The sequence below is a fragment of the Burkholderia sp. Ax-1724 genome, from assembly GCF_011752995.1.
Lineage (GTDB): Bacteria > Pseudomonadota > Gammaproteobacteria > Burkholderiales > Burkholderiaceae > Paraburkholderia.
Genome location: NZ_VWWL01000026.1, coordinates 1 through 57,671 on the forward strand (window position 1 = coordinate 1; position 57,671 = coordinate 57,671).

Annotated in this window: 48 protein-coding genes and 5 pseudogenes (1 of these 53 running past the window's edge); 35 read left to right on the forward strand and 18 right to left on the reverse strand. The window is 61.9% G+C overall.

Going from position 1 to position 57,671, the window contains the following annotated elements:
* The 3 genes and pseudogenes from F3J19_RS26720 to F3J19_RS26730 all read left to right on the forward strand — a co-directional run.
* Nucleotides 1–117 (forward strand): annotated as a pseudogene (locus F3J19_RS26720) (IS5/IS1182 family transposase); the annotation flags it as partial.
* Between the two features lie 1,826 nt (nt 118–1,943).
* Nucleotides 1,944–2,327 (forward strand): SHOCT domain-containing protein, encoded by a 384-nt coding sequence (locus tag F3J19_RS26725; protein ID WP_167048469.1) that lies wholly within the window; start codon nt 1,944–1,946, stop codon nt 2,325–2,327.
* A gap of 298 nt (nt 2,328–2,625) precedes the next feature.
* Entirely contained in the window at nt 2,626–3,093 is a 468-nt protein-coding gene (locus F3J19_RS26730) for a hypothetical protein (RefSeq protein ID WP_167048639.1), read from the forward strand.
* A gap of 141 nt (nt 3,094–3,234) precedes the next feature.
* Here the strand turns inward: F3J19_RS26730 and F3J19_RS26735 are convergent, their stop codons facing one another.
* Nucleotides 3,235–4,830, reverse strand: coding sequence for a phospholipase D family protein (locus F3J19_RS26735; protein ID WP_167048471.1), 1,596 nt, complete (start codon nt 4,828–4,830; stop codon nt 3,235–3,237).
* 316 nt (nt 4,831–5,146) lie between these two features.
* On the opposite strand from F3J19_RS26735, the gene F3J19_RS26740 reads away from it, so the two are divergent.
* The 4 genes from F3J19_RS26740 to F3J19_RS26755 all read left to right on the forward strand — a co-directional run bounded on the left by F3J19_RS26740 (nt 5,147) and on the right by F3J19_RS26755 (nt 8,305).
* Complete coding sequence (locus F3J19_RS26740) at nt 5,147–5,935, forward strand: hypothetical protein (RefSeq protein WP_167048473.1); 789 nt, start codon at nt 5,147–5,149, stop codon at nt 5,933–5,935.
* Between the two features lie 296 nt (nt 5,936–6,231).
* Nucleotides 6,232–7,305 carry an AI-2E family transporter gene (locus tag F3J19_RS26745; RefSeq protein ID WP_167048475.1) on the forward strand — a complete coding sequence of 358 codons (1,074 nt, stop codon included), beginning with the start codon at nt 6,232–6,234 and terminating at the stop codon, nt 7,303–7,305.
* A gap of 47 nt (nt 7,306–7,352) precedes the next feature.
* Nucleotides 7,353–7,892: an AraC family transcriptional regulator gene (locus F3J19_RS26750; RefSeq protein ID WP_167048477.1), complete on the forward strand. Its 540-nt coding sequence runs from the start codon at nt 7,353–7,355 to the stop codon at nt 7,890–7,892.
* Nucleotides 7,889–8,305, forward strand: a complete 417-nt coding sequence (locus F3J19_RS26755) for a VOC family protein (protein ID WP_167048479.1) — start codon at nt 7,889–7,891, stop codon at nt 8,303–8,305. Before F3J19_RS26750 ends, F3J19_RS26755 begins: the two co-directional genes overlap by 4 nt.
* A gap of 236 nt (nt 8,306–8,541) precedes the next feature.
* Here F3J19_RS26755 and F3J19_RS26760 read toward each other — a convergent pair whose 3' ends face one another.
* The gene (locus F3J19_RS26760) at nt 8,542–9,345 is read right to left on the reverse strand and encodes a transporter substrate-binding domain-containing protein (RefSeq protein WP_167048481.1); all 804 of its coding nucleotides are present in this window, start codon (nt 9,343–9,345) and stop codon (nt 8,542–8,544) included.
* Nucleotides 9,346–9,481: 136 nt separating this feature from the next.
* Entirely contained in the window at nt 9,482–10,405 is a 924-nt protein-coding gene (locus F3J19_RS26765) for a LysR family transcriptional regulator (RefSeq protein WP_167048483.1), read from the reverse strand.
* Between the two features lie 250 nt (nt 10,406–10,655).
* Here F3J19_RS26765 and F3J19_RS26770 point away from each other — a divergent pair, with 250 nt between their 5' ends.
* Genes F3J19_RS26770 through F3J19_RS26790 form a run of 5 tightly spaced genes read left to right on the forward strand, consistent with a single transcriptional unit; the run spans nt 10,656 to nt 15,333 of the window.
* A complete protein-coding gene (locus tag F3J19_RS26770; RefSeq protein WP_167048485.1) occupies nt 10,656–11,933 on the forward strand; it encodes an aconitase/3-isopropylmalate dehydratase large subunit family protein in 1,278 nt (425 codons plus the stop codon).
* The gene (locus tag F3J19_RS26775) at nt 11,930–12,430 is read left to right on the forward strand and encodes an alpha-IPM isomerase (protein WP_167048487.1); all 501 of its coding nucleotides are present in this window, start codon (nt 11,930–11,932) and stop codon (nt 12,428–12,430) included. Before F3J19_RS26770 ends, F3J19_RS26775 begins: the two co-directional genes overlap by 4 nt.
* A 33-nt stretch (nt 12,431–12,463) precedes the next feature.
* Nucleotides 12,464–13,144 carry an RraA family protein gene (locus F3J19_RS26780; RefSeq protein WP_167048489.1) on the forward strand — a complete coding sequence of 227 codons (681 nt, stop codon included), beginning with the start codon at nt 12,464–12,466 and terminating at the stop codon, nt 13,142–13,144.
* A gap of 39 nt (nt 13,145–13,183) precedes the next feature.
* Nucleotides 13,184–14,389 carry an aminotransferase class I/II-fold pyridoxal phosphate-dependent enzyme gene (locus tag F3J19_RS26785; protein ID WP_167048491.1) on the forward strand — a complete coding sequence of 402 codons (1,206 nt, stop codon included), beginning with the start codon at nt 13,184–13,186 and terminating at the stop codon, nt 14,387–14,389.
* 41 nt (nt 14,390–14,430) lie between these two features.
* Nucleotides 14,431–15,333, forward strand: a complete 903-nt coding sequence (locus F3J19_RS26790; protein WP_167048493.1) for a transporter substrate-binding domain-containing protein — start codon at nt 14,431–14,433, stop codon at nt 15,331–15,333.
* Nucleotides 15,334–15,369: 36 nt separating this feature from the next.
* Here the strand turns inward: F3J19_RS26790 and F3J19_RS26795 are convergent, their stop codons facing one another.
* Nucleotides 15,370–15,762 (reverse strand): VOC family protein, encoded by a 393-nt coding sequence (locus F3J19_RS26795; protein ID WP_167048495.1) that lies wholly within the window; start codon nt 15,760–15,762, stop codon nt 15,370–15,372.
* A gap of 134 nt (nt 15,763–15,896) precedes the next feature.
* Nucleotides 15,897–16,820 carry a LysR family transcriptional regulator gene (locus F3J19_RS26800; protein ID WP_167048497.1) on the reverse strand — a complete coding sequence of 308 codons (924 nt, stop codon included), beginning with the start codon at nt 16,818–16,820 and terminating at the stop codon, nt 15,897–15,899.
* Between the two features lie 176 nt (nt 16,821–16,996).
* Between F3J19_RS26800 and F3J19_RS26805 the strand changes: the two genes are divergently transcribed.
* The 9 genes and pseudogenes from F3J19_RS26805 to F3J19_RS26845 all read left to right on the forward strand — a co-directional run bounded on the left by F3J19_RS26805 (nt 16,997) and on the right by F3J19_RS26845 (nt 24,616).
* Complete coding sequence (locus tag F3J19_RS26805; RefSeq protein WP_345889868.1) at nt 16,997–18,118, forward strand: porin; 1,122 nt, start codon at nt 16,997–16,999, stop codon at nt 18,116–18,118.
* Nucleotides 18,119–18,180: 62 nt separating this feature from the next.
* Nucleotides 18,181–19,329, forward strand: coding sequence for an alpha/beta hydrolase (locus F3J19_RS26810; RefSeq protein ID WP_240159266.1), 1,149 nt, complete (start codon nt 18,181–18,183; stop codon nt 19,327–19,329).
* Nucleotides 19,326–20,720 carry an MFS transporter gene (locus tag F3J19_RS26815; RefSeq protein WP_167048499.1) on the forward strand — a complete coding sequence of 465 codons (1,395 nt, stop codon included), beginning with the start codon at nt 19,326–19,328 and terminating at the stop codon, nt 20,718–20,720. Before F3J19_RS26810 ends, F3J19_RS26815 begins: the two co-directional genes overlap by 4 nt.
* Nucleotides 20,717–21,736, forward strand: a complete 1,020-nt coding sequence (locus F3J19_RS26820) for an alpha/beta hydrolase (RefSeq protein WP_167048501.1) — start codon at nt 20,717–20,719, stop codon at nt 21,734–21,736. The genes F3J19_RS26815 and F3J19_RS26820 overlap by 4 nt, the downstream gene beginning before the upstream one ends.
* A 153-nt stretch (nt 21,737–21,889) precedes the next feature.
* A pseudogene (locus tag F3J19_RS32800) lies at nt 21,890–22,735 on the forward strand (DMT family transporter); the annotation flags it as partial.
* A gap of 114 nt (nt 22,736–22,849) precedes the next feature.
* The gene (locus F3J19_RS32805; protein WP_167048645.1) at nt 22,850–23,242 is read left to right on the forward strand and encodes a VOC family protein; all 393 of its coding nucleotides are present in this window, start codon (nt 22,850–22,852) and stop codon (nt 23,240–23,242) included.
* Between the two features lie 112 nt (nt 23,243–23,354).
* Nucleotides 23,355–23,801, forward strand: coding sequence for an SRPBCC family protein (locus F3J19_RS26835; RefSeq protein ID WP_167048503.1), 447 nt, complete (start codon nt 23,355–23,357; stop codon nt 23,799–23,801).
* Between the two features lie 313 nt (nt 23,802–24,114).
* Nucleotides 24,115–24,335, forward strand: a pseudogene (locus tag F3J19_RS32810) (hypothetical protein); the annotation flags it as partial.
* 95 nt (nt 24,336–24,430) lie between these two features.
* Entirely contained in the window at nt 24,431–24,616 is a 186-nt protein-coding gene (locus F3J19_RS26845) for a YadA C-terminal domain-containing protein (RefSeq protein ID WP_275692082.1), read from the forward strand.
* A gap of 500 nt (nt 24,617–25,116) precedes the next feature.
* Here F3J19_RS26845 and F3J19_RS26850 read toward each other — a convergent pair whose 3' ends face one another.
* Nucleotides 25,117–25,842: a helix-turn-helix transcriptional regulator gene (locus F3J19_RS26850; protein WP_167048647.1), complete on the reverse strand. Its 726-nt coding sequence runs from the start codon at nt 25,840–25,842 to the stop codon at nt 25,117–25,119.
* 364 nt (nt 25,843–26,206) lie between these two features.
* On the opposite strand from F3J19_RS26850, the gene F3J19_RS26855 reads away from it, so the two are divergent.
* Nucleotides 26,207–27,115, forward strand: a complete 909-nt coding sequence (locus tag F3J19_RS26855; protein ID WP_167048507.1) for a DMT family transporter — start codon at nt 26,207–26,209, stop codon at nt 27,113–27,115.
* Between the two features lie 151 nt (nt 27,116–27,266).
* Here the strand turns inward: F3J19_RS26855 and F3J19_RS26860 are convergent, their stop codons facing one another.
* The gene (locus F3J19_RS26860) at nt 27,267–29,135 is read right to left on the reverse strand and encodes a DUF3857 domain-containing protein (RefSeq protein ID WP_240159268.1); all 1,869 of its coding nucleotides are present in this window, start codon (nt 29,133–29,135) and stop codon (nt 27,267–27,269) included.
* Between the two features lie 730 nt (nt 29,136–29,865).
* Between F3J19_RS26860 and F3J19_RS26865 the strand changes: the two genes are divergently transcribed.
* The 3 genes from F3J19_RS26865 to F3J19_RS26875 all read left to right on the forward strand — a co-directional run bounded on the left by F3J19_RS26865 (nt 29,866) and on the right by F3J19_RS26875 (nt 33,442).
* Nucleotides 29,866–31,185, forward strand: coding sequence for an MFS transporter (locus tag F3J19_RS26865; protein ID WP_167048509.1), 1,320 nt, complete (start codon nt 29,866–29,868; stop codon nt 31,183–31,185).
* Nucleotides 31,182–31,997, forward strand: a complete 816-nt coding sequence (locus F3J19_RS26870) for an alpha/beta fold hydrolase (protein WP_167048511.1) — start codon at nt 31,182–31,184, stop codon at nt 31,995–31,997. The genes F3J19_RS26865 and F3J19_RS26870 overlap by 4 nt, the downstream gene beginning before the upstream one ends.
* A 62-nt stretch (nt 31,998–32,059) precedes the next feature.
* The gene (locus F3J19_RS26875; RefSeq protein ID WP_167048513.1) at nt 32,060–33,442 is read left to right on the forward strand and encodes an MmgE/PrpD family protein; all 1,383 of its coding nucleotides are present in this window, start codon (nt 32,060–32,062) and stop codon (nt 33,440–33,442) included.
* 56 nt (nt 33,443–33,498) lie between these two features.
* On the opposite strand, the gene gcvA is transcribed toward F3J19_RS26875, so the two are convergent.
* Nucleotides 33,499–34,404, reverse strand: coding sequence for a transcriptional regulator GcvA (gene gcvA / locus F3J19_RS26880; RefSeq protein WP_167048515.1), 906 nt, complete (start codon nt 34,402–34,404; stop codon nt 33,499–33,501).
* A 106-nt stretch (nt 34,405–34,510) separates the two neighbouring features.
* Between gcvA and F3J19_RS26885 the strand changes: the two genes are divergently transcribed.
* From F3J19_RS26885 to F3J19_RS26905, 5 genes are read left to right on the forward strand one after another with little or no spacing between them, the layout of a single operon-like run.
* A complete protein-coding gene (locus F3J19_RS26885; protein WP_167048517.1) occupies nt 34,511–35,656 on the forward strand; it encodes an acyl-CoA dehydrogenase family protein in 1,146 nt (381 codons plus the stop codon).
* A gap of 29 nt (nt 35,657–35,685) precedes the next feature.
* Nucleotides 35,686–37,794, forward strand: a complete 2,109-nt coding sequence (locus F3J19_RS26890; protein ID WP_167048528.1) for an acetate--CoA ligase family protein — start codon at nt 35,686–35,688, stop codon at nt 37,792–37,794.
* Between the two features lie 31 nt (nt 37,795–37,825).
* Complete coding sequence (locus tag F3J19_RS26895; RefSeq protein ID WP_345889869.1) at nt 37,826–39,874, forward strand: 3-hydroxyacyl-CoA dehydrogenase NAD-binding domain-containing protein; 2,049 nt, start codon at nt 37,826–37,828, stop codon at nt 39,872–39,874.
* A gap of 55 nt (nt 39,875–39,929) precedes the next feature.
* A complete protein-coding gene (locus F3J19_RS26900; protein WP_167048532.1) occupies nt 39,930–40,679 on the forward strand; it encodes an electron transfer flavoprotein subunit beta/FixA family protein in 750 nt (249 codons plus the stop codon).
* A gap of 30 nt (nt 40,680–40,709) precedes the next feature.
* The gene (locus tag F3J19_RS26905) at nt 40,710–41,645 is read left to right on the forward strand and encodes an FAD-binding protein (protein ID WP_167048534.1); all 936 of its coding nucleotides are present in this window, start codon (nt 40,710–40,712) and stop codon (nt 41,643–41,645) included.
* Nucleotides 41,646–42,168: 523 nt separating this feature from the next.
* Here the strand turns inward: F3J19_RS26905 and F3J19_RS26910 are convergent.
* The 3 genes from F3J19_RS26910 to F3J19_RS26920 form a co-directional block, all read right to left on the reverse strand.
* Nucleotides 42,169–43,545 carry an aldehyde dehydrogenase family protein gene (locus tag F3J19_RS26910; protein ID WP_167048536.1) on the reverse strand — a complete coding sequence of 459 codons (1,377 nt, stop codon included), beginning with the start codon at nt 43,543–43,545 and terminating at the stop codon, nt 42,169–42,171.
* Between the two features lie 33 nt (nt 43,546–43,578).
* Nucleotides 43,579–43,992, reverse strand: a complete 414-nt coding sequence (locus tag F3J19_RS26915; protein WP_167048538.1) for a GFA family protein — start codon at nt 43,990–43,992, stop codon at nt 43,579–43,581.
* A gap of 86 nt (nt 43,993–44,078) precedes the next feature.
* On the reverse strand, nt 44,079–45,131 hold the full coding sequence (locus F3J19_RS26920) for a LacI family DNA-binding transcriptional regulator (RefSeq protein WP_205193278.1): 1,053 nt from the start codon (nt 45,129–45,131) through the stop codon (nt 44,079–44,081).
* A gap of 317 nt (nt 45,132–45,448) precedes the next feature.
* Here F3J19_RS26920 and F3J19_RS32815 point away from each other — a divergent pair.
* Nucleotides 45,449–45,586: pseudogene (locus F3J19_RS32815) on the forward strand (DUF6402 family protein); the annotation flags it as partial.
* Between the two features lie 277 nt (nt 45,587–45,863).
* On the opposite strand, the gene F3J19_RS26925 reads toward F3J19_RS32815, so the two are convergent.
* From F3J19_RS26925 to F3J19_RS26945, 5 genes are read right to left on the reverse strand one after another with little or no spacing between them, the layout of a single operon-like run.
* Entirely contained in the window at nt 45,864–47,414 is a 1,551-nt protein-coding gene (locus F3J19_RS26925) for an efflux transporter outer membrane subunit (protein WP_240159269.1), read from the reverse strand.
* A 12-nt stretch (nt 47,415–47,426) separates the two neighbouring features.
* Complete coding sequence (locus F3J19_RS26930) at nt 47,427–48,578, reverse strand: ABC transporter permease (RefSeq protein ID WP_167048542.1); 1,152 nt, start codon at nt 48,576–48,578, stop codon at nt 47,427–47,429.
* Complete coding sequence (locus tag F3J19_RS26935; RefSeq protein ID WP_167048544.1) at nt 48,575–49,552, reverse strand: ABC transporter ATP-binding protein; 978 nt, start codon at nt 49,550–49,552, stop codon at nt 48,575–48,577. Before F3J19_RS26935 ends, F3J19_RS26930 begins: the two co-directional genes overlap by 4 nt.
* Nucleotides 49,549–50,514 (reverse strand): HlyD family efflux transporter periplasmic adaptor subunit, encoded by a 966-nt coding sequence (locus F3J19_RS26940; protein ID WP_167048546.1) that lies wholly within the window; start codon nt 50,512–50,514, stop codon nt 49,549–49,551. The genes F3J19_RS26935 and F3J19_RS26940 overlap by 4 nt, the downstream gene beginning before the upstream one ends.
* The gene (locus F3J19_RS26945) at nt 50,511–51,182 is read right to left on the reverse strand and encodes a TetR/AcrR family transcriptional regulator (RefSeq protein ID WP_167048548.1); all 672 of its coding nucleotides are present in this window, start codon (nt 51,180–51,182) and stop codon (nt 50,511–50,513) included. The genes F3J19_RS26940 and F3J19_RS26945 overlap by 4 nt, the downstream gene beginning before the upstream one ends.
* Nucleotides 51,183–51,490: 308 nt before the next feature.
* Here F3J19_RS26945 and F3J19_RS32820 point away from each other — a divergent pair.
* Nucleotides 51,491–51,628: pseudogene (locus F3J19_RS32820) on the forward strand (transcriptional regulator); the annotation flags it as partial.
* Nucleotides 51,629–52,833: 1,205 nt separating this feature from the next.
* On the opposite strand, the gene F3J19_RS26955 reads toward F3J19_RS32820, so the two are convergent.
* Nucleotides 52,834–53,121, reverse strand: coding sequence for a hypothetical protein (locus F3J19_RS26955; RefSeq protein WP_167048550.1), 288 nt, complete (start codon nt 53,119–53,121; stop codon nt 52,834–52,836).
* Nucleotides 53,122–53,561: 440 nt separating this feature from the next.
* Complete coding sequence (locus tag F3J19_RS26960) at nt 53,562–54,479, reverse strand: LysR family transcriptional regulator (RefSeq protein ID WP_167048552.1); 918 nt, start codon at nt 54,477–54,479, stop codon at nt 53,562–53,564.
* Between the two features lie 117 nt (nt 54,480–54,596).
* Between F3J19_RS26960 and F3J19_RS26965 the strand changes: the two genes are divergently transcribed.
* The 3 genes from F3J19_RS26965 to F3J19_RS26975 form a co-directional block, all read left to right on the forward strand.
* Nucleotides 54,597–55,271, forward strand: a complete 675-nt coding sequence (locus F3J19_RS26965) for a hypothetical protein (RefSeq protein WP_167048554.1) — start codon at nt 54,597–54,599, stop codon at nt 55,269–55,271.
* A gap of 71 nt (nt 55,272–55,342) precedes the next feature.
* Complete coding sequence (locus tag F3J19_RS26970; protein ID WP_167048556.1) at nt 55,343–56,734, forward strand: MFS transporter; 1,392 nt, start codon at nt 55,343–55,345, stop codon at nt 56,732–56,734.
* A 54-nt stretch (nt 56,735–56,788) separates the two neighbouring features.
* A protein-coding gene (locus tag F3J19_RS26975; RefSeq protein ID WP_167048558.1) for an NAD(P)-dependent oxidoreductase crosses the window boundary here: on the forward strand, nt 56,789–57,671 show its 5' portion. The gene runs 17 nt beyond the window's last position; 883 of the gene's 900 nt are visible here — the first part of the coding sequence; it begins with the start codon at nt 56,789–56,791; its stop codon lies off the right edge, out of view.

Genomic DNA, 57,671 nt, shown 5'->3' on the forward strand with positions numbered 1-57,671 from the left:
TTCCGGCGACTGGCACGCGACTACGAACGCCTGCCCGAAACCCTGGCAGGCTTGCATTTCGTCGTCTTCGCTATGCTCATGCTTGTTCATGCCGTGCCCATTATCCAAAGTGCCTAACACGCTCTAGGAGAGGACTGGAATTTAAGTTTTAATTGATTGATTTAAAACATATTTTTATATTCTGTCTATTAGCAATGTACATCATTGATGTACTTGCCTGCGGTTGCCTTGAAAAAAACGACGGCCTGTCGTATAAGCGCAACTCCGCTGTGACGGCGACACCCGATGTTGTGATGTGACGTCTCCGCCAGTAGGCGGTCCGGGAAAATCCGCCCGGTTCCATCAGACCCCCAAAGCCCTGGAACAGCAAGGTTGGGGGCTTGTTGCTGCTTTCGCCTCATACCGACGGAATCAACCCATCAGGTCGGGGTGAAAGTGGGGGGAATTGCGGAATCTCAATCTAGGCAACTTCATCGGCTGTCGACACTGCGCTCCGCCAAATTGGTCGATTCCGGTTATTACGCTGACGGCGGCGGCCTTTATTTCCAGATTTCCAGTTACACATTTATGCGGAGCGGGGCAGTGCGGCTCCACTCCGCAAGCATCGTTGAAACTCAGGGCGCGGTAGTCTGCCAGGACGGATCGGTGTTGATTTGCACGGAATCCTGACCCACGGGCTGCCTTAGGTTTTCCGCTTATTGCCCCCTCTTCGTGTCCGTGGCATTCACTACACGGCACTACAAGCAGCAAATTGTTCAACGAACTTCTAACTCACGACACTGGAGATGGGGTTCAAAACCCTGAGGAGGAGATGCAGTTGAAACTGTCCGGATGCCAGCTTCGCCAGTCTCAAATGGTCAGTGTTGAGGGGGGTTCGTTGCACAATGGTTTAAGCGTGGATTGAGGGGGTTCGTTGTACAATATGGTGCAACGAACCCTCTGGCCCACTGATAAAATCCGAACACGTTGCCTGATTCGTCGACGGGATTCGCACTATTTATTATGTCGCCTTCGGCGACCAATTTTACGCTCGAGAAACCATCTTGACAGTAGTGTTGTCTCTTATGTTGTCCCCGTCGCAGCCTGACGAACGGCCGCTACGAGCGCCTATGTACACTGCACAATGCACATATCGCAATGCGCAGTGTACATATCGCATTGCGCATAAGACAATGCCACCAATCTCCGTGAGCATCACGGATCAAAAAGAACACGTACTGATAATGTAAAAATAGATTTCCGATACAGATTATTAGTTGGGTTAATTTATAATTTAGAAAACCGTCACTGGCGCAAAACCATACTCCACCCGGACAAAATCCGATTCATGCAGTGCCTCCAGCAGGCAGCCACCTATCAGTACTTCTTCTACACCTCGGGCCGAACCGATCTTTCAGGTTTCGAGCGCCGGCGAAGAAATTCGCCGATGCGTATGGTACGGATCCCAGCCGCCAGACCAAGCACAAACGTCGACGGGTAAGTGTTTAACGCATGCGTGGCCTGCGCTGATTTCTCGCCATATCTTTACTGTTTCCACGCAACGTTCGAGCAGGAATACACACTTGTGCAATGAGGCGAACGTGACCTCAGGGGAGAGTGGAATTCAATGCAAAATGAATCGGAAACCTCAAAAAAATCCTCGCGCTATCGTGTCGATCTACGCTATAAATATTAAAAAGGGTCGGCATTAACGGCTTACGTCGAGCGACGCAAGGAGACGAGATGGATAATGCGTTTGTGAATTTAGTGAATTCATGTGGACCATCTCAGGCCGATACGCAATTTTCATGCAATGCGTATCGAATCGCGTGCTCAGTCGAGATACTCTCATGGTAAATTTCAATGCTGCTATGCATGACTATATGCATGATCCATAGCAGGTAATCACTAGCTCGAAATACGTCAAGCCTTTCAATTGCAACCGGAATGACTGGAGAACAAGGATGCTTTTCTTTAATGATGGTTTCACCTTCCCGAATTTCCTGGCCGACGTTTTTTCCATCTTCATGTTTATCCTGTGGTTCTGGCTGCTTATTACGGTCTCGAGCGACCTGTTCCGCCGCCACGATGTTTCGGGATGGGGCAAAGTTCTCTGGGTGATTTTCCTGATCATCCTGCCGTATATCGGCATCTTCGCGTATCTGCTCACGCAACATCGCGGCATGGCCGAGCGCGATCAGGCGCGTGCCAAACAGGTGCGCGAAGACCTGCGCCAGGTCGTCGGCTTCAGTGTGGCGGACGAACTGGAAAAGCTCGACAAGCTCAAGGCGTCCGGTTCGATTTCGGCTGAAGAGCACGCGCGTCTGCGCGCCAAGCTCGTGCAGTAAGCCTCGCCTGCTGCATAACCGCCATGGGTGCGCGGGGGTTCTTCCTGTCATTCATGGTGGGGTTCGTTGCCGGCCTCGCGCCGTGCCAGCGCGATCGTCGAGGGCCGTCATGAGGCCTAGCACGAGACCTGTCAGGTGGCGTGACTTTCACACACATCACACGCCTCTCATGCGCGATCTGCATGACTGAGCGTAACGGGAGAAATCCATGTCGATCCGCCGCCTTGCCCACGTTCCCGACTTTGTCACGCGTACCGCGCGCGCGTCCGTGACTTTGCGTCGCGCGGCAGTGACGTGCATGGCAGCGTTGCTGCTGGCGGCCTGTGCGCAGCCGTGGCAGCAATTCGAGGCCGGTCAGGATCAGTCCGCGATCATTGCGAGGATGGGGCCGCCGCGCGAAGTCTATGAGTTGCCGAATGGCGGCCGCCGGCTCATGTGGCCGACGCAGCCGATGGGCTCGACCACCGTGGCCGCCGACATCGACGCATCGGGCAAGATCGTGAACGTGCGTCAGGTCTCGCAGATTCGCGAATTCAATCGCGCGGAAATCGGCAAATGGACGCGCGACGACGTGCTGATCAATTTCGGCCGGCCCGTGCAAACGCAGTTCTTCCGCCTCTCGCAACGCGAAGTGTGGTCGTACCGTTACACCGAAAACAACATTACGCAGCTGCTGTTCAATTTCTCGTTCGATACCAGCGGTGTTTTGCGCGAAACGGCGCGCACGCCTGACCCATTGCGTGATCCCGATGTGCGGCGCTTCTGAGCGTTCGTCATGATTCTCGCGATGCAGCGGTTCAGTGATGATTCAGAGGCCAGGCATTTGGCGAAATGCCTGGCTATATTGATGATGATCCATCGCGCTCGTGCATCTCGCTGAGTCTTTCCGCGAGTCTCTGCGCCGCTGCTATAGCAGCGATTCGATCGGCAGAACCGATAGCATCCACACCCCGAGCCGGCCATACCAGGTCGTATTCGGCTCGACGTCATGGCGGATTTCGGTGTCGCTGTTGCGTTCGATCCAGTAGAGCTTGCCGTTTTCGTCGAGCTTCACGACGTACGCGACTTTCGGCAGCAGCGCGAGAAACGTCTTGTCCACCTGAGCCGCCAGTTCGGGGCTGTCGATCACGAGACCGAGTTCCGTGTTGAGGTAAGCCGAGCGCGGGTCGAAATTGAACGAGCCGACAAAAACCCGTTGCGAGTCGACCACGAAAGTCTTCGCATGCAGGCTCGACCCCGAGCTGCCGAATGGCCCCGGTGACGGTTCTTTCTTGCTGGGCGTGCCCGGCACGCGCCGCAATTCGTACAGGTGGACGTCGTTCTTCAGCAATTCGACGCGCCGCTTCATATAGCCCGAGTGAACGGCGGCCACATCTGTCGCTTCGAGCGCGTTCGTGAGCACGCGCACCTCGACGCCTTTCGCGGCGAGGTCGGTCAGATACTGTGTGCCGGTACGCGCCGGCACGAAATACGGCGACACGAGGTCGATTTCCCGCGAGGGCTCGCCGAGCACTTCACGCATCTGATTGGGAATCAGGGCTTCGGGCGGCGCGTTGTTGAGACCTTTCGCGGGGTCGTCGCTGATCATGTGCGTTTTCGCCCAGTCGAATCGCAGCGTGTCGTCGAGCATCTTCTGCACGACGTGCGGGCCGCGCAGCGCGTCCATGTAGGCGGCCGCCGCGGGTTGCTGCTCGATGGCGTGTGCCTTGCGTTCGAGTTCGGCCAACTGGTCGACGCTCTCGTGCGGCAGAATCCGCTCGACCGGATAAGCCGACGCGCTCGCCCAATAGCGGTCGAAGTCGCGGGAAACGTCGGCCGCGGCCGGCCCGACGGCTAGCACGTCGAGGTCCGCGAAGACCACGCCGTCGGTTGCATCGAAGTACTCGTCGCCGATATTGCGGCCGCCGAGAATCGTGGCGGTGCTGTCGGCCGTCAGCGACTTGTTGTGCATGCGCCGGTTCGCGCGCGAAAAGTCCGTCAGAAAGCCGAGAAATTTCGGGCTGCGCACGACGAACGGATTGAAGAGCCGCACCTCGATGTTCGGATGCGCGTCGAGCGCCGCGAGCGTCGGGTCGAGCGCGGAAGGAATGCCGAGATCGTCGAGCAGCAGCCGCACGCGTACGCCGCGGTCCGCGGCCTCGTGGATCTGTTCGAGCAGCAGCGTACCGGTCAGATCGTCGCGCCAGATGTAGTACTGGATGTCGAGCGTACGCTGCGCCGAGCGGATCAGGTCCATGCGGGCAGCGAACGCCACGTGTGCATCCTCTAGCGGATAGATGCCTGCGAAGCCAGCATGCGCGGCCAGCTCGGGAGCAACCGCGCGGCCCAGATCGGTTGCGGCAGCTTGCGTGGGCGTCAACGCGCTCGATTCCGTGCGGTTGTCGAGCGACGGCAACGCACAGCCGCCGAGCAGACTCGCACATAGCAGGAGCGTGGGCATGACGCCCGGCCAGTGACGAGACGGGCGGCGCGAATAGGACGGGTCATGTTTCTGCCGTTGCATGGAGTTCAGGGATTCCTCTGGATCATCGTGACCCGCTGGTTTTACACATGAAAACATCGCGCCAGCACTGCCTGCCGCACCCGGCGCCTTGCATGCATGTTCCGCATGCCGTCTTGCCGGGAACGAGCAGAATACTATGGCCGCAGAGCAATCGGTGCCGGCAAAACGGTCTTGTTGCGCGGACCGGTTTGTCCGATGATACGGGCAGGCCGTGCGAATTCGAACGGGGAGCAACCCGGGTAACGTTCGAGCCGCTGCGCGTCAATGTTTGCGTGAGCGTCCATCGAGCGTTTCGCCCATTCCGGAGTCGAGCAACGTGAAGATTTCCCGCTTGCTGCTTGGCAGCGTCATGCTATTCGTGGTGGGCACGGTGTTGCAGACGATATGGCCGCTCGCGCAGCCCGCCGCCTATCACCACTTTGCCGATCAACGTTCGCTTGGCTCACTGCATAACGCATCGGACGTATTGTCGAATCTCGTCATTCTGCTCGCCGGCATTCTTTGTCTTGGCTGGGTGAAGCGGCATGCGTCGAATCAGCCGGCGCAATTCCCCGGCATGGTCGTCGCCGCGTTCGGGCTGCTCCTGACGGCATTTGGTTCGGCCTACTATCACATGGCGCCGACCGATGCGACGCTTGTGTGGGACCGTCTGCCGATGACGATCGTGTTCGCCGGCATCCTCGCGATGCTATGGACCTCGGCCACCGGAGAGCGCGTGGGCTGGACGCAGATGCTGATCATGGTCGTCGTATCGCCGGCGACCGTTGCCTACTGGCTCGTCTTCAACAGCCTGTGGCCTTATGCGATTCTGCAATTCGGCGGGCTCATGCTGATCGTCGGCATGACGCTCACGCGCAAGGTGAACGGTGTGTTCGCGTGGATGCTCGTGATCGTTTTCTATGGCATTGCGAAAATTTTCGAAAGTCTCGATTGGCAGATCTGGGAGCTGACGCATCACATGATCGCGGGCCATGCATTGAAGCATGTGTCGAGTGGGCTTGCCGGTGCATCGATGATTCTGGTCGCGAATGTCGCGTCGCGTTCTGCCACGGGGATCGGCTCGCGGCGTCCGGGCGGCATCGGTCGCACGGGCCCGCCGCGTTGATGCCGCGCACGGTCGCCACGCGCTCGGCCACGCAATTTGCGGCGTAATTCGCCGGGCTTTTGCCCTCGAGCGCGTCTTGCGCACGCCTTTGCGCCCGCAGCGCGGCGGCGAGTTCGCGATGACGATCGCGCGTCGGCGTATCGGGTACGGCTGACGTTGCGGCATCGTGTACTCCGTGCCGTGTCCGTCATCGTTATATGCGAATATCGGTGCTGTCCGCCGTTCGACAGCCATGCGAGCCGATCGTACCGTGGACCCCGAAGCGAACCATTTGCGGATCAATGGAGCACTGACCGATGACCGACAGATTGCAGGCGTCCGTATGCGTGGTGGTGCTGCTGCTGATTGTGGGCTGGGTGCTGTATATCGGCCGCGCGGTGTTCGTTCCTATCGTGTTCGGCGCAATCGCGGTCTATGTGGTCGTCGATTTCACACGTCTGCTGCAACGCATTCCGGTGATCGGCCCGCGCTTGCCGGTGCAGTTGCGCTACGGTCTTTCGATGTTCCTGATCGCGGCGGCGATCTTCTTCGTGGTCGACATGCTCGTCGCGAATTACGATGCGCTCGTCGCATTGGCGCCGCGCTACCAGGACTCGGTTCTCGTGATGATCCACAAGATCTCGGTGCTGCTGCAACTCGACAGCGAGCCGACCTGGGAGTCGCTGCGGCGGAACATGCTCACGCAGCTGAACATTCAGGCGGTCGTGACCGGCATGCTCACGTCGCTGTCGTCGGTCATCATCGACCTCTTCGTGATCGTGCTGTATGCGAGCTTTCTGCTGGTGGAGCGCAGCACGTTCGGCGAAAAGCTCGCGAACATGACCGCGAATTCGACCAACGCGGCGCGGATCAGGGCCGTCGTCACTGACATCAACCGGCGCATCGGTGCTTATCTCGCGCTGAAGACGTTTCTCGGCGTGCTGCTCGGCGTGATCTGCTGGTTCGCGATGCGCAGCGTCGGCCTCGAATTCGCGGGGCTGTGGGCTGTGCTGACCGCGCTGCTCAACTACGTGCCGTATATCGGCTCGGTACTCGCGATCGTGTTTCCGGTGCTCATGTCGGTGCTGCAGTTCGGCGATCTGAACTCGATACTGATCGTGTTGCTTTCGCTAACCGCGATTCACTTTGTGATCGGCAACATCCTCGACCCGTATATGACGGGCAACTCGCTGAACCTGAGTCCGTTTGCGATCCTCGCGAGCATGGCGATGTGGTCGGCGCTGTGGGGTGTGCCGGGCGCTTTTCTGGCGGTGCCGATTACCGTCAGCGTGACGATCATTTTCTCCGAGTTCGACATGACGAGACCGGTTGCGGTGTTGCTGTCGAAGAACGGCCGGCTTGCTTATGGTAAGGGGCAGCGGACGGCTTGAGACGAGCTAAACTTACCGCTTACTGTCAGCGTCGCTCGTTCGAACTCATGCCCCGTCGTCGAGACCATCACGATCTTCCACCGTCCACCGAGGCACAGGCCAGCGCCGGCGCGCTCGAAGCCCCGGCGCTGTTGCGCCGGCTGTTGCGCGCCAAAGACCGCATGGACGCCGCTTCGCACGAGGCGTGGCCGGTGCGGCGGCTCGCCGAAGTCAGCGGCGTGTCGGAAGCGCATTTCGCGCGCTCGTTCAAGCGGGCTTTCGGCGTTCCGCCGCATCGCTATCTGTTGACACGGCGTATCGAGCAGGCGGTCACGCTATTGCGCGATACCGACCTCGGCATCACCGACATCGCTTTCGCGACCGGTTGGGAAAGCCTCGGCACCTTCGGCCGTATCTTTCGCGACATCACGGGCCGCAGTCCCGGCGAGATGCGCGTCGAGGCGAGAGCCAGCCAGTCGCGGCTCGAATGTGTGCCCGCCTGTGTGCTGAAGGCCGCGCAACGTCCCGATCTCACGATCGCAGTTTTGGAGAAGCGCCGCCGCGACGCCGACGATACAGTCGAGCCCTCAACCAGGGAGGTGTCATGAATCAGGGTATCAATGTGGTCGGCCTGTATGTCGACAATCAGGACGAAGCGCTCGCTTTCTACGTCGACAAGCTCGGATTCCGCGTTCACACGGACGTGCGCAACGGTTCGTACCGCTGGCTCACTGTCCAGCATCCGGAGCAGCCATCGTTTCAGCTCGGCCTGTTCACGCCGGGGCCGCCGATTCACGATGAGGCCACCGCGCAAACGCTGCGTGCGATGGTCGCGAAAGGGGCAATGCCGCCGCTCGTTCTTTCCGTCGCGGATTGCCGCGCGAGCTACGAGCAGATGAAAGCGCGCGGCGTCGAATTCACCCAGGAACCGACGGATCGCTTCGGCAGTGTCGATGCCGGTTTCCGCGATCCGGCCGGCAACGGATGGAAGATGGTCCAGGCGCCGGCGGGCACGAAGTGAGCGCGAGTCGCGCGTGGATGCCTGGGTGCCGCTAGTCGGATGTTGCTGACCACGCAGGCGGTCAGCGGATACGGTATGGCCGGCGTCTGACCGTCGCGCGCCGTTCGTCGGGGCGTTGGCAGCGTTGGTCGCTGGCGCTGCTGCGGGAGAGGGGCGGGAGTGAACAGACCGTGTATCTGCGCCGATCGTCAGGCAGAGATCGGCGCAGGTGCGTGACCCGAACCAGATTCAGAAAGTTACTGCGCGACAGGCTGGGTCACGTCGGTGCCGAACCAGTGCATCGAGATCTTTTTCAGCGTACCGTCCTGCTTCATCTGCGTTAGCGCATCGTCGAGCGCTTTCGCGAACTTCGGGTTGTCCTTGCGGAAAGGGATGCCCATCTCCTGATCGGCTCCTTTCAGCACCGCACCCGTGCGCAGCGGTAACTGCGAGTTCTTGATGATGTACGGCAGCATGAGCCGGTCGTCGATCGTCGCGTCGATACGTTTGGCGGCGAGATCGCGCAGCTTTTCGGGCGCGCCCGGATAAGTCAGCACGTTGATGCCCGGCACGGCTCGCGCCATCTGGTCGTAGTTCGTGCCGAGCGTCACGCCGATCTTCTTGTCGCCCTTGAATTCGTCGAGCGATTTGAACTCGCGCTTGTCGTCGGCGCGCTGGATCAATTGCGCGGCCGAGTACGTGTACGGCTGGCTGAAATCGACAATCTGTTTGCGTTGCGGCGTAATGGTGACCTGGTTGACGATGACGTCGAACTTGCCGCTTTGCAGCGCCGCGATAATGCCGCTCCATTCGGTCGGAATAAACACCGGCTTCACGCCGAGCTTCGCTGCCACGGCCTTGGCGACGTCGACGTCGAAGCCTTCGAGCTCGCCGTCCTTGTTGCGCGAGTCGAACGGCGGATAGGTGCCTTCGAGACCGATCTTCAGAACGCCAGCCTGTTTGACGCTATCGAGCAGGTCTTCGGCATGAGCGGCAACGGCGGTAAAGCCGAGGGCCGAGAGAGCCAGCGCGTTGATGAGCAGCAGCTTCGAGAATTTCATGGAGTGTCTCCTCTGTGCTTGACTTTGCTTGAGTATCGGGCTGCACGACGCAACGATTCCACACGTTGTGCGGGAATACGGCGAGTCACGGGATTTATCGTAGCACTTTAAAAATAGGCGGCCTGCGTTGGGAGCCTCAAGCGCTCCGGCTATTCACCGGCGGATGAAAATCCGGCTTCGAAAAGTCGCAGAATTCGCGCGTGAGGCTCGCCACATGCGAGTAGAGCGGCAGCGGCCCGTCATTGCGATAGACCGCGTAGTAGCGCACGGCCGGCAACTCGGGCGTCGAATGCAGTACCGCGAGTTCGCCTTGCCGAACGAAGTCCGAGAAATAAAGCGATGGCAGATAGCTGATGCCGACGCCCGCGATCGTCAGCGAACACAGCGAGATCAGGCTGTTGCCCGCGAACGCGCGGCGAATCGATACGTTGTGAGATTCGAACCAGCGCTCGTAGATCGCATCGACGCCCGACGTGCCCGCCTGCATCAGGATCGGCCACGCGGCGATTTCATCGAGTGACAGCGTGCGTGCTTCGCCGACGAGCGACGGACTCGCCATCCACGCGAGATGCAGTTTGCGCAGCGGTATCGATGAGAAGCGCGCTGTTCTGATCGCGGTCGGTGCGATGATGAAATCAATCTCGCCGGCCAGCAGCCGCGACGTCAGTTTCGTGCTGACGTCGATTTCAGGCTCGAACGAAACCGCCGGATAGGCGAGCCGCATCTCGCGCACGAGTCGCGGCAGGAACGTCAGCGCGATCAGCTCGGTAATGCCGATGCGCAAACGCCGCACTTCTTCGACCTGCTTGCCCATCCGTTCGAGCAGGCGGTCACGCGACTGCAGCATTTCTTCCGCCGTGTCGAGCAGATCGCGGCCTTTCGGCGTCAGGCGCGGCGTGCGGTGGCTGCGGTCGAACAGCGGCGTCGAGAAAAAAACCTCGAGTTCGTTGACGCGCTTCGAGATGGCCGATTGCGTCGTATGAAGGCGATCGGCGGCGGCCGCGAACGTTCCAAGGCGAGCCACCCAGTAGACCGCTTCGAGCTGCTTGAGTGTGATCACTGAGGTCGGAATACAGGGTGTGGGGCCGGCGTTCGCGCCGGTTCGGCAATGATGCACAGTATCGGTTGCCGAGGGGTTTTCTGGCAAGTGGCGAGGCCGCGGCCATGGCCGCAGGCCTTGCCGAACCAGGAATTTTTTTCATGGGTCGCGATGCCGATTACTCCGTGTTCCCGATGGGTGTCTTTGCGATACTGTGCCCATGTCGCGTCGACCGTCGGGTCGATGCTGAGTTTATCGGCGAGATCGAGCTATGTCGGGAAAAAACCTGTCGGAAAAGATTCTGTCGGCGAAATCGGGCCGCGACGTGAGCGCGGGCGACGTCGTGATCTGCGAGGTCGATTACGCGCTGGGCACCGACGGCTCGATTCCGATGGCGATGGACTACTTCGCCGCGATGGGCGGCGAACGTGTGCACGCGCCTCGCAGGCTGCTTTTCGCGCTGGATCACTACGCGCCTGCGCCGAGTCCGAAAGCGGCATTGCTGCAGGCCGGCATCCGGCGCTTTGCGAAAGAACAGGGCATACCCTTATTCGATGTCGGCGAGGGGATCGGCCATCAACTCGTCGTCGAAAAGGGTTTTGCCGCGCCGGGCCGCCTGCTCGTCGGCGCGGATAGCCATTCGGTCACGTATGGCGCGGCGAACTGCTTTGCGACCGGGATCGGTTCGTCCGACCTCGCGGGGGTGATGAAAACCGGCAAGGTCTGGTTGAAGGTTCCCGCATCGATTCGCGTGAGATTGCATGGCCGGCTCGCGCAAGGCGTCTATCCGAAGGACCTCGCGCTATATCTCGCGCAATTGCTCGGCACCGACGGCGCGACCTACGAGACGCTCGAATTCGCCGGCGACGGCGTGCAGAGCCTCGATTTCGAGGATCGTCTCGTGGTCGCCAATATGTCGGTCGAACTCGGTGCGAAGAACGCGATTTTTCCCTACGACGAGGCGTGTCGCCGTTACCTCGAAGGCCGCGTGGATGATCTGTCGGGCGCGCTGCACGCTGACGCGGACGCAATCTATTCCGGCACGCTCGACATCGATCTCGCGTCGCTCGAACCGTTTGTCGCGGTGCCGCATCAGGTGTCCGGCAACGTGCGTGTCGAAACGCTCGACGCGACGCCGGTGCAGATGGTGTTTCTCGGCACCTGCACCGGCGGGCGCACGAAAGACTTTCGTCAGGCGCTCGGCGTGTTCCGTGAATTCGGCCAGCCGGCGAGCGGCGTGCAACTGGTCGTGACACCGGCTTCGCGCGAGGTGCTGCTGGAGCTGACGCAGGGCGGCGAACTGGCCGAACTGATCGCGCTCGGCGCGGTGATCGTCACGCCCGGCTGCGGCGCGTGCTGTGGCACGAGCGGTGCGATTCCCGAGGACGGCGCGAACGTGATTTCAACCGCGAACCGCAACTTCAAAGGCCGCATGGGCAATCCGACCGCGAATATTTTTCTTGCGTCGCCCGAGGTGTGTGCGGCAAGCGCGATCGCCGGCCACATCGCGAGCCCCAGAATGCTCCTTGTCGGACATCAATCACGATGACAACTTCGATCAACGGCATGGCGCGGCGCTTCGGCGACGACGTCAATACTGACTACATCATTTCTTCGCGACGCAAGCGGGAATCACTCGATCCCGCGGTCCTGAAACAGTATCTGTTCGAGACGATCGCGCCTGAATTCGCGGCGTCGGTGCGTGCGGGCGACATCGTCGTCGCGGGCAAGAACTTCGGTTGCGGTTCGGCGATGGAAGTCGCGGTGACGGCGGTCGTCGGTGCCGGCATCAAGGTCGTGCTTGCACAGAGTTTCGCTCGCACCTATTTCCGTAACGCGGTGAACAACGGGCTTTATCCGATCGAGTGCGACACGAGCCGCATTGCCGAGGGCGCCGCGCTGTCCATCGAACTGGGCGAGCAGGTGATCGTGCGATGCGAAGGCATGACGGAACCTTTGCAGGCGGCGCCGATCGCGCGAGACATGCTCGCGATTCTCGATGCGGGTGGACTCGTGCCGTATCTGCTGCGAAATCCGAGTTTCTGATTTTCCTATTCGAGCGTATTCAGGAGTCAATCCATGAGCCATTCCAACAATTTAGGATTCCGGATATTGCCGATGTCGGCATCGATTCCGGCTGCCACGATCGAGGCGTTCAGAGCGATCGTCACGCCGCATATCAGCGACAACATGTACCGCTTGTGCGGCGTGATCGGATTGCGGCGCTATCACCGCGAGAAAAAGCTGGTCGGCCGCGCGCTGACGGTCAAGGTGCGTCCGGGCGACAACCTGATGATTCACAAGGCGATCGATATCGCCGAGCCCGGTGACGTGATCGTCGTCGACGGCGGCGCGGAGGTGACGCAGGCGCTGGTCGGCGAACTGATGCAGATGCACGCGCAGGTACGTGGCGTGGCCGGCTTTGTGATCGACGGTGCGATTCGCGACGTGGCGGCCTTCCATGCCGCCGATTTTCCGTGCTTCGCGCGCGGCAATACGCATCGCGGTCCGTTCAAGGAAGGCCCTGGCGAAATCAATGTGCCGGTCGCGATCGGCGGTCTCGTGATCGAGGCGGGCGATCTGATCGTCGGCGATGAAGACGGACTCGTCGCCGTGCCTGCGAATCGGCTCGACGCGGTACTCGAGGCGGCGCGCGCGCAGGCAAAGCGCGAACAGCAGCGCAAAGAGGCGATTCTGGCGGGGCAGGACAAGCGCGGCTGGATCGACGCGTACCTGAAAGAGCAGGGTGTGATCGCATAAGCACGCAAAGAAAAAAAGCATCGACATGAAGGAATCGACATGAAACTGATTGCAGCACGCCTCGAACGGATCAAACCGTCGCCGAGTTCGATGGCGACCGCGCGGGTGAAAGAGTTGCGGGCAGCGGGACGCGAGATTATCGGGCTGACCGTCGGCGAGCCCGACTTCGACACGCCGCCGCATATCATCGAAGCGGCTTATGACGCGATGAAAAGCGGCAAGACGCGTTATACGGTCGTCGACGGTACGCCTGAATTGAAGCGCGCGATTCGCGAGAAGTTCGAGCGCGAGAACGGCCTGGTGTTTGCGCAGGATGAAGTGAGCGTCGGCAATGGCGGCAAGCAGGTCATCTTCAATGCGCTGACCTGCACCGTCGATAAGGGCGACGAGGTCATCGTGCCGGCACCTTACTGGGTGTCGTATCCGGACATGGTGCTGCTCAATGGCGGACGTCCCGTGATTGTCGAATGCGATGTCGGCAGCGCCTACAAGATGACGCCCGCGCAACTGGAAGCCGCGATCACGCCGCGCACGAAATGGCTCGTGCTGAATTCGCCATGCAATCCGACCGGGGCGTCGTACACCGAAAGCGAACTGGCGGCGCTCGGCGAAGTACTGAGCCGCCATCCGCACGTCTGGATTCTGACCGACGACGTCTACGAGCATCTGATTTACGATGGCTTCAAATTCGCAACGTTCGCGCAGTGCAACCCTCATCTTCAGGAACGTACGTTGACCGTCAACGGCGTTTCGAAGGCCTATGCGATGACGGGCTGGCGCATCGGCTTCGCGGGTGGCCCGAAGGCGCTGATCGGGGCGATGGCGAAGCTGCAGTCGCAAAGTACAACCAACCCTTCGGCGATCAGCCAGGCCGCCGCGCTCGCGGCGCTCACTGGTCCGAAGGATTTTCTCGCCGAATGGCGCGCGCAATTCCAGCGGCGGCGCGATCTCGTCGTGGAGCGTCTGAACGCCATCGACGGCCTCTATTGTCCGAATCCCACGGGAGCGTTCTATGTGTATCCGTCGTGCGCAGGTGTGATAGGACGACGCACGCCGGACGGACGCGTGATCGAAAACGACGGCGACTTCGTCATGTACCTGCTGGAGACGCAGGACGTCGGCGTGATTCAGGGCGCGGCGTTCGGTTTGTCGCCGGCATTCCGGATCTCGTTTGCGACGTCGTACGAACAGCTTCAGGAGGGCTGCCGGCGCATCGCGCTCGCTTGCGAATCGCTGCGGGCATAAGCATGAATTGAAACTGATAACAAAGCTGACAAGGAGACAACATGCATACGCTGATACAACGCGCGATTCCGGCACTGCTGCTCGGCTGCCTGACGTTTGCCGCGCACGCGCAGGATCTCACGGGCAGGCTCGCCGACATCAAGCAGCGCAATACGATCGTGCTCGGCTACCGCGAGTCGTCGCTGCCTTATTCGTACTACGACAATAATCAGGCAGTCGTCGGTTATTCGCGCGATATCGCGCAGGAAATCGTCAAGGAGATTCAGCAGGCAATCAACGCGCCGTCGCTACAGGTGCGGATGATTCCGGTCAATGCGCAAAACCGCATACCGTTGATGCAGAACGGCACGATCGATCTGGAGTGCGGCGGCACGACCAATAACAAGGAGCGGGCTCAGCAGGTCGGCTTCTCCAATACGATCTCGGTCACGGAAACCCGGCTGCTGACCAAAGCCAATTCGGGTATTCATTCGTTCAACGACCTGAATGGCAAGACGGTCGCAGTGACGGCCGGCACGACGTCGGAGCGCTATCTGCGTAAATACGTCGAGGAGAAGCACGCGAATATCACGATTATCTCCGCCCGCGATCACAGCGGCTCGTTCCTGAATCTTGAGACGGGGCGCGCGCAAGCGTTCTTTATGGACTCGGACGTGCTGTCTGCCGAGCGGGCGACTTCGGGTAATCCGGCTGACTATGTGGTGATCGGCGAGCCGCAGACGCATGAGGCGATCGCCTGCATGTTGCCGAAGGGCGACACTGCGATGAAGGCGATCGTCGACCGCACGATCGCGAAGATCGAGCAGAACGGCACAGGCGCAAAGCTCTACAAAACGTGGTTCATGTCGCCGATTCCGCCGAAGGGAATCAACCTCGATATGCCGATGAGCGATACCATGAAGGCCGTGTTCGAGCATCCGAACGACCGGCCGATGGATGATTGAGCAGAACGGAACGGCGCGCGCGATGAGTCCGTTATTTCACGGCTCGTCGTGGCAGCATAGGCAGAGCTTGTTGTTATCGGCATCGCGGAAGTACGCGCCATAGTAGTGAGGATGGTACTGTGGCCGCAGGCCAGGAGCGCCTTCGCAGGTCGCTCCGTTGGCGATTGCCCGGGCGTAGGCGCGATCGACCGTGTGCCTGTCACGTGCGAGCAACGCGATCATTTGACCGTTGCCGCTGCGTGCCGCGTTTCCGTTATAGGGCTTGCCGATAAGGAAGAGCGGTCGTGGTGCATCCGTTGCCATCCAGCCGGCCCAAGGTTTATCGCGCTCGCAGAATTTCAACGAGTGTCCGAGTTCCTGCATCAGAGCCGAATAAAACTCGAAGGCGTGGTCGAAGTCGTTGACGCCGATAAAAATGTGCGAGATCAATGTGCGGCTCCGGGTGGGGCGGTGGCAGTCGACGTTTGTTGCTGGCAATGCGACAGCATGCGTTGGCGTTCTCGACTATCTTCCTGTGCAGATAATGCGCCGTCAACCAACACCCCGCCGATACGCCCAACCGCCTATCCCGTCCCCCCCATACGCCGCTGCGTCTTCATAAACTCGACGAAACGCAGTGCAGCCGGATTGTGCCGGATCACTGTCGGGTAGGCGAAATACAGCGGCGCAGTCAGTTTCGCCGCTTCGTTCAGACGGCAGTACACGGTGCTCGCATGCTCGTAATGCTGCATCGAGGCGGGCACCAGGGTGACGCCGAAACCCGCTGCCACCATATGGATGCCCGTCAGCATGCGCGGCACCTCGCGGGCCACGCGCGGCAGAAACCCCGCACGCTTGCAGGCTGCGAGGATGTCCGCATACATGCCCGGCGCGCCAGGCCGCCGCACGAGAATGAAGTCCTCGTGTTCGAGCGCCTTGAGCGGCAACTCCGGCGGCGTCTTTTTCATGCCCGCGAGTAGCCGGTGTCCGACCGGCAATACGACCACCATCGGTTCGTCCAGCAGCGGCTCGAAGGTCACGTCCTCGGGTGTGTCGACGGGCTTGCGCAGAAAGGCCACATGCAACTGCTCCGACGACAGCCGTTCGATGATCTCCGCCGCGTTCAGTTCGGCCAGTTCGATCTCCACACCCGGCTCGGCGGCGCGAAAGGCGCGGATCGCCTCGGTCGTCGCCGGATGAAAACCGGCTGAACTCGTGAGTCCGACGGAAATCGTGCCCAGCTTGCCCTGTGCGATCCGGCGCGCATGCGCGAGGCCCTGCTGCAAGGTATCGAACACCAGTTCCGCGTTTTGTGCGAAGGCCTTGCCCGCCTCGGTGAGCTCCACGCCGCGCGGCAGTCGCACGAACAGATCGAAACCGACCTCCTCCTCCAGCAGGCGGATCTGCTGCGATAGCGGCGGCTGTTGCATCGCCAGCCGTTCGGCCGCGCGCGTGAACTGGCCTTCCTCGGCCACGGCCAGGAAGTAGCGCAAATGTCGAAGCTCCATCAACCCGTCTCCAGAAACGATGCGTCGCGAGACATATTTAATAAATATACGAACCTCATTAAATATGTATTTTACATCTATATCTGCCGACGCTAGGATGGCTGCGATTTTGTGAACTCAAGCCCGCGGCAGGCGTGTCTGTCGCGGCATCCGATAACAATTCAAGGAGATCCCCCGTGAAAAAGACCTGTATCGCTACCGCTCTGGCGCTCGCCGGCTGGGCCGTCGCTCCGCTCGCTCATGCCCAGGCCGAGGAGACTGATCCGGCGCTGGCGCTCGCCAGCGGTTCGTCCGAGGCAGGTCCCGGCTCGGTCACCCTGTATGGCGTGATCGACGCCAACGTCGAATTTCTGTCGCATGCGGGCAGCAAGGGCGGCTCGCTGGTGCAGATGAATTCCGGCGGCATCCACAATTCGCGCTTCGGCATTCGCGGGACCGAGCCGCTCGGCGGCGGCAATTCGGTCTGGTTCGTGCTCGAGTCGGGTTTCAATTCCAACGACGGCTCCTTCGCCAGCGCCAACACGATATTCAACCGCACGGCGGCGGTGGGTCTGTCCAACGACCACTACGGCTCGTTGTCGTTCGGTCTGCAGTACACCCCGATGTACGACATCCTGCTGCGCTACGATCCGATGATGTTCGCGCAGCAATACACGTGGTTTCCGACCACCGGCTCGCAGGACAGCTTTGCGTTCCGCGCGCGCAACAACAACTCGGTCAAGTACGTGGGCAGCTTCCGCGGTCTCACCGCGATTGCCGCTTACAGCTTCGGCGGCGACGCGGCATCGTTCCAGAGCAGCGCGGCCTACGGCGCCGGTCTCGACTACGACGGCGGCTCGTTCGGCGCGGCGGTTGCCTACGATTACCGCAACGGCGCGATCAATTCGAGCAACACTTGGACCCGCTCGCGCAACCTGAGCTTCTCGGTTCGCCAGGACATCGGCCGGGCTCGCCTGCTGGCCGGCTACGAACACTATCTGTACACGCCGACGAAGAGCAGCTCGCAGGTCCAGGCGCTGTGGTGGGGCGGTGTGCGTTATCCGGTGGCGCGTCGCCTGAAACTGACCGCCGCTTACTATTACGAGCAGAACAGCGTGCCCGGCACGTCGAATGCGTGGATGGGCGTGCTCAGTACACAATACGCGCTGTCCAAACGCACCTCGCTCTATGCGACGGTCGCCTACGCGCAGGCCACCCGTTTTGCGGACGGCAGCTATACGCCGGTCGGCACGACCGATAACACCGCCTTTGGCCCGAACCAGACCGGCGTGACGATCGGCATGTTCCACAAGTTCTGATTTTTTGCTCGTCGTCTGGTGCGTCCTGCCTGTCGCGAGACGCCTCGAAGGAGTTAGCCCGCATGATCCGCGTTCCATTCCATCGTCGTTCGCGTCGTCTTTCGCCTCGCCGTTTCGCCGCGTCGATGACGGCAACCGTTGCCGCCGCGGCCGTACTTGCCGGCGCCTACAGCCTGCCTGCCCGCGCGGTGCTGGCCGACCCGGCTCACGTCTACAACCCGCATCTGCGCCCCGTGTCGCGCATCGCCGACACGCGGATGCCGGTCGACCTACCCGGCACGCCGGCCGGCCGGGCGGAATTTCCGCTCTATCTGTCGCTCGACTGGAACCAGCCGCAGCCGCAGGTGACGCGAGCCGTGATCGTCATTCACGGCAAGCTGCGCAACGCCTACACCTATTTCCGCAGCGCGGAGAAGGCGCGCGAGGCGGCGCGGGAGAGCGGCGCGAATGTCGACGGCACGCTGCTGATCGCGCCGCAATTTCTCGCCACGCTCGATTTCGGCATGCGCGACGAACCCGCCGATCTGCTGCGCTGGGACCAGAACGGCTGGATGGCCGGCGACAACGCCGTGGCTCCGGCGCCGCTCAGCTCCTATGCGGTGCTCGATGCGATTGTCGAGCGCCTCGCCGACCGCACGCGCTTTCCGAACCTGCGGCACGTGGTCTTCGCCGGCCACTCGGGCGGCGGCCAGGTGGTGCAGCGCTATGCCGTGGCCGCGCGCGAATCGGGCTTGCTCGCGAAGGAGAACATCGACGTGCGCTATGTGATTTCGAGTCCGTCGTCGTATGCCTATTTCGATGCCGAGCGGCCCGATGCCGACGGCAAGCCGGCGCCCTTCGGCAACGCGGCGGCCTGTCCCGCGTTCAACGACTGGAAGTACGGCATGGAAAAGCGTCCCGCCTATCTGAGCGAGCGCACCGCCGCGCAACTCGAAGCGACTTATGCGACGCGGCGCGTCTACTACCTCGTCGGCGGCGACGATAACGATCCGCAACAGAAGGCGCTCGACCAGAGCTGTTCGGCCGAGGCCCAGGGGCCTCAGCGCGTCGCGCGCGCCGAAGGGTATTTTCGCTATTTGCAGATGCGCCATCCGCAGGGCCTGAACCAGAGCTTCCACGTGGTGCCCGGCGTGGGCCATGACGGCGCGCGCATGCTCGGTTCGGTCTGCGCGTTGGCGGCCATCTACGATACGCCGGGGTGCAAGCCATGAGCGCCGCCAGCAATGAAGCCGGCATCGCATCGGCGGGCACGGCGTCGGGCAGCGGCGCCGCACCCATGTCGCGGGCCATGGTGCGGCGGGCCATCTTCGCGTCGGTGCTCGGCAACGGTCTCGAATGGTTCGACTTCCTGATTTACGGCTATTTCTCGAAGATCATCGCCCAGGTGTTCTTTCCGACCGGCACCGGCTATCTGTCGCTGATGCTGACCTTCGCCACCTTCGCGATCGGCTTTTGCGTGCGGCCGCTCGGCGGCATCCTGCTGGGCATGTATGCGGACCGTGTGGGGCGCAGCCGGGCGCTCTCGCTGCTGATTATCTCGATGGCGAGCAGCACCTTGCTGATGGGGCTGACGCCAGGCTACGCCCGCATCGGCCTTGCCGCGCCGGCGCTGGTCGTTCTGGCACGCGTGCTGCAGGGGCTTTCGGTGGGCGGCCAGTTCGCGACCGCGTCGGCCATGCTGGTCGAGTACGCGCCGCCGGGCCGCAAGATGTTCTACGGCAGCTTCAACATGTCGGCCCAGGCGTTTGCGCTGCTGCTGTCTTCGGGGGCCGGCTATCTGTTGACTTCCTGGCTGAGCCATGAGCAACTGGTGGCATGGGGTTGGCGTGTGCCCTTTCTGTGCGGTGTGCTGGCCGGACCGATCGGTTTCTATATCCGCCATCACGTGGCCGAATCGCCGGAGTTCCAGCAGTTGCGCGAGAACGGAGCGCCGCCGCCGCGCGTCTCGTTGCGGCAGTTCTTCCGCAACAACGGCCGCGCCGCGATTTGCGCGATGGGGGTGATCGCGGTGGGCGCCGCCACCAACTACGTGTGGCATTCGTACCTGGCCGTCTATGTCGAGCGGCAGTTGCATCTGCCGCTGGCGGTGGCGTTGCGCGGAGCGTTCCTTAGCGGCGTGCTGAACCTGTTCCTGTTTCCGCTGTCCGGGCGACTCGCTGACCGCTACGGCCCCTACCGGCTGTTCTATCCGGTCACCATCGCGTGGATGCTCTGCGCGTGGCCGCTGTTCGCCTTCGTGGTCTCGGCGCCTTCGGCCGAGCGTTTGCTGTTCGCCCAGATCGTGTCGACGGTCTTTCTCGCGGCGATGTCGGGCGCGCATCCCGGCATGCTGGCGATGCTCTTCCCGGTGCGCAGCCGCTCGTCCGGCGTGGCGCTGTCGTACAACGTCGCGGTCACGCTGTTCGGCGGCCTCGCGCCGCTAACCGTGACCTGGCTCACGCGGCTCACCGGCAGCAGCCTGACGCCCGCGTTCTATCTGATCTTTGCCGGCTTCGTCTCGCTTGCGCTGGTCTACGGGGCCCGGCGCGGCCCGTACGGCGCCAGGCTCGGCGAACCGGACAGCCTGACCGCTTCGGCGGCCAAAAGGAGCCCTCCTGCATGACCGAGTTTTTGTCCGCGAACGACGAGCGCGCGCCCAACGAACGACCTGTTAGCGTCGTCGCTCCCCAGCACCTGACCGTCGAGGCGAGGGGCGGCAGCGGCACGGTGCCGCTGTTTGCGACCGGCGAATGGAATGCGCCGCAGCCGGGTGTCGAGCGCGCGGTGATTCTGATTCACGGCCGTTTGCGCAACGCGGATGCGTATTTCCAGCTGGCGCATCGCGCACGGACGCGCGCGGGCCGCAATTCGGTGGACACGCTGCTGATCGTGCCGCAATTCCTCGCTGCCGCCGACGTCGACGCACACCATCTGCCGGCGTCCACGTTGCGCTGGGAGTGGATCGACTGGATGGGCGGCGGCACGGCGCTGGCGCCAGCCCCGCTCAGTTCCTTCGACGTACTCGACACGGTGCTGGCCCAACTGGCCGACCCGCGGAAGTTTCCGGACTTGCGCGAAGTCGTGGTTGCCGGCCACTCGGGTGGCGGCCAGGTGGTACAGCGCTACGCGGTGCTGGTGCGCGGCGACGCGGCCCTCGCCGGGCGCGGCGTGGCGCTGCGCTATGTGATCGCCAATCCGTCGTCCTATGTGTACTTCGATACGCAGCGCCCGCTCGGCACGAGCTGCTTCGCCCGCTACGACGAGGCGCATTGCGCCGGCTTCAACCGCTGGAAATACGGCCTCGACGAACTGCCGGCCTATGCCCGCGACGGCAACGCGCTGCCGGATGCCGCCGCGCTGGAAGCCGCCTATGTGCATCGCGACGTGACCTTGCTGCTGGGCGCTAACGACTGCGATCCGGCACACCCGGCACTGGACCGCTCCTGTGCCGCGCTCGCCCAGGGACCGCATCGCCTCGCGCGCGGCCGCGCCTATACGCGCTACATGGGCGAGCGGCACCCGCAGGGTTTCGCTCACCGCACGATCGAGATCGACGGCGCGGGGCACGACGCCGACGCGGTATTCGGCTCGCCTGCCGGGCTGGCGGCATTGTTTGGGGAACCGGTTCGAGGGGCCTGAGGGTCGCTACTTGAGAGGCGCTGCTTGAGAGGCGCTGCTTGAGAGGCGCGGCGAAGTGCGTGGTGATGCACATGTCCGAATCCGGCCAGAGTCGTCGCCGCGCTTCCGCTACAGTCGAGTCATGACCGTCCCCGTCAACCCGATTCCGGCGCCATGAACCTTATCGAACTCTTTCTGCTTGCGGCAATCTGGGGCGCTTCATTTCTGTTCATGCGCGTCGCGACGCCCGAATTCGGGCCGATTGCCTTGATCGCGCTTCGGGTCGGCATTGCCGCGCTGGTTTTGATACCGGCATTGCGTGCCGCCGAAGCACGTCAGCAATTTCGTGCGAGATGGTGGCCGTTGTTTATCGTCGGCCTGACCAATTCCGCGATTCCGTTTTGCCTGCTTGCTTATTCGACGCTGTATCTGAACGCCGGGCTCGATTCGGTACTGAACGCGACCACACCGCTGTGGGCCGCATTGATCGCCGCCACGCTGTTCCAGTCTCCGATGATGCGCGGGCAGCTTCCCGGTTTGTTGCTGGGCCTCATCGGCGTCGTGATTCTGGTGTGGGACACGCTCAGTGCGGGCATCCAGGGCGCCACGCCGGCGATTGCCGCGGCGCTGCTCGCAACCTTGTTCTACGGCTTTGCCGTCAACTACTCCAAACGTCGCCTCGCGGGTATTCGGCCGCTTGTCGTGGCTTTCGGCAGCCAGTTCTTCGCCTCGATCGTATTGATTCCTCTGGCGCTGCTGTCATGGCCGCGGCATTCGGTCATGCCGCTGACGTGGCTGTGCGTGGCCGCGCTGGGCATGCTTTGCACGGGCTTTGCCTACGTGCTGTTTTTCCGGCTGGTCGAGCATGTCGGGGCGGCCTATGCGGCGTCGGTGACGTTTCTGATTCCGCTCTTCGGCGTGGCGTGGGGCGCGTTGTTTCTCGACGAGAAGATTACGCCGAGGATACTCATCGGCTGTGTGATCATTCTCGTGGGTACTGCGCTCGCGACAAGGAAGCTTCGGCTGGCTTGGTGCGTAGTACGTAAGCGTGCGTTTCGAGCGTGTCCGGCTGATCGCCCTGGTTCGCGCGCTCCCGGCGCAATCGCATCGCACTTGCCGTGCGGAGACACCTTCATGTCGGAGCAGAACAACGCGAGTACCTTGAGGCCATTCGCCTATGTCCTCGCAGTCCAGGACCTCGACCGTAGCGCGGCGTATTTCCGTGACGTGCTCGGCTTTCGCGAGGAATGGGCCGACGCATCCGACTGGCGTCTCGTGTCGAGAGGGCAGGTGCGGATCATGCTCGGCTCATGTCCAGGCGCGCTAGCGCCGTCCGCGATCGGCGATCACAGCTACTTCGGTTACATGGAAGTCGACGACGTGGACGCTCTCCATGAAGAACTCGTGCAAAAAGGCGCGCGTATTCTTCAGCCGCCGATGGACCGTCCGTACGCCATGCGTGAATTCGTCGTCGCGACACCCGAGGGACACCGCTTCGTGATCGGGCAAACGCTCGCGCGGAATTAGACGCGCGTAAGACGTATCTACGGGTTTCTCCTGGTCTTCGCGGTGTCGATCTCCGCAGCGCCGGCTCGTCGTGAGAGTATGTTCAACCCCTCTCGTGAAAGGCGAACTCATCATGGCTACCGGAACCGTTAAATTCCATCGCGTCTTGCGCTCGACGCCCGAACGGATCTATCGCGCGTTTCTCGAACCCGATGCGATAGCGAAGTGGCTTCCACCGTACGGATTCACGTGTCAGGTTCATCACATGGATGCGCGGGTCGGCGGCACGTACAAGATGTCTTTCCGCAATTTCGGCTCGGGCAACGGCCACTCGTTCGGCGGCGAGTATGTCGAGCTGGTGCCGTTCGAGAAGATTCGCTACTCCGATCGTTTCGACGATCCGAATCTGCCCGGCGAGATGAACACGACGATTTCGTTGCGGCAGGTGTTGTGCGGCACCGAAGTCAACATCGTGCAGGAAGGTATTCCCGAGGTTATTCCCACCGAGATGTGCTACCTCGGCTGGCAGGAGTCGCTGGCGCAACTGGCGAAGCTGGTTGAGCCGGAGATTCCTGATTGATGTTGTCTGCAGGTATCAGGTGCTGTTCTACTGGTCGCGGTAGATGACGCGGTTCTATTTGTTTTCGTCGATAGGCTATATGAGGACTACTGCACTGCTGTGTCGCGCGGCGGCTTATCGCTAATCGCACAAAGAAGTCTGAAAAATCATCCTGCGCCCATTCCATACCCCTGTGCCTGGCGGCTAATGTGGCTGCCTGAATAACGACAGGGGTATGTGAATGTCAAATGAGGACTCGAGTGGCGTGAGTGTCGTACTGAGTGCACCTCAACTGGCGGCAGTTCTGGCTCGCCAGTCGATCAGCTAGGCGGAGATGCTCTCCAATCGGCTCTGGGGCGGACTTCAGATCGTCGGTGGCGCATTGGAAATGGTCGGGGCGGGAGCGCTATGCGTGCTGCCGGAGCCGACAATGGCAAGTAAGGCCGGATGTATTGTGTTCGGTGTGCATGATTCAGACACGGCAGCGGCAGGTTTGCGGCAAGCCTGGACTGGTCAGGATACGGCACGCTGACTCAACGAGGTACGGCGAAGCTGCCTACACAGACCAGCGTGCCGCCCAACTGCAGGACGGAATCAATTCGACCGCGCGCTATGCGTATGCCGGCATTGTCGCGGCGACGGCCTTGACCATGATTCCCGAAGTCGATCCGGGCAAGACGCTTTCATTGGGAGTGGGCACCGCCGGCTATCGGGGATATCAGGCCGTTGCCATTGGCGGAACGGCTCGCATTTCCGAGAGCATCAAGGTCAAGGCCGGCTTTGGCACCAGCGCGGCGGGGACGACAGTTGGCGTGGGGGCGGCGATGCAGTGGTGAGCGGCGTCCATTAATCGGATCACAAGCCAGGCCCGGTGCACCAGTCGACGCGCAGCAAGGGTTGCACGTCGACTGGCGTTGCGAGTTTTTCCGGGCATCGGCAAGCGTGTCGATTTTTCACGGATTCTTGCGAGCTTGTCTGCGTGAGAGATCGAAGCCGATCGAGGCCGTCAGCAGTGCGTCGCATTCGGTCGCGGCATGGGCCTGATCTGAGAGAGCCAGGCTCGGTGCAGATCGCCCCTGACGACACATGGCATACCAGTCGAACAGTGAAGGGCATCTATGGGGGGCAAGAGACGCTTACTTTTTAACGCAACTAACGGTCAAGCCCGCTATGCGTCAACCTCAAACTTCCCCATCCAACCCCAAGCTTGCAAAGAAGATTGCGAAGAAAGCGGGCCCCCCCAGATTGCACAGACCGCGCGCCGACGCGTGCATGCGTCAGCATTCGGGGATACAGCGCACGGTCGCCGTCGAGCCCTCGCTGGTCCCACGCGCCACTACGCGTAAAACGCCGACGGCACGACCCCGAAGTGCCGTTTGAACATCGCGGCGAACGCACTCTGGCTCGTGTAGCCGTGATTCATCGCGACTGCGATGATCTTCTCTCCATGAGCGAGGTGCTTCAACGCGAGCAGCAGACGCGCCTGCTGACGCCAGCGTCCGAACGTGATACCGGTTTCGCGCTGAAACCAGCGCTGAAAAGTCTTCTCCGATACGTCGAGCGTGCGTGCCCATGCGCCGATCGTGCGGTTGTCGTCGGGGGCGGCGAGCAGACTGTCGCAGACTTCACGCAGCCGACGCTCGGCGGGCCACGGCAAATAAAGCGGCAGCAACGGCACCGCATTCAACTCCGCGAGCAGCAACTGCATCAGATGATCGTCGCGCGAGCCTGCCGCGTAGTCGAGCGGTATGTCGATCGCCGCGAGAATCAGCTCGCGCAATAGCGGATGCACTTCGACCACGCAACTGCGCGCCGGCAGATGCGTGGCCGCGCCCGGCTCGACGAATACCGTGCGCATCTTCACGTCACCGCTCATCTGTACCGAATGGTCGACTTCCGGTTCGAGCCACACGCCGCGCGTCGGCGGCACGACCCACGAGCCGGTCGCCGATTCGACCTGCATGACGCCTTCGATTGCATACAGCAACTGCGCGCGCCGATGCCGGTGCGCGGCAATCACGGTGCCGTGCGGATACCAGGCCGCCATCGCCGAGACCGGCATCGGCGTGCTTTCGAACGGCACGTGAGCGTTGGGCGCGACAGGCGTGTCGGTCGCGCCGCGCGCATCGGAATGGGTTCGCGTGTTCATTCGTGCTGGCAACAGGGTATGGAAACAGGCAGATGGATGCGCGGTCGAGTGCGCTTTCGATCGCCCGCGTGATCTCTCATTTGACTGCTTATTTGACCGCTCACTTGACCGTTTCACGACAGGTAAAGACTTTTTGACGTGAGACAGCCGCGAGGCCGCGGGCGCACGATGGTACTTCACCCTGAAGCCGTGCGCGAGCCGCGTCCACGAGCGATCAACGCACCGCTTCGATCCCGTCTCAACGATATCAATCAACGACATCAAAGCAGAGCAAGACATGAAGAGATCGTATTTCCTGTTTCCGTTTGTGGCAATCCTGCTGTGGGCCGGCAACGTGATCGTGTCGAAGCTGTCGGCGCACACGATCGACCCGTCGGCGATCACGTTTTACCGTTTGCTGCTGGCCGTCGCGCTGATGAGCGTATTTATGCTGAAGCCGGCGTGGCGCAACCGCGCGGCGATCGTGCCGCAACTGCCGAAACTCGCGGTGCTCGGCTTTCTCGCGATGGCGCTGTTCCAGAGCCTGTCGTACGAAGCGGCGAAAACCACCACCGCGACCAACATGTCGATCATCACCGCGCTCGTACCGCTGATGACGATGGTCGCGAGTACGGTGCTGCTCGGCGAAACGCCGACGTCCGGTATGGTCGGCGGCGGAATGCTGTCGTTGCTCGGCGTGGTCTATCTGATTACGCAAGGCAATCCGGCGACGCTGCTCGCGAACGGCGTGCATCTCGGCGATCTGCTGATGATCTTCGCAGCGCTCGCCTACGCGCTGTATGGCGTGCTGCTCAAGCGCTGGCACGTCGGTCTGCCGACCTGGCAATCGACGTACCTGCAGGCGCTGTTCGCGCTCGTCTTCATGCTGCCGATGCTGCTGTGCCTGCCGGCCGCCGAAGCGTTGCCGACGCGCGCGAGCGTGCCGCTGATCCTGTATGCGGGCGTGCTCGCTTCGGTCGTGCTTCCGTATCTGTGGATGCAGGGCGTCAGGCATCTCGGCCCGAACCGTTGCGCGTTGTTCATGAACGTGCTGCCGATTGCTACCGCGCTGATCGCGATCGTGTTGCTCGGCGAAAACCTGCATCTTTATCACCTGCTCGGCGGCGGTACTGCCTTGCTCGGTGTGGGCGTTGCGCAGGGGCTCGGCCGCTCTGTGCTGCGCCGGTCGGCCGTCGTGCGGGAGTGATGCGTTCGGGCTTCACGCGAGTGGTCGATGGCGCGAAACGTGTTGAATCGACCACTCGCCCTGTACGAGCCCGGTTAGACGGATCGCTTCGTTCTCGCTTCGTCGGCGCGCCAGAGCCAGGTCTTAATCCCGTGGGACCACGTCAGTACCGTCAATAGACGAGTACGGTGCGCAAGTCCCGCCTCACTGCCCGCCCGAATTGCTGGAACGCAGGATACTGGGCGGGCTCGATCAGCGCGGTCGGCAGACTGATGTCGAGGTTGCGCGTAATGGTGACGGTCTGGCCGTCGGTCTGGTACGACGAGGTATAGGTGCCGAGCGGGGAGCGGATTTCGGCCGGGCGTGGCAGCCTTGGCACCGTGATGCCCTCCGGCAGCGTAATGGTCGTGGTTTCCGTCACGTGGCGTCCGGGGAACGGCATCGCGAAGTCGCGCGTGTCGACCATGATCGTCTCGAACGCGGTACTGATTCCGGAAAAACTGCCGAGGCCGAGCGGCACCTGAAAAGCGCCCGGGCCCGGTAGCTGCGCATAATCCGGCAACGTGAAGCGCGTTTCGTATTGGAACGGTTTGCGCAAATCGAGCAAATCGCCGTGCAGATAGGTACCGTAGCCGTCCTGCCCCGTTAGCGTAAGCATGCGTGCGGCAAATTGCGACTCGGTGCCGGGCGGCAACGGGGTCAATATCCGGCGCGCCGCCCAGTCGAACGTACCGGTGTTGTCGATCCGGCTCGTTCCGGAGCCGTTGCCTTGCGCGTCGAGCGAAATCTTCGTGGTGACCTGCACACGTCCGGTGTCGGGCGTCGACAGCGGCAGCGTGATGACGTGGGCCGCGCCTGTACCATCATCCGTCAGGAGTGCCTGTTTGCCGAGTTCGGAACCCGGCAGCACGCCGAAGCGGGCAACTTCCGCGGTCGAATCGGCGAACAGTTTGAAGGCCGGCAAGTACGTGATCGCGTGATTGAATACCGCGAGCGGATCGGCAACGCCTGGCAGCCAGTACATCGTGCCGAGATTGACGAGCACCGGCGCGCTGGCAATGCCTTTCGCCGCAAGCAGCGCCTCCAGCAACGTCACGTGGTCCTTGCAGTCGCCATAGGCGGACGCGAGAATCGCATCCGCTTCGTGAGGTACGATGCTGCCCGTGCCGAGATTGATCGCGACGTAGCGAATGTGCGTGCTGACCCAGTCGTACAGAATTTCCGCCTGACGTCGCGGATCGTCGACACCTTGCGTGAGACGGTCGGCAAGGGATCGGATCGCCGGTGTGACAGCCGACTTCGGACGCGCACGCTCCAGATAGGCGGCGCCGGCAGCCGCGAAGTCCGGGAAGGTCGTCATCACTACACGCGGACTGTAGTCGAGGTTGCTGACCGAACCGAACTCGGGCGGATGCGCGGGACGATTCGTCAGCGTCCATTGCCACACTTGCCGGTCAGGCTGGTTGGTGTCGATCCGCCCGCCATCGAGCCCGATCGCGTCCGCGTGAAGCGCCATCGACGCCGGGGCATGCACGGTCAACCGCATCGAATCTCGCTGAATCGCGTTGCTGAAGTACTCGCTCATCGAGAACTGGCCGGGGAACAGCGGCTTGTTCCGGGTCAACTCGTAGCGCAGCGTCAGCACGGTGCCGACCGCGACGCCGGGAAATACGATGACCTTGACCTCGTCGTCGTCGAACATCGGCGCGCCTGCGCTTTTCGGGCTTTGTTGCGTCAATATCCTGTCCGGCGTGACATCGAGACGCACGCCATCTTTCGTCGTGGTGTAGGCCTCCTCGACCTTCAGATTCTGCTGCGATTCGCTGTAACGCAGCGAAATCTGCCCGCTCTGCGCGACACCCTGCTCGGTATTGATCCGCACGCGTCTCGCAACGGTCCGCGTACTGGCGCCGTTCTCGCTGATGTCATACACGATGTCATCGGAGAGGTTCGTGATGTTCGACTGAAAGCCCGCCATCGCGGCGGCACAATGAGTCGCGAGCAATACGACCGTACACAGGGAAGGGATCAGTCCGCGCATGGAATTCCTGTCTCGCAACGTGTTAGAAAAGGTGCCGTGGCCGGTTGGGTGCGACGACGGTTCGCGTGTGATTTTTCCGGCCCGGCTAATGACTGCGCATCGAACATACTGGTATCGTTTTTAACGATTTCCTTTCTGTATATTTAACATTGCATGGATAATTTCCATGTTTGATGCATTGAATTTGTATTAATAAATGGTTGGGAGATTGATTGCACTGGAAAGGCGAATGGATTTCATCGAATCAGCTGGTTTTTACGGATCGTAACGCCTTATTTAAGCCGGAAATGCTTGCATTTTCGGTTTATTTTAGCAGTCGCCGGATATGTGTCAAGAAAATGAAGATCGGTTTTATTGTGGCGTTTTTCTGAAGGATTAAATGATTTTAAGTAAATATTTTTTAGATGGTATTTATGTATTTTTTAATATTAATTCGTGTGGGTTTATCAGGTAACTTCTGGGAAATCCGGCAGTCGGTATGATTTCCCGCGAGGCAGAGGCTGGTGGCGCGTTTGAGCCTCTCGATCTGGTTGACGACTCTTCCATTCCAGCACGTCGATGCCGCAGCAGTTCCGTTTGCGCACTGTGACTTTTTGGAACATCAGTGTGAGCGATAGGAAGTGTTCAACGCAGGCTGTGCGCGCCAAACTCTGCGCACCTATCCGCTGTCTTGAAGCCAGATTGACGTAGGGGACACCGGAAGAGCGATAACCGCCTCAAAGGAGACAATGTGTCAGACACCCTATCCACAGCCGAGGCAACGGAGGCCTCGACCAGAGCGTATCTTCGAAGTCGCATCGCCGGGTGTATCGGGCATGCCATCGAATGGTTCGATTTCTCGATATACGCCAATCTCGCCATTTTCTTCGGCGCGCAACTTTTTCCCGCCGACAACCAGAGCTCCGCGCTTCTGGCCGCTTTCGGCGTATATGCACTCGGATTCGTGATGCGGCCAGTCGGCGGATGGCTGCTCGGTGTCGTCGCCGACCGTTACGGCCGTAAAACGGCGCTCACCGTGTCCGTCACGTCAATGGCCTTCGGTTCGCTCATGATTGCCGTCTTGCCGACGTACGCGACGATTGGACTTGCCGCACCGCTCATCGCAACGGTCGCGCGTTTGTTGCAGGGCTTGTCGGTGGGCGGCGAATTTGCCGCGGCCTGTTCTTTCCTCGCCGAGACAGCGCCGCCTGATAGACGCGGTTATCACGGCAGCTTCCTGTTTTTCGGCACCGGGATCGGACTTATTCTGGCATCAGGCATTACCTGGGCGCTGACGCAGTCGCTGAGCCATGACCAGATGGCGAGCTTCGGATGGCGCATACCGTTCGTTATCGGCGCCGCCGGAGGTCTGTTCGGATACTGGCTGCGTACCCGGGTCGCCGAAACGGAAGCGTTTACGAAAGCCGCGGAACAGCAGAACCAGCAAACCAGCGGTTCGATCCGGGCTCTGCTCGCCGATCATCGGCGCGAAGTGCTGACGCTGATCGGTACCAGCATTCTTGGCGCTTTCGCCTTCTATCTCTTCATCGTCTACGTTCCCGTGTATGCGATTCACCGCTCGGGTGCGCTGCCCGCGACCGCCTACGCGGCCAGTACCTGGAGCCTCATCGCGTTCACGGTGGTTCAACCGCTGTTTGGCATGCTCTCGGACCGGTTCGGCCGCCGCCCTCAACTGATCGTGATGGCCGCAGCGTACACGGTGTTTCTCTATCCGGTCGTACTGTCGGTCGGCGATACCTTCTGGTCCATTTTGCGCGTCGAACTGTTCGGCATGGTGCTCTATGCGCTGTACACGTCCATCGCACCGGCGGTAATGGCCGAGCTGTTCGACACCGACGTGCGGGCGCTGGGCATCGGCTTGCCGTTCAATCTCGTTGTCGCCGTGCTGGGTGGAACGACGCCGTATCTGATGACCTGGCTTCAGGAGCGCAGCCTGGAACGGTTCTTTCTGATCTACGTATGCGTGGGGTCGGCGATAAGCCTGGTCACCTACCTGGTAATGGCCGAAACCAACGGCAAGCGCATCGAGCGTTCGACGGTGGAGTCATGATCGCGGCGGCCTTCGAGCGACTGTCGCGACAGGCGAGGCAACAGACCGCGGCGAACGGGAGCCTCAGCTATGTGGACCTCGGCAAGGGCCAGCCGGTTGTCTTCGTTCACGGCGGGCACGGCGGCTGGTATCACTGGATAGTCAACATCGAGGCACTCGCGCAAGGGCGGCGAGTGATTGCCCCCGATCTTCCGGGCTTCGGCGCATCGTCGGCTCCCGCCGAAACTTTCTCGCTCGAAGTTGCCGGGCAACGTGTCTTCGATTTGCTGGACGAACTCGACGTCGGGCAGTTCGACCTCGTGGCATTCTCGTTCGGCAGTTGCGTTGCCGGATATATGGCGGCGAGCAGGCCTGAGCGGATTCGCACGCTCACACTGGTCAATCCCGCGGGCATGGGGCCGGTTTCGGCCTCACTGAGCCAGATTCAGAAAGAGGCTGCCGAGGTCGCTCGCAGTGTGGGCATGGAGGGCGGTGTGGAAGTCTCGCTGAAGAAAATCATGCTGTCGGATCCATCGCTGGTGACACCGGAACTCACGGCGCTCGCGGCGCGGCACGTTCGCGCAACCCGGGTTCTGACCCGGCCCATTGCCCGCAGCAATCCTACCCGGGCGCTTATCGAAAGAGTTCAGGCGCCGGTATGGCTGGTGCTCGGCTCGAAGGATCCGCATCAGGCTCACGAGGTGGCTGCGCGCGAGGGCTGGATTCACAGCCTTTCCGCAAGGAATCGTGCGTCGGTGCAAGCGGCCGCTCACTGGCTCCAGTACGAGCGCGCCGAGTGGTTCAACAGACATCTGAGCGAATTCATCTCCTAGCTCTTCACCGCTTTCATCGGGCGTAAGCCGATATTGCCCAACTCATCTCGGAACAGGCAGCCATGATACTGGAATCATTTGCAAAGTATGTTGAAGGGCAGGCGACAGCGGAGTTGACGCCGAACACGCTTCGCGCGGCCAAACGCGTGCTGATCGACTGGTTTTCAGCGCTATTGCCGGGTACTCAGGTCGCGCCCGGCATCCAGTTGTTGCAAGCGCATCGCGCCGAACTCGGACATGGACGATCGAGCCTGCCCGGCAACGAGACGACCGCGTTCGCGGCGACGGCAGCATGGCTCAACGGGAGCATCTCGCATGCGGTGGAATTCGACGACATTTTCCGCGACGCCATCTACCATCCAGGTTGCCCCACCATCGCGGCCGCTCTCGCACTCGCCGAGGATTCGCATGCCTCCGGTCTGCTGCTTCTGAAGTCGATCGTCGCGGGCTACGAGGTATCGACACGCATCGGAGCGGCGATCCAGCCGGCTCACTATCGGTTCTTCCACACCACCGGAACGGTCGGCTGCTTTGGCGCGGCAGCCGCGGGTGTTCTCCTGACCTCTCCCGGCGACGCTCAGGCGGCGTTGCACGCCATGGCCACATCGGCGACGTTTGCGTCGGGTCTGCAGCAGGCTTTCAGGTCCGATGCGATGACCAAGGCGCTTCACGCGGGACATGCGGCCTGGGTCGGCGTGACGTCGGCGCAAGGCGCGTCGGCCGGCGTGACGGGCGTGGCCGACATTCTCGAAGGAAGCGCCGGATTCGGCGCCGCGCTTTGCGACTCGCCCGATTGGCGTTCGGTAACGGACGGACTGGGCGACGTATTCAACATCGAGCGCATCACCCAGAAGAACCATGGTTGCTGCGGCCACACATTCGCAGCTATCGACGCCTTGCTCGATGCGATGAAAACCAGCGGACTACGCTGGGAGCAAATTGCCCGGGTGGTCGTCAGAACATACGCGCCTGCTCTTGAAGTCGCGGGTATTCGTGAGCCGAAGTCGGCATTTGAAGCGCGCTTCAGCTTGCCCTACGTTCTGGCACATGCGGCGGTGTACGGCTCGGTCCGTCTGGAGGCTTTTTCGGACGAACGTCTGCGCGATGGTCACGTGCGGGAGTGGATGAAGAAGATCGAACTGGTCGCGGACCCGGAAATAACCCGGAATTTTCCGAGGATGCGTGCTGCCCGCGTCGAACTGACGTCCGTCGATGGCAAGACAGTCGAGGCATTCGCGCCTTACCGGCGCGGTGACCCCGAAGCGCCGCTCAGCGACGCGGACATCGACGACAAGTTCCGGGAACTCGCCGAGCCCGTGATCGGCTCGCAAGCCGCTCACGAACTTCTGGAAAAACTGTGGCGGATGGAAGAACTCGACGTATCGGATCTGAACCTGTCGAACCTGTTGCCGGCAGGATTCAAGCGAGACCGCGACGGTCGCTAGAAGTGTGTTCCACCGGGGCCGGCGTGATTCGCCAATCAACTGGGCCCCGGATACGTTTAGCCCGGCATCGATTGAATTTCAGAACGAAGCCATGCTCTGAACGCCTCGACCTTCCGGGAGTGTTTCCGGTTGTCTGGAACCAGCAGATAGTAAGCGAGCTCGCGGGTCACCGGCCGGTCAAAAGGCCGGACCAGAACGCCGGTGGTCAGGTCGTTCGCAAGCAGCCGCGTTTGGCCGATGACGATGCCCATCCCTTCGATTGCGGCCTGGTACGCAAGCAGGGAATTCTGAAATCCTCCTCGCTGACGGCTCACCAATCCTTCCAGGTCGCCGCGGCCCACCGCTCGCAGCCAGTCGAACCAGTCGTTGCGCCGGTATCGCGACTGAAGCAGCCGATGATTGGCCAGGTCGTCGATAGTGGCGAGAGCTGGGCCGTTCTTCAACAGTTCCGGACTGCATACCGGTTCGATGACGTCATCGAACAGACGTTCGCAGTTGATGCCGGGCCAGTTGCCGTCTCCGAACTGAATGGCCGCATCGACCTGAACTTCGCTGAAATTGATCTTCGCGACGGTCGTGCTGAGTTCGACCGGGATGTTCGGCTGTGCCTTCTCGAATCGATGCAGCCGATGCATGAGCCATTTTGCGGCGAACGTGTTGTAGACCGATAACCGTAGCGGCTCTCCCTCCACGCGGCCGACGATCGTCTCGGTCGCGCTCACGATGGACGCGAACGCCGGCCCAATCTGCTTGTAGTAAGCCGCTCCCACCTTCGTGAGCTTGACGCCTCTGGGTCCCCGGTCGAACAGACTCACGCCGAGATAGTTTTCGAGCGTGGCGAGTTGCCTGCTCACGGCCGAATGTGTCACGTACATCTCCGCGGCGGCACTCGTCAGACTGCCCAATCGGGCGACGGCTTCGAAGACGTGAAGAGGGTTCAGGGGCGGGACTGTCCGGGGCATGAGATGTTCCAAAAAGTCACAGAAACGTACCGTATGCGAAGTAGTGTGTCAATCGACCGGCTGGAATAATCAATCGCATAGCAGTTCCACGGTCAAAGAGGAAAACATGGACTTCGCACTTACTGAGGAGCAGACCGCGTTCGCTGATGCAGTGCAGCGATTCGCGCGAGACACGTTGGCGGAAGGCGCACTCAAGCGCGCGCATCATGCCGGTTTCGATTTCGACGTTGCAGGGCAGCTTGCGGAGCAAGGCCTGCTCGGCATCACGATGAACGAAGAGGATGGCGGCCAGGGCGGCACCCTCATGGATGCGGTCATCGCGATTCAGGAAATCGCGCTGGTTTGTCCGAAGAGCGCGGACATCGTGCAGGCCGGGAATTTCGGGCCGATTCGCACGTTCGTCGAGTATGCGACGGCCGAGCAGAAGAAGCGCTATCTCAAGGATCTGCTCAGCGGGCGCAAAGTGATTTCGCTGGGCATGACGGAGCCCGGCGCCGGCTCGGCCGTCACGCAACTCAAGACGTCGGCACGGCGCGAGGGCGACGAGTACGTCATCAACGGGACGAAAATCTTCTCGACTCATAGTCCGGATGCCAGCCTGTTTCTCGTCTATTGCCGATTCGGTCCCGGTGTGGAAAACATCGGCTCCGTACTGATCGAAAAGGGTACGCCCGGATTTACGGTCGGTCAGCCGTCCAGCTTCATGAGCGGCGAAGAGTGGTCGCAGTTGTATATCGAAGAGTGCCGTATTCCCGCCGAGAATGTTCTGCTGGGACCGGGCGGATTCAAGAAGCAGATCTCGGGCTTCAACGTCGAGCGCGTCGGCAACGCATCGCGTGCGTTGGCGCTGGGGCGTTACGCTTTCAATACGGCGCGCGAGCATGCGCTGATCCGCGAACAGTTTGGCCGGCAGCTTTGCGAGTTCCAGGGGATTCAATGGAAGTTCGCCGATATGGCGCTGAAGCTGGAAGCCTCGCAACTGCTGCTCTATCGCGCGGCCAATGTTCCGAACGGCGAGTTGCCGACCGCGTACAACACGGCCATTGCAAAAGCGCATTGCAACCTGACGGGCTTCGATGTTTCGAACGAGGCACTGCAGGTCATGGGCGGCATGGGTTATAGCCAGGAGTCGCTGGTCGAATACTGCGTTCGTCGCACGCGTGGCTGGATGATCGCGGGCGGCTCGATCGAAGTGCTGAAGAACCGGATCGCCGAGAACGTGTTCCAGCGCCGCTTCGATCAGCGCAAATAAGAGGGGCGTCTAACATGGAGAACAGCATCATGCCCCAGGGCGAATCGCAGCGCAGGTCGCTGGCAGACGTGCTCCTTGCACCGCGCAGCGTTGCACTTGTTGGCGCATCGGACGACCCCTCGAAAACCGCGGCGCGTCCGCTCCGGTTTATCCGCCAGGCCGGCTTCGACGGTGACGTCTATCCCATCAATCCCAACCGCGACACCGTGCTGGGTGAACAGGCCTGGCCCAGTGTTCGCGCACTGCCGGTCGTGCCGGAGCATGCCTTCATTCTCACGCCGACCGACGCCGCGATCGACGCGTTGCAGGAGTGCGCCGAACTCGGTGTTCCCGTTGCCACGATTCTCGCCGCGGGCTTCTCTGAAAGCGGTCCGGAGGGCGAGGCTCGCGAGGAACGCGTACGGAAGATCGTTCAACGGACCGGGATTCGCGTGCTGGGCCCGAGCGGCCTCGGCATGGTCAACGTGCGCAGGAAGCTTGCGCTGACCGCGAACGCGGCGTTCGCGGAACCGGACCTGCCGGTGGGCGGAATCTTTGTCGCGTCGCATAGCGGCAGCATGATCGGGGCGCTCGTATCGCGAGGCAAGGAGCGCGGAGTCGGCTTTGCCGGGCTCGTTTCGGTCGGCAACGAGGTCGACCTGAGCGTCGGCGAAATTTGCGCGGCGACGCTGGACGACCCCCAGGTCACGGGCTACATGCTCTTCCTCGAGACCTTGCGGCACTCCGACAAACTTCGCCAGTTCGCCGTTCAGGCTGCGCAGAAAGGCAAGCCTGTCGTCGCCTACAAACTCGGCCGTTCGAGTGCGGCCGCGGAGTTGGCGGTCTCGCATACGGGAGCCCTCGCCGGCGAGGACGACGTCGCCGATGCTTTCCTGAGAGATTGCGGTATCGCACGCGTCGAAACGCTCGATGCGTTTCTCGAATGCCTGCCTCTGCTGGCATGCGTTCCCGTTGCCCAAGCCGCCACGGCGAGCAAGCCGCGCGTCGCGGTCGTGACGACGACCGGCGGCGGCGCGGCCATGGTCGTCGATCAGCTCGGAGTCCGGAACATCGAGGTCCAGCATCCGAGCGCGCAGACTTACGAGCGTCTGGCCGCTGCGGGCGTGAAGGTGAACAGCGGCCGCATCGTCGACCTCACGCTCGCGGGCACCCGCTATGACGTGATGAGCGCGGCCCTCGGCGTGCTGCGATCGGCGCCGGAATTCGACCTGGTCGTGGCGGTCGCCGGCTCCTCCGCGCGATTCTCTCCCGAGCTTGCGGTGCGTCCGATTATCGATAGCGCAACGCAGTCACCGGCGTTGCTTCCGCTCGCCGCGTTTGTCGTGCCGGACGCCCCCGAAGCGCTGCGGCGTCTGACCGCGAGCGGCGTGCCGTGTTTCCGCACGCCCGAGTCCTGCGCGGACTCGATCGCATCGGCCTATGCGCGACGCAGCCCGCTCGCGATCGTCGAGCCGGCCGCAGTCGAAGCGGGAGGTGCGCCGATACTTCTGGACGAGTTGGCGGCTTACGAACTGCTGGCGAAGGTCGGCGTCGTTCATGCGCCCGCCGTGGCGATCGACGTAACGGGCGACGGCAGTCTTCCGGATAACCTGCCGTATCCGCTTGCAGTGAAGGTGCTATCGGCCGACGTACCGCACAAGACGGATGTTGGCGGTGTCGAACTCGGCATCCGTGACGCCGGGCAACTCGATGCCGCGATCGAAAAAATCCGCGCGAACGTGGCCCGCAACGTCGAAGGGTTCGAACTGCAGCGCGTTCTTGTCCAGCAGATGACCCGGGGACTGGGCGAAGTTCTCATCGGATACCGTCGCGATGCGCAAGTGGGGCCGATTGTGATGCTGGCCTCAGGCGGCATCTTCACGGAGATTTACAGGGATCGCGCGCTGCGCCTCGCCCCCGTTACGCGGGAAGCGGCGCTCGAAATGATTTCCGAGGTCAAGGCCATGCGTGCGCTCGACGGCTATCGCGGCAAGGCACGCGGCGACCTCGAAGCACTGGCGGATGCCATCGTCGCTGTGTCGAAGCTGGCTACGCTGCCCGGTGCCCTGGTTCTGGAGGCGGAAGTCAATCCGGTGATGGTGCTCGAAGAAGGACAAGGTGTTCTCGCGGTGGATGCTCTCGTGAAGATCGGGGGCTAGTATGGACAGACGTTCAGGCCCTGAGTTCGAGGTGGCGGCGCAACCGGTTCGTTGTGAAAAGCATGGCGACATCGGTTTTCTCGTGATCGACAATCCACCCGTGAATGCAAGTTCGGTGGAAGTTCGCCGCGAACTGCTCGAAGGCATTCTTGCCCTCGGGAACGACGCCACGCTGCGCGGCATCGTCATCATTGGCGACGGAAGCACATTCATTGCCGGCTCGGACATACGCGAATTCGATGCCCCGATTCAGGCGCCGTCGTTGCCCGAGGTGATTCTCGCGATCGAGAATGCAGCCGTTCCGGTCATCGCTGCGATCCATGGTCATGCGCTCGGTGGCGGCTTTGAGCTGGCACTTGGTTGCGATGGGCGCATTGCGGTTTCCGGGGCGACGATGGGATTGCCCGAAGTCAGCCTCGGCATGATTCCCGGCGCGGGCGGAACCCAGCGCGTCGCATACATCACGGGCAAAGCGAAAGCCATCGAACTTGTCGCTTCCTCGCGCCGGCTGACGGCAGCCGAAGCGTTGCAGCTCGGACTCATCGACCAGCTCGTCGACGACGATCTGGCCGATGCCGCCGCACAGTTCGCGCTGACGTTCGCGGCAAGGAAGCGGCGGATTCGCGACCGCGAGGTTCCGTTTGCATCGGCCGGGGAAATCGAGTCGGCCATCGGCGCCGCCATGCGGCTGCGCAAGAACCTGCCTCATATCCAGCAGGCGGTCGACGCGGTCAACATGGCCGGCGACGTGCCGTTCGATGAGGCACTCTCACGGGAGCGCGCGGTTTTCGACGTGCTGCGCACGAGCGTTGCCGCGCGCGCATTCCGCCATCTGTTTTTCGCCGAGCGGGAGTGCCAGCGTTCGCGTTATGGCGGTCGTCCCGACACGGCGGGTATTCGTCGAATCGGCGTGGTCGGCGCGGGCACCATGGGTGTCGGCATTGCCGGATGCTTTGCCGACGCGGGCTATGAAGTCGTTCTGTTCGACACCCATGACATCGCACTGGCGGCAGTCGCGGAGAAGCTTCAGCGCACCTACGACTCGCTGCTGAAAAAGGGCAAGCTCGACGAACGCGAGATGCGCGAGCGGCTCGCACGAGTCCGTACGGTCAGCGATCTCGGGCAATTGAACAAGGTCGACCTCGCTATCGAAGCTGTTTTCGAAGATTTCGACGTCAAGCGCGACATCATGGCAAAGCTGCACGATGTCTTGCCGCCCGATGCCATTCTGGCTTCGAATACTTCGTATCTCGACCTCAACCGGCTTGCGGCGGACGCGGGTCGTCCACGCCGTACTGTGGGCCTGCATTTCTTCAGTCCGGCACAGGCGATGCGGCTTCTGGAGATCGTCGAAACGGAGCACACGGATGCCGCGACGGTAGACATCGCGATTGCAATCGCGAAACGTCTGGGAAAGGTGCCGGTGGTCGCTCGGGTCGCCGAAGGTTTTATCGGCAACCGTATTTTTGCGGCCTACCGCAAGCAGTGCGAGTACATGCTGGAAGAGGGCGCGTTGCCCGAGCAGATCGATGAAGCACTGGAGGAATTCGGCTTCGCGATGGGCCCGTTCGCCGTCGCGGATCTTTCCGGGCTCGACATCGCCTGGAAGATGCGTCAGCGCCTGAATGCGGTGAGCAGGCCCGCCCGCTATGTGACGATTCCGGACGCGTTGTGCGAAGCCGGCCGGTTTGGCCGCAAGACCGGTGCCGGGTATTACCTGTACGAGGCCGGTGGCCGGCGCGGTGTTCCCGATCCGGAGGTGCACACGATCATTGCTCGTGAGCAGCGGAAGAGGGGCATCGTTCCGCGCTCGCTGGGCAACGATGAAATCGTCGAGCGTGCGATGGCCGCCATCGTCAACGAAGCGGCGAAAGTGATGGAAGAGGGCGTTGCCTCTCGTACCAGTGATATCGACGTGGCGCTCGTGCATGGCTACGGGTTCCCGCGTTACCTGGGCGGCCCCGTTTTCTGGGCACGGCAGCGTGGTACTGACGAGATGCACGACATGATAAAGCGCGTGCAAGCCGCATCTGGCCCAGACTTCGTTGTGGGCGATATCGACGCGATGCTCGCAAAATGAAGGATCGGGCGAGCGTCGATCTCGCTCTGAACGACCGGACAGTAGAGGTGATGGAGTGAAAATTGTCGTGGCAGTGAAGCGTGTCGTGGACGCTAACGTGAAAGTGACGGTCGCCTCGGACAATTCGGGGGTGAACCTGAACAACCTGAAAATGGCGATGAATCCGTTCGATGAAATCGCCATCGAAGAGGCTGTCCGCCTGAAGGAAGCCGGCGTGGCGAGCGAGGTGGTCGCGGTGTCGGCAGGCGTCGTGCAATGTCAGGAGACGTTGCGTACGGCGCTGGCGATGGGCGCGGACCGGGCGGTGCTGATCGAGACCGACGTGGAGTTGCAACCGCTTGCCGTTGCCCGATTGCTGAAGGCTGTGATCGACCGGGAGCAGCCCGGGCTCGTGATCCTTGGCAAACAGGCCATCGACGACGATGCCAACCAGACCGGCCAGATGGTCGCGGCACTCACGGGATTTGCGCAGGCCACGTTCGCTTCCAGAGTGGTGCTCGAAGAGGGGCGGGCCATCGTATCGCGCGAAGTCGACGGGGGAATCGAGACGCTTTCAGTGCGATTGCCCGCGGTCGTCACCACCGACCTCCGGCTGAACGAGCCGCGCTACGTCACCCTGCCGAACATCATGAAGGCGAAGAAGAAGCCATTGGAATCCCTGAAGCCTGAGGATCTGGGTGTCGACGTCTCGCCTCGCCTGAAGACGCTGAGGGTCAGCGAACCGCCGAAGCGTGCGGGAGGCGTGAAAGTGCCGGACGTGATGACGCTGGTCGACAAGCTCAGGACCGAAGCCAGGGTGCTTTGAAGACAACCGCAGGTGGTGGAGAAAGGGGATATGACGATTCTGGTGATTGCCGAACACGACGGCAGGCAACTGAAGGCCGCAACATTCAATACGGTCGCCGCGGCCCAGAAGATCGGCGGCGAGATACACGTACTGATTGCAGGCCACAATGCCCAGGCGACGGCTGATGCGGCAGCGAAAATCGCGGGCGTCAGCAAGGTGCTGCTCGCCGACGCGCCACAACTCGCTGAAGGTCTCGCGGAAAACGTCGCGGCGACCGTGCTGAACATCGCGAAGGATTACTCGTACATCCTGGCGCCGGCAACGGCCTACGGCAAGAACGTCGTACCGCGTATCGCGGCGAAGCTGGACGTGGCGCAGATTTCAGACATCACAGCGGTCGATTCGGCCGACACATTCGAGCGCCCGATTTACGCTGGCAACGCGATCGCGACGGTGCAGTCGAGTGATCCGATCAAGGTCATCACGGTGCGCGCGACGGGTTTCGACCCCGTTGCGGCAGAAGGCGGTAGCGCATCGATCGACCGGGTCGAAGCGGCAGCGGACGCTGGCGTGTCGCAATTCGTGAGCCGTGAAGTGACGAAGCTGGACCGTCCGGAACTGACGGCAGCAAACATCGTCGTGTCGGGCGGCCGAGGCCTCGGCAGCGGCGAGCACTACACGAAGGTGCTGGAGCCGCTTGCCGATAAGCTGGGTGCTGCTTTGGGTGCCTCGCGAGCCGCCGTTGACGCGGGGTACGTTCCGAATGATTTTCAGGTCGGACAAACCGGCAAGATTGTCGCGCCGCAACTGTACATCGCGGTTGGCATTTCCGGCGCGATCCAGCATCTGGCAGGCATGAAGGATTCGAAGGTCATCGTGGCCATCAACAAGGACCCCGAAGCGCCGATCTTCAGTGTCGCCGACTACGGTCTCGTGGGCGACCTGTTCACAATCGTTCCGGAGCTTGTCGACGCGCTCGGGTAAAGCGGTGTCCATCGCTATCGAGCGTATTTGATTCTTGCAACGTGGCAGCCGGAGGGGCTCGTGAATGCAATGACTGGCTTTGAGATGCGCCGGCTGGCCGCGGCAGCTTCCGCGAATCAGGAAGATGCCTGTCTGTGGAGAACATTTTCACAACTGTACGAGGAACGGCGTATTCGCTGGTGTAACTCGCCGCAAGGATGGCTCGTATCGATCGATCACCGCCACCTCGCAAGCGAACCAAGTTTCGACGAGGCCATCCGCCGCGCCATCTCCCGACTGCAGTGGGCCGCAAGCCAGGCGCAATCGCCCGTAAGGAAGACACGTCGCGCTGTCGAAGGGAGTCCGTCATCGTCGCGCAGCTCTTCAGGCCGATAGTCTGCACGCCTGAACCGGCATGCTCGGGCGAGAACATGATCGAAGCGCCTGCATTGCGCAAGCGCTTCATGCTTTGAAATTGTGCGCCCGCCGGAACAGCTTTGGCCGCCAGCGGGCGCGCACAGGGCGATCGCCACAGGTACCGCGCTCAGGCGATCTCCGTGACCTTGATCAGCTTGTGATTGAGAAATTCGCCGATACCAAGTTCCGAAAGCTCGCGCCCAAAGCCGGAATTCTTGGTGCCGCCAAAGGGCGTTTCCGGTGCATCCATGAAGCAGGTGTTGATGTACACCATGCCGGAATCGAGCTGTGCCGCGACCTTTTGAGCATGCGCGGTGTCGGCGTCGAAAACATAGCCGCTCAGACCAAATCGCGTGGCGTTGGCGAGCTTGATGGCCTCTTCCTCGCTATCGACGACATAGAAGGACAGGACCGGACCAAATGCTTCCTGGTCGAACAGCGGATTCTCGGGCGAGATGTTCGTCATGATCGTCGGCTCCAGGAAAAAGCCGGGCCGCTCGACGCGCTTGCCGCCGAACACGACTTCCGCGCCCGCTGCCTTCGCATCGGCGATCTGCTGCAACAGCGTTGCCAGTGCGCGTTCGCTGACGAGCGGGCCGATATCGGTTGCCGCGTCGGTCGGATCGCCTACCCTGATCGCGGAGAATCGTTCTTTCAAGGCGGTCAGCATCTGTGCGCCGCGCTCCTTGCCGACCACGATGACGCGCTTGATGTTCACGCAACCCTGGCCTGAATTGAAGGTGCGGCCCATCACGACCTGCTCGATCGCGTGTTCGAGCGGCGCGCCCGGCAGGATCAGAGCGGGGTCGCTGCTGCCCAGTTCGAGGATCGTCTTCTTGACGTTGCGCCCGGCGCGTTCACCGACCGACATGCCGGCGCGCTCGCTACCGGTGAGCGCCACGCCGCGCACACGGAAGTCGTCGATGAGGTCCGCTATCTGCTCGACGCTGCAGAAGAGGTTGGTGTATGCGCCGAGCGGAGCGCCGGCTTCCTCGAACAGCCGCGCAAACGCAAGCGCGCACTGCGGCACGTTCGGTGCATGCTTCATTAGCACCACGTTTCCTGCGACGAGTTGCGGCCCCGCCACGCGGGCCAACTGATAGAAGGGGAAGTTCCACGGTTCGATCGCGAGGATGACGCCGATCGGCTCGGACACCACCATGGCGCCAGGCGCGTCGGGCAAAGTCCGCGTGGCGAGGAAGCGTTCGCCGTTCCTGGCGTAATAGTCGAGGATATCGGCGGCGAGATCGACTTCCATATAGCCGAAGCGCGTCACCTTGCCCATTTCGAGCGTCAGATAGCGCTGATATTCGTCGCGCTTTTCACGCAGGATCCGGGCGGCGCGGCCCACGATCCGTGCCCGCTCGGCGACTGGCCGCTTGCGCCAGTCGTCATGGAAGCACGCGTTCGCCGTTGCCAGCGCCGCGAAGACTTCCTCGTTCGAGAGAAACGGAAATTCCGGACCGGCTTCGCCGGTTGTCGGGTTGATTGTCTGAAAGCTCATGATTTCGATTCCTTTCCTTTTCCGGAGTCCTTGTTACTGGGCAGGTGGGCTCTGCTCGAAGCGGGCCGCACCCGTGAGCGGCGTGAACCAAGGCGCCGCATGGTCGGTATAAATCTCGACCTGTGGCCGAGCCGTTTCCATATGTTCGAGCGTGCCGGCTTTTACGATGGCGATGCCGGGCAGGTTCTCCGCTTTCGTCATGATCGGAGAACCGCACGTCGGGCAGAAATGACGGTGGAGCGACAAGCCGCTATCGCCGCGATCGACGAAGAAGCGAGTCTCGCCGTGCAGTTCGAAGTCGCTCTCCTGCATCAGCAGGTTGACCGAAAACGCACTGCCGCTCTGCTTCTGGCAGTGCGTGCAATGGCATATCACGGTTGTTTGCGGCTGGCCTTTGAGCGCGTAGCGTACGGCTCCACACAGGCAGCCACCTTGCTGGTCTTTCACGATTTCCTCCTTATAGGCCAAATGATCGAAAACGATTTCGTCAAAATACGGCCGAGATGACCCATATCAAGGGCGCTACGATGAGTTCAGGTTCTGGCGGCCGCTTTTCGAACCGGTTCCTGCTGCCCGCCGTGAGAGGACCGCAGTATCATCTCGGGCGACCAGACCTCCTGCAGGTCTTCGGCCGGACGTCCCGCCATGTGCGCGAGGAGCAGTTCGACCATCCTGCGTCCCGCGTCGAGAGCGGGAGCGGAAAACGTCGTCAGAGGCGGATTCAGATAGGGGCCGAGCGGATGGTTGTCGCAGCCGATCACCGCGACGTCGGTGCCCGCACGTTTGCCGACTTCGGCAATCGCCTGCATGGCGCCGGCCGCGATCAGATCGTGGCCGCACATGATCGCCGTCGGCGGATGCTTCATGGCGAGAAGCTGCCGCGCTCCGTTCAGGCCGCCGCTCTCGCCGAAGTCGGCTTCGATCACCAGGCCGGCTTCGTAGGGCAGCCCCGCGGCGCTTAGCGCGGCCCGGTAGCCTTGCCGCAGATGGTGGCTCATCATCAGATAGCCTGGCGTATTCAATAGCCCGATGCGTCGATGGCCGAGGCCGATAAAGCGTGCGGTGCCGTTCCTGCCGGCCACGGTCCTGTCGATGTCGACATAGGGAAAGGGCGCGCCTGTCTCGCTTCTGCCCAGCGTCACGAACGGCACTTTCTGTTCCTCGAGGTAGCGTATGCGGGGATCGGTGCGCCGTGTCCGACCGAACATCACCGCATCGACGCGATGCTTTTCGACAAGACGGCGGAAGCTGTCAATCTCCGTCTCCACGGTCCGCCCGGTGACGATGACGAGCTGGAACGGCGAATTCTCCAGGCCCTGATCGATGCCCGTCAGCAGATCGAGAAAGAGCGGATGCGCGAGGCCGCTTTGCTGAGGCGACAGGATAAAGCCGATGGTTTCGGACGTCTTGGTGCGTAGCCGCCTTCCGCTCGGGTCGGGGAGAAATCCGAGGTCTTGCGCCGTGGCCCGCACCCGGCGTTTGGTTGCGTCGCTCACGTCCGGGCGGTCGTTGAGAGCCTTGGAGACCGTGGACACCGACAGCCCCAGTTGCTGGGCCAGTCCGACGATGTTGATGCGCTGTGTCATGGCTGCCTTACCGAATCCGTGATCTGACGTTCAAGATGATCGGATTATAATCGAAATCGTTTTCGGACGTTTGTCGGTGGGGTCGTGGGGTGAGTTATGGTTGCCGCGGGCAGTTCATCGAGGGATAAGACACGCGGAAGAACCGGCATTAGCACGGCAATTTTGAGATGTACCGTACGGCGGTCGTGCTAAAAGGGCCATTCCATAGACCCTTTCTGAAACTGCATGAGCGCACAAAAATTATCCGTCTATACGCCGAGCGATGGGGAATGGCGGGAACAACCTAGAGACATCGCGTATGTGAAGACCCCCGCGAAGGGGGATCGCAATGGCCCGTCCACAATAGCGATTTCCGGCGTTGGCAGGACGCACGCAACGCGGGCGGCGATAGGGTTCTATTCTCCGATTACCGGGTTGTGAAAATCAATCCGATCAAGTTCGGGGTGCCGAAATGAGGATACTTTCGCGAGTGCGTCGCATCGGTGTCGCTGTCGTCGTGGTAATCGTCGGGTTCAATATCGTCCAATACATTGTCGACGCGCACGCAGGTACAACAGCATCCGAATGTAACAGCGTGATTTCACAAAGTGGCTTATATCGCGCCGAATCGTGCGTCACTGGCGGGAACGGGGACAATCGACATCCCGCCCAACTGGCGTGATCGGCTGCGCGCCATCCTGCCTTGACTTATACCTGTCCACGCCGTGCCAGCGCTTCAACATGCCTGACGCACTAAGGCCGAGCCCCGAGCGCCTGATACAGCGCCGCAGTATCGGCATAACGCTGCGCGGCGATTTTCGTGCGATCGAGTCCGGTCTGCAATTCCTGCCGCTGCGTATCGAGCAGCGTCAATTGACTGATGCCACCCGCCGCATAGCGTTCGCCGGCGATGCCCGCGCTGCGTTGCGCGCTGCGATGCGCATCGTCGAGCGCCTGCAATGCGAGCGCGTCCTGATCGAGCGCGCGCAGCGCATCGGCAACCTGCTGCAGTCCTTGCAGGACGGTTTGCCTGTACACGGCAAGCGCCGCTTGCAAGGCCGCTTCCGAGGAACGCTTGCGCGCCAGCAATTCGCCGCTATGAAAAAGCGGCTGCGTGAGACCCGCGCCGAAATTCCACACGTTGAAGCCCGTCAGCAGATCGGACACGCTCACACGTTCCGTCGCCGCGCTGCCCGATAACGTGATGCGTGGATACATATTGGCGGTCGCGACACCGACGTTCGCGCTGGCCTGATGCAGCAGTGCCTCGGACGCACGGATATCGGGCCGCTGCTGCGCGAGCGTCGAAGGCAACGTTAGCGGCAGATCGGTGGGCAGCACGAGCGTATCGAGATCGAGCGCGGCGAGGTCGTGCGTGGCTGCCAGTTCCGCTGGTGCGCGTCCCAGATAGATCGCGAGTTGATGGTCGGTCTGCGCGAGTTGCGTGCGCAAGGGCGGCAACGTCGCACGGGTCTGCTGCACGAGCGTGCGCTGGCTCAGCAGATCGACCTCGGAGATGCCGCCCGCGTGATAGCGGCGCTCGGCGATATCGAGTTGCTGCATTTGTACCGCGAGCAGCGCTTCGGTGAGCGCAATCTGCCGTGCGAGCGACGCGCGCCGGATCGCTGCCGTCACGACATTGCCCGCGACCGTCAAACGCGCGGCCTCGAGTTCGTATTGCTGATAGTCGACCTGCGCGGCCACGGCTTCGAGCGCGCGTCGATTCGCGCCGAACAGATCGAGCGTGTACGACACCGTAACCTGCGCGCTGTACAGCGTGAACGGCGCAAACGACCGGCCCTGCGTCAGTGCGCCGAAGCCGAGTGCCTCAGGATCGATTTTCTCGCGCGTGGCCGACAGGTTCGCATCGACTTGCGGCCACAGCGTGCCGCCTGCCTGCGCGCGATAGTCCTGCTGCGCTTCGTCGAGTTTCGCGCGGGCTTGCGCGAGTGTGGGGCTGTCGTCGAGCGCCTGCTGCACGAGGGCGTCGAGTGTCGGCGAACCGAAGGCGCGCCACCAGCCGTCGCCGGGCAGATCGGCCGGCACGAAGTGCTGCGCGCCGCCGCCGGGGCCGTCGGATGCAACCGTGCTTGCCGCAAGCGGTGCGGCGGTATAGCTCGATACGGCGGTGACGTCGGGGTGATGAAAATCCGGGCCAACCGTACACGCGCACAATGCCGCGCTCGCGGCGAACACGGCAAGCCGGCGTGCGTCGAAACGGCAAGCCGCGACCTTAACAATCACAGCACGAAAGGCGGTAGCGGCAGAAGCGATGAGAGCAGTGGCGGCGGAAGCGGAACACATGGCGGGCCATCCTCAATCGAGCGTACGCCGGTAGAACTTCACGGCAATACCCATCACGACGCACAGAAAGATCAGCAGCGGCCATACGTGCGGCCACATGTCGGCCCAGCCGACGCCCTTAAGCAGAATGCCGCGCACGAGCCGGTTGAAGTAGGTGAGCGGCAGCAGGTTGCCGATGATTTGCGCCCACTTCGGCATGCCCGCGAACGGGAACATGAAACCCGACAGCAGGATGTTGGGCAGGAAATAGAACATCGTCAGTTGCATGGCCTGCAACTGGTTTTGCGCGAGCGACGACAGCGTAATGCCGATCGTCAGATTGGCCGCGACGAACAGCAGTGCCGACAGATACAGCGCGATCAGACTGCCCTCGAACGGCACGCCGAATACGAAGCGCGCCGCCGCGAGAATGATGCTCACCTGGATCAGCCCGATCGCCACGTAAGGTACGATCTTGCCCGTCATCACTTCGAGCGGCAGCACCGGCGTGGCGAGCAGATTTTCCATCGTACCGCGCTCGCGTTCGCGCGTGATCGCGAGGCCCGTCATCATGACCATCGTCATTGTCAGGATCACACCCATCAGGCCGGGCACGACGTTGTATTGCGTGACGCTTTCGGGGTTGTAGAGCCGGTGCAACTGCACGTCGAATGCGGCGGGGCCGACCGCGAGCGCCGACAACGGACCCGTGAGGTCCTTCTGCAACACGGATTGCGCAATCGACGGCAGCGCACCGAGCGCGGTGCCGACTGCCGTCGGGTCCGTCGCGTCGGCCTCGACGAGCAGCGAGGGATGCGCACCCTTGGCGAGATCGCGCGTGAAGCCGACGGGGATGTTCAGCACGAACAGCACCTTGCCTTGCGCGAGCGCGCGGCGGCCAGACTCTTCATCGGGCAGCGTCGAGACGATGTCGAAGTAGTCGGAGTTGCGCATCGCCATGACGAAGCTGCGTGTGAACTCGCTGTGATCGGCGGCGATCACGGCGGTGGGCAGATGCTTCGGGTCGGTGTTGATCGCGAAGCCGAACAACGTCATCTGCATGATCGGCAGGCCGATGATCATCGCAAACGTGATGCGGTCGCGCTTCAGTTGCAGAAACTCCTTGCGCACGATGCTCCACCAGCGTGTCAGAGAAAAGCGTGGAAAGCGGCGGGCGGCGTTCACGATGCTTGACCCGTAGAAGGCGTTGCGTAGTTGTCGGTCGAGCGGTTCATCATGAAGATGAAGACGTCTTCCAGGCCCGTTGGCTGTCTTTCGATTCGCAGCGTCGTATTCGAGCGGGCCAACTGTTCGAGCGTCGCATGCAGCTCGGGCGTATCTGGGCCGCTCACGTGCAGCGACGAACCGAACGCGACCGTCTGTTCGACGCCGGGCGAGCGGCGCAGTTGTTCGCCGAGTTCGACGAGATTCTGGCCGTACACGGCCCATGTCGCGAGCCCCTGCGAATCGATGACCTCTTGCGACGTGCCTCGCGCGAGCAGCTTGCCGTATGCGATGTAGGCGAGCTTATGGCAGCGCTCCGCTTCGTCCATATAGTGCGTGCTGACGAGCACCGAGATGCCGCTTGCGGCCAGGCGATGCAATTCTTCCCAGAAGTCGCGGCGCGCGCTCGGGTCGACGCCCGCGGTCGGCTCGTCGAGCAGCAGCAGTTCCGGCTCGTGCAGCATGCACGCGGCCAGCGCGAGGCGCTGCTTCCAGCCGCCCGACAGCGCACCGGCCAACTGTTTGGCGCGGCTCGCGAGGCCGAGCTGTTCGAGCGCGCGATCCACTGCGTCGCGGCGGTTCTTCATCTCGTACATACGCGCGACGAAGTCGAGATTTTCGCGGATCGTCAGATCGTCCCAGTAGGAGAAGCGCTGCGTCATATAGCCGGCGCGCCGCTTGATCTGCGCGCTCTCGCGCACGATGTCGTAGCCGAGACAGGTGCCGCTGCCGGAGTCGGGCGTGAGCAGGCCGCACATCATGCGGATGCAGGTGGTTTTGCCGCTGCCGTTCGGACCGAGAAAGCCGAAAATCTCGCCGCGCTGCACGCGCAGCGAGACATCGTTGACGACGTGCTTCGCGCCGAAATGCTTGTTCAGCCCGTGCACGTCGATGGCATAGGCGGGGTCGGCCGTGTTGCCGGCGGTTGCGTTCATTGCAGCGTCACCGTGACGGGTTGGCCGGGCCGCAGTTTCGGCGCATCGGCGGTCTGGGGTTGGGCTTCGACCATGAACACGAGCTTCGAGCGGCTTTCGTTGCTGTAGATCACGGGCGGCGTGTATTCCGCCTGGTCCGAAATGAAGCTGAGCGTGGCCGGTATATCGGCCGCGCAGCCGTTGCAATGGATCGATACGCGGCGGCCCGGCGCGAGGGAACCGACTACAGCCTCGGGCACGAAAAAGCGCACCTTGACGTTTTCCGGCGGCAGCATGCGCACCACGGGACTGCCAGCCGGCACCCACTCGCCGCTGCGATACATCGTGTCGAAGACGAGGCCGCCGTGCGGCGCGTGGATGCTTTTCTGATCGAGCTTCCATTGGGCCTGGCCGAGTTGGGCCTGGGCCGCGTCGACTTGCGCCTGCTGCGCGCGAATCTGTTCGATCCGTCCCGGCAGACGCGCGACGGCGAGCTGGCTTTGCAACTCGCGTACGTGCGCGGCGCTCGACAGCGCGTTCGCGCGCGAGTCGTCGAGCTGGCTTTGCGCGATGCCGCCCGCGCGTAATTGCTGTTCGTCGCGATGGTACTGGGTCGCGGCGCGCGCGGCGTCCGCCTCGGCCTGCACGAGTTGGGCGCGCGTCACGTCGACTTCGGACGGGCGCTTGCCGGTTCCAAGATCGGCAAGCTGGGCGCGTGCCGCGCGCAATTGTTCGTTGGCCTGTGCAACGGCCTCGGTTTCGTTTTGTGCTTCGAGCGCGAAGAGCGGCGTGTTCTCCGTGACGGTCTGTCCGCGCGAAACCGCGAGCTGGGTCAACTGTCCCGCCTGCGACGATGCAAGATAGAGGTACTCGCCCTCGACATAACCTTGCCAGGTGTTCGCCGGTTGCCGCGAACAGCCTGCACACGCGATGCAGAGTGTCAGCACGACGGCAAGCGACGCTTTGAGCGCGGACGGAGTCATGACGGCTTCCTTTTCGCGTGGGGCGCCGTGGGCGTCGATGCGGGCGTTGGGGTTGCGTTCATCCCGCACGTGAGCAGCGCGACGACATGGCGTTCGAGCGTTGCGCGATCGAACGAGGTGCTCGGGTTCAGGCGCTGCCAGATCTTCGCGGTTGCCTGCGGCAGCATCACAAGGGCAAGCACGGAATTGAACAGCAGCGACGGTTCGAGTTGCGCGTTCAACTGGCCCGACGCGCAGCCGCGTGCGATGTTCTGACCAAACCCCGCGAGCTTCTGCAAGGGGATGTGGACAAACGCGCGCTCGCGCAGCAACCCGCCTTCATTGACGATTTCGCGCAGCCATAGCGAGGGCAACCACGGCATTTTTTCGGTGACGTCGAACATGCGCTTGACGATGCCTTGCGTCAGCGCAAGCGGATCGTCGTGCTCGGGGTCGACCGGTTCCCAGATCGCCGCGAAGGCGGCGACGAGCTTTTCCTCGAACAGTGCGTCGAGCAGCTTTTCGCGCGTCTGGAACCAGTAATGCACCATCGCGGACGTCACGCCGCTCGCCGCCGCGATTTGCGCCACCGTCGTGTTGGCGATGCCGCGCTCGGCAAACAGCCTGACTGCGACATCGAGCAGATGTTCGCGCGCGTCGAAGTCCTGCGGATGAGGACGGCGACCCATGCGGGAGCGGATAGGTTGGGGTAGGCTCACGTCACTAATTGATGAATTAGTTAGTTTTAAGTCATTGATAGTAGGTCGCTTTCGCGGATGTTGAAGGAGGGAAAACCCTAGCGCGTGGGCCGCGTGGTGGCGAGGGCCTGTGTGCCGGGACCACGGTTTGTGGGCAGGACGCGTTGCCGCTTACCTGCTGCATGGCATGCCGCGATTACGTCGCATGTAATTGGCGCGTGCGGAAGCGGCCTCTACACGTCGGCTATCGCACGATCAATCCGGTGGTGCGCACCGTCAAGGAGATGCCATGTTTCGGCGTGCCATGTGACTGGAAGGTGCATCGCGGTTCGACCGTCACGCCCTCGATGCCGGTCATCCCGCTCGGCTTCGTTCGCGCAGGGGAAGTGTTGCGCTATTTCTCGATGGTTTCGACCGTAGGCAGGCCGCAAAATATTGGGTCGGCGCCGCGCGCAGAGAAGCCGCGAGAATCGTGTCGTGGCTGGGCAGGGCGCGCAACGCGGTGGCGAGAGTCGCGTCGGGCGCCGACAGATTGTCGGCCACTTTGTCCGGTGAGGTCTGATCGGACTCGGGCATGTAGATGTCGAGGCCGATCGCGAGCGTCTCTTCATCGATCTCGACGATGGTCACCGGCGGAGCGACGGGATGCGCAGGTGGTGCCGCTTGCCCACTGAAGCTTGATTTGCGGTTGCAAGGCACTTTGATGTTTTTCTGTGATTACGAGCCTCACTGAACGCGTCATCTATCTCCGTGGATATTCGCGTTTCGCACACAAATTTCGCTACTCTTTTTTTCTTGACCCTGCAAAGAAGATAGTGTTTGTATGTTTTCTCGAAATCGCGGCCCTTCATGATCATCGAGGCGTTGCGCAGGGTTTTCTTCGTATCGCACGCGTTGACTTCGCGATTCAATTGTCGCTGACAAACGGCCACACATTAATTTCGATGACGTTTATGTCAAAGATTTCCACCGTCTCTTCTCAAAGGTGAAATACATGAGTTCAATTAATAAAGCGGGGTCATCCAGCCATAGTCCAGGCGGCATAGCCGCGAATACTGAGCAAACACACGAGACTCGGAATCAAGGTCAAGCTCCTACAATCAGGCGCCAGGAGAGCCAAGGGGTCATCATAGGGAGACTGCAGAGTCTTCGCCGCATGGGAAGCGGACTATTGAGATCTAATCGTCAACCAGGAGGGGAAGTACCACCTGTTCCACCGTTGCCGCCAGGGTTTGCGGCATCTACCTCGAACCGGAGACACTCCGTTGACTCTGTTTCAGTGACGTCGACGCTCATCGAAGGCCTGAATACGTTGGGGTACGATGAGCAACGGCCATCGCGGGCCTCCGGCGACGGTCAGATAACGGGTCCATCCCGGGAGTCGCGCGTATCCAGAATGGGGCGAGCGATGACGCGGGTTGGCCACACTCCTCCGGAAAAGTTGAATGCGGCGGCACGCGATGAAATCGCCCGCGGGGATGGCGCTAAACTTCGGCAAGCGCTCGCGAATGGAGCCGATCCGACCGCCCAGTCCTCCGAACATAAGAACAATGCTTTCCACTTTCTTGCAAAGAACCCAACTACGGACACGATCCGGATCCTGCGGGATTGGGGACTCACAAACCCAGACCGGAAGCCCCTGCTAGGCGACGCGCTGCGGGCCCTGAATTCGAAAGGCCGATCTCCGCTTCACGTCATGCAATTCAACATTGGCCGAGCGCACGAAGCTAATGATGGAAAAAGCGCGCGGCTTCTCACGGAAGCGTTTAACCAGCTTTCGCCTTATGCCGGAAACCTTGAGAACCTTGTCGATGGTGCCGGCAGACATCTGAGCGAAATGCAGGCTCTCGGGCAACAGGCTCAGGTGCAACGCCGACGGGTGGATGAAACGGCCATAAGCAATCTGCAAGATGCCGGTTTTTTGTAACACCCGGTTTTGCTTTTGGCGACAGTAGCCAGGAAGGAGTATGACTAAGCGTCGGCGTGCGGAATGAACCTTGGCGATGCGCCGAAACAGCGGCGCATCGCCCGCAGCATAGTCTCTGCTTCGGGCTTGCGTTTAAAGCGAAGACATTACCCTGCCAGACAATGGGCCGACTGGTGCTACACGTCAAGCTACCATTGCCGACAGTGCTGTCTTCTTCGACATCGATCTTGCTCTCTCAACTCCTTTGTCATCATCGCCTCGCTCAAAATCGGGGCGAAGACTGACGCCGGAGCGTTACGTCATTCCAATCATCCAATAGCCGGAGACTTCGCACCACCAGCGACGCAGGCGGAGCAGCAAGGCAGGCGCGACGGCTGGGATGAACGTGGAGGCAGCGCAACCCGCCGCCGGGACGATATCGATCGGCACACTCGCCATCAAGCCTATAGCCTTCGCAGCGCAAACGGGCCGGCAGCCAGTTGCTGGCGCAGAAACTCGATCGCCACGCGCACCTTTGCCGAAGCCGAAGAACGTGCGGTCGACACGGCCCATACGTCGGCCGGGCGCGAGTAATCGGGAAGGATGCGCACGAGCGCGCCCGACTCGATGCTCTCGGCGACATCCCACTCGGATGCCATGATGATGCCGTGTCCGTCGTGCGCCCATTCGCGCACGATGTCGCTCTGGTTCGACGCCATCGGCCCCGTCACCTTCACGAACTCCGCGCCGTTCGGCCCGTTCAGTTGCCACACGCCGAATGCCTGCTGACGATCGCGAAATGCCAGGCAGTCGTGCTGGACCAGGTCGGGCAGCGATTTGGGCGCTCCGTGCTTCTCGACATAGCTCGGCGAGGCACACAGTACGCGCGTACTCTCGGACACCTTGTGCGGAATGACGGCCGCTTCCTGGACTTCCCCCACGCGGATGTCGAGGTCGAAGTTCTCTCCGACGAGGTCCACGCGCCGATCGACGAGTTCGAGCCAGATTTCGAGTCCGGTATGGCGCTCGCGCAGCATCGAGAGAATCGGCGTGACATGCAGCCGTCCGAGCCGGAGGCTGGTGCTGATCCGCAAGGTGCCGCGCGGTTCGCGCTCGCCGCCGGCGAGCAGGTCGTTCATCTCGACCACTTCCTCGAGAATGCGACGCGCGCGGCTGTAGGCGATATCGCCGTCTTCCGTCACGGCGACGCGCCGCGTCGTGCGATGAAAGAGCTGTACGCCCCACATGGCTTCCAGTGCGGCGATGCGCTTGCTGACGTAGGGCGGCGAGGTGCCGAGTTCGGTCGCCGCCGCAATGAAGCTCCCACGCCGGGCGACCGCGCAAAGCACGCGCAGATCGCGAAGATAAAGTTCATTATTCATCTTCAGGTTATTTATGTGATATCAGATCGATAAATAATAACCGATCAAGTTCATAGTAATGTGTCGCCATACGATCCGGCGCGCATCGTGCGTGGCCGGCAACACAGGAGACACGTCATGGCCGCGGGCCACGCATTCCTTGCCATCTGGCACGACATCGAAACAGGCGAGACGCAGGCGTTCGAGCGCTGGCATACGCGCGAGCATATGCCGGAGCGCATCGGCATTCCGGGCTTTCTTGCCGCGCGCCGCTACGTCAACTGGTCGCTGCCGAAGCATGGCTGCTTCACGCTGTACGACGGCGCGCATATCGAAACCTTCCGCTCGCCGGGCTATCTCGCGCGCCTGAACGATCCGACCGAATGGTCGAAGCGCATGCATCCCGTCTTCCGCAATTTCATTCGCGGCGCCTGCGTGGTGACCGCGGGCATGGGCGATGGGGTGGGCGGCGCGTGCTCGACCTATCGCCTGACGCTCGACGCAAGCCGCCGTGACGACGTCATGCGCGTTTGCGCCGGCGCGCTGTACGACATCGCGGCCATCGACGGTGTGATTAGCGTGCGTCTCGGCTCGAACGTCGCCGACGTGACGAGCGTGCGCACGAAAGAGACCGAGCTGAAAGGCCCCAATCGGGAAGACGTATTCGATGCGGTCGTCATCGTGGAGGGTCTCGGTCTCGACGAACTCGGGGCGGCGCGCGAACGCGTGCTCGCTGCGTTGCGCACGGAAGGACTACTCGATATCGAAGCGGCCGATTACCGGCTTTCGCAATTGCTGTCGCACGCTCGCTGAACTTCGCATGCACACGCTTTTCTGAGCGCAGCTGGTGCTCAGGATTTCAAGCGGAAAAAAGGAGGAGACCCATGTCTAAAGCAACCCCTGCAAGTTTTCGCACTACCGACGATTCCCCGTTGCAGCGGGAAACGATGTCTGTTGTGATCCGCAAGATATCGCCCTTTGTCGGACTGCTGTTTTTCGTGGCGTTCCTGGATCGGGTGAACGTCAGCTTCGCCGCCATCACCATGAAGACCGATCTCGGACTCTCCGACGTCGCGTACGGCACGGGAGCGGGGCTTTTCTTCATCGGTTATTTCCTCGCGGAGATACCGAGCAACATGATGCTGGAGCGCTTCGGCGCGCGTCGCTGGCTGGCGCGCATCATGATCAGCTGGGGCCTGATTTCGGTGGCGATGGCCTTCGTGAATAGCGCCACGTCCTTCTACGTATTGCGCTTTCTTCTCGGGCTCGGCGAGGCGGGCTTCTATCCGGGGCTCATGCTGTACTTCACCTACTGGTTTCCGATGCGCTACCGCGCGCGCGTGGTCGGCTTTCTGATGTTCGCCATTCCGGTGGCGAGCTTCGTCGGCGCACCGCTTTCGACCGGCCTCATGACGCTTCTCGATGGCGCTCACGGCTTGCCGGGCTGGCGCTGGCTTTTCGTCCTCGAAGGATTGCCGGCCGTGATTCTCGGTATCGCGACGATGCGCTATCTCGCGGACAACCCGCTCAAGGCGCGTTGGCTGCGCAACGATCAACGCGCCTGGCTCATCGAGGTGCTGGACGGCGAGCGTGCGCTCGCCAAGGTGCACGCCAAGGGCGGCTGGCTCGCGGCGATTTCGAATCCGAAGGTGCTGTGCGTCGTGCTGATGCTCGCATTGAACGGCCTCGCCACGAATGGCGTGAACTTCTGGCTGCCGCAACTCGTGAAGAGCTTCGGGTTGTCCACCTTCCAGACCGGCCTTGTCGCATCGATTCCTTATGGCTTCGCCGGCATCGCAGTCGTGTTCTGGGGACTGCATTCCGACTTCAAGCGCGAGCGCGTCTGGCATTACGCGATCGCCGGATGGGTCGCGGCCGCGGGTCTCTTTATCGCGGGATACACGCTGAATCAGCCGGTGCTCAACATCGCGGCGCTGACGCTCGCCGTCATCGGCGTCAACGCGACGCAGCCCGCGTTCTGGACCATGACCGGCCTCGTGCTGGCGGGAACCAATGCGGTGGCGGTCGGTTTCGCCTTCGTCAATTCGCTCGGCAATCTGACGGGTTACGTGGGCCCGGTACTGGTCGGCTGGCTCAAGCAGAGCACGGGCAGCTTCGGCACCGCGCTGTTTGTTCTCGGCTGCACGACGGTGCTGATGGGCGCATTGCCGTTCACGCTGCGCCGCTACATCGTCGAGCAGGAGCACGGTAGCGGGACGGTGGCGCATGCCGTTTCCGACAAGGTGCGCGCGGGCGACCCTACCGGACGCGCGTGAGCGTTTCCAGAACGATAGCGAAGGAATAGAGAAGGACAGCGAAGGAGCGACTCCATGAAGGTACTGATTACGGGCGGCGGCGGCTTCCTCGGGGCGTGGATCGTGCGCGCGCTCATCGCGCGCGGCATCGACGTGCGCCTGATGGAATGGCGTGACGATCGAAGCATCGCGACCGCCGTGCTCGGGGCGTCGGCGGCAACGCTCGACTGGCGCGTGGGCGACGTGCGTCGCGCGGAAGACGTGCGCGCCGCGATGCGCGATTGCGATCACGTCATCCATCTGGCGGGACTGCTGACGCCCGCCTGCAAGAGCGATCCGCTGCTGGGCGCGGTGGTCAACGTCATCGGCACGCTGAATGTATTCGAGGCCGCGAGGCAGGCCGGTATTCGCAAGGTACTCTATTCGAGCAGCGGCGGCGTCTACGGACCCGATGATCCCGAGGTGCCTTTTCCGACCACGCACTATGGCGCGTTCAAACTCGCGAACGAGGGATCGGCGCGCGCATATTGGCTCGACCACGGCATCGCGAGCATCGGCTTTCGCCCGTTCGTCATTTACGGCCCCGGTCGCGAGACGGGACTCACGGCGGGCCCGACGCTCGCCTGCCGCGCGGTGGCGCGGGGCGAACCGTATGTCATTCCCTATACGGGACGCTCGGGCCTCGTGTTCGTCGGCGATGTCGCGGCGGCCTACGAGCGTGCGCTACTGCGCAGCTTCGATGGCGCTCACGTGGTTAATCAGCCGGGGCATAGCACCGACATGAGCGACGTGATCGACGAATTGCGTCGCATCGATCCCGCGGCGGACATTCGCGCGGAAGGTCCGCCGATGCCCAGTCTGTCGACGGCGATTGGCGCGACCGGCGAGGACGTGCTCGGCGCGCTGCCTCTGACGCCGGTTCGCGAGGGTCTGCGTCGGACAGTCGAACATTATCGCG

Coding starts and splice junctions, on each gene's coding strand:
- F3J19_RS26725 (WP_167048469.1), top strand. CDS start 1,944: ATGCTTTTCTTTAATGATGGTTTCACCTTCCCGAATTTCCTGGCCGAC.
- F3J19_RS26730 (WP_167048639.1), top strand. CDS start 2,626: ATGGCAGCGTTGCTGCTGGCGGCCTGTGCGCAGCCGTGGCAGCAATTC.
- F3J19_RS26735 (WP_167048471.1), bottom strand. CDS start 4,830: ATGCAACGGCAGAAACATGACCCGTCCTATTCGCGCCGCCCGTCTCGT.
- F3J19_RS26745 (WP_167048475.1), top strand. CDS start 6,232: ATGACCGACAGATTGCAGGCGTCCGTATGCGTGGTGGTGCTGCTGCTG.
- F3J19_RS26750 (WP_167048477.1), top strand. CDS start 7,353: ATGCCCCGTCGTCGAGACCATCACGATCTTCCACCGTCCACCGAGGCA.
- F3J19_RS26755 (WP_167048479.1), top strand. CDS start 7,889: ATGAATCAGGGTATCAATGTGGTCGGCCTGTATGTCGACAATCAGGAC.
- F3J19_RS26760 (WP_167048481.1), bottom strand. CDS start 9,345: ATGAAATTCTCGAAGCTGCTGCTCATCAACGCGCTGGCTCTCTCGGCC.
- F3J19_RS26770 (WP_167048485.1), top strand. CDS start 10,656: ATGTCGGGAAAAAACCTGTCGGAAAAGATTCTGTCGGCGAAATCGGGC.
- F3J19_RS26775 (WP_167048487.1), top strand. CDS start 11,930: ATGACAACTTCGATCAACGGCATGGCGCGGCGCTTCGGCGACGACGTC.
- F3J19_RS26780 (WP_167048489.1), top strand. CDS start 12,464: ATGAGCCATTCCAACAATTTAGGATTCCGGATATTGCCGATGTCGGCA.
- F3J19_RS26785 (WP_167048491.1), top strand. CDS start 13,184: ATGAAACTGATTGCAGCACGCCTCGAACGGATCAAACCGTCGCCGAGT.
- F3J19_RS26790 (WP_167048493.1), top strand. CDS start 14,431: ATGCATACGCTGATACAACGCGCGATTCCGGCACTGCTGCTCGGCTGC.
- F3J19_RS26800 (WP_167048497.1), bottom strand. CDS start 16,820: ATGGAGCTTCGACATTTGCGCTACTTCCTGGCCGTGGCCGAGGAAGGC.
- F3J19_RS26810 (WP_240159266.1), top strand. CDS start 18,181: ATGATCCGCGTTCCATTCCATCGTCGTTCGCGTCGTCTTTCGCCTCGC.
- F3J19_RS26815 (WP_167048499.1), top strand. CDS start 19,326: ATGAGCGCCGCCAGCAATGAAGCCGGCATCGCATCGGCGGGCACGGCG.
- F3J19_RS26820 (WP_167048501.1), top strand. CDS start 20,717: ATGACCGAGTTTTTGTCCGCGAACGACGAGCGCGCGCCCAACGAACGA.
- F3J19_RS32805 (WP_167048645.1), top strand. CDS start 22,850: ATGTCGGAGCAGAACAACGCGAGTACCTTGAGGCCATTCGCCTATGTC.
- F3J19_RS26835 (WP_167048503.1), top strand. CDS start 23,355: ATGGCTACCGGAACCGTTAAATTCCATCGCGTCTTGCGCTCGACGCCC.
- F3J19_RS26845 (WP_275692082.1), top strand. CDS start 24,431: ATGATTCCCGAAGTCGATCCGGGCAAGACGCTTTCATTGGGAGTGGGC.
- F3J19_RS26850 (WP_167048647.1), bottom strand. CDS start 25,842: ATGCCGGTCTCGGCGATGGCGGCCTGGTATCCGCACGGCACCGTGATT.
- F3J19_RS26855 (WP_167048507.1), top strand. CDS start 26,207: ATGAAGAGATCGTATTTCCTGTTTCCGTTTGTGGCAATCCTGCTGTGG.
- F3J19_RS26860 (WP_240159268.1), bottom strand. CDS start 29,135: ATGCGCGGACTGATCCCTTCCCTGTGTACGGTCGTATTGCTCGCGACT.
- F3J19_RS26870 (WP_167048511.1), top strand. CDS start 31,182: ATGATCGCGGCGGCCTTCGAGCGACTGTCGCGACAGGCGAGGCAACAG.
- F3J19_RS26875 (WP_167048513.1), top strand. CDS start 32,060: ATGATACTGGAATCATTTGCAAAGTATGTTGAAGGGCAGGCGACAGCG.
- gcvA (WP_167048515.1), bottom strand. CDS start 34,404: ATGCCCCGGACAGTCCCGCCCCTGAACCCTCTTCACGTCTTCGAAGCC.
- F3J19_RS26885 (WP_167048517.1), top strand. CDS start 34,511: ATGGACTTCGCACTTACTGAGGAGCAGACCGCGTTCGCTGATGCAGTG.
- F3J19_RS26890 (WP_167048528.1), top strand. CDS start 35,686: ATGCCCCAGGGCGAATCGCAGCGCAGGTCGCTGGCAGACGTGCTCCTT.
- F3J19_RS26905 (WP_167048534.1), top strand. CDS start 40,710: ATGACGATTCTGGTGATTGCCGAACACGACGGCAGGCAACTGAAGGCC.
- F3J19_RS26910 (WP_167048536.1), bottom strand. CDS start 43,545: ATGAGCTTTCAGACAATCAACCCGACAACCGGCGAAGCCGGTCCGGAA.
- F3J19_RS26920 (WP_205193278.1), bottom strand. CDS start 45,131: ATGACACAGCGCATCAACATCGTCGGACTGGCCCAGCAACTGGGGCTG.
- F3J19_RS26925 (WP_240159269.1), bottom strand. CDS start 47,414: ATGTGTTCCGCTTCCGCCGCCACTGCTCTCATCGCTTCTGCCGCTACC.
- F3J19_RS26935 (WP_167048544.1), bottom strand. CDS start 49,552: ATGAACGCAACCGCCGGCAACACGGCCGACCCCGCCTATGCCATCGAC.
- F3J19_RS26940 (WP_167048546.1), bottom strand. CDS start 50,514: ATGACTCCGTCCGCGCTCAAAGCGTCGCTTGCCGTCGTGCTGACACTC.
- F3J19_RS26945 (WP_167048548.1), bottom strand. CDS start 51,182: ATGGGTCGCCGTCCTCATCCGCAGGACTTCGACGCGCGCGAACATCTG.
- F3J19_RS26960 (WP_167048552.1), bottom strand. CDS start 54,479: ATGAATAATGAACTTTATCTTCGCGATCTGCGCGTGCTTTGCGCGGTC.
- F3J19_RS26965 (WP_167048554.1), top strand. CDS start 54,597: ATGGCCGCGGGCCACGCATTCCTTGCCATCTGGCACGACATCGAAACA.
- F3J19_RS26970 (WP_167048556.1), top strand. CDS start 55,343: ATGTCTAAAGCAACCCCTGCAAGTTTTCGCACTACCGACGATTCCCCG.